The organism is Saccharothrix sp. AJ9571, from assembly GCF_021725495.1.
In the GTDB taxonomy this organism is placed as follows: Bacteria; Actinomycetota; Actinomycetes; order Mycobacteriales; family Pseudonocardiaceae; genus Amycolatopsis; species Amycolatopsis magusensis.
On record NZ_CP091382.1, the window covers coordinates 5,618,567 to 5,676,237 of the forward strand.

At 68.0% G+C, this 57,671-nt stretch carries 49 protein-coding genes, 1 tRNA gene and 2 pseudogenes (2 of these 52 running past the window's edge); 23 read left to right on the top strand and 29 right to left on the bottom strand.

What is annotated here, in order from left to right:
• The 14 genes from L3Q67_RS26035 to L3Q67_RS26100 all read right to left on the bottom strand — a co-directional run.
• Positions 1-73 carry the 5' portion of a hypothetical protein gene (locus L3Q67_RS26035; RefSeq protein ID WP_499184092.1) on the bottom strand. It extends 665 nt beyond the left edge of the window, so only the first 73 of its 738 coding nucleotides appear in the window; it begins with the start codon at positions 71-73; the stop codon falls past the left edge of the window.
• A gap of 380 nt (positions 74-453) precedes the next feature.
• A complete protein-coding gene (locus L3Q67_RS26040) occupies positions 454-1,272 on the bottom strand; it encodes a class I SAM-dependent methyltransferase (protein ID WP_499184093.1) in 819 nt (272 codons plus the stop codon).
• Between the two features lie 29 nt (positions 1,273-1,301).
• A complete protein-coding gene (locus L3Q67_RS26045; protein ID WP_499184094.1) occupies positions 1,302-3,167 on the bottom strand; it encodes a hypothetical protein in 1,866 nt (621 codons plus the stop codon).
• A gap of 5 nt (positions 3,168-3,172) precedes the next feature.
• A complete protein-coding gene (locus tag L3Q67_RS26050) occupies positions 3,173-3,442 on the bottom strand; it encodes a hypothetical protein (protein WP_499184095.1) in 270 nt (89 codons plus the stop codon).
• Positions 3,439-4,266, bottom strand: a complete 828-nt coding sequence (locus L3Q67_RS26055) for a class I SAM-dependent methyltransferase (protein ID WP_499184096.1) — start codon at positions 4,264-4,266, stop codon at positions 3,439-3,441. The genes L3Q67_RS26050 and L3Q67_RS26055 overlap by 4 nt, the downstream gene beginning before the upstream one ends.
• A complete protein-coding gene (locus L3Q67_RS26060) occupies positions 4,263-5,081 on the bottom strand; it encodes a class I SAM-dependent methyltransferase (RefSeq protein WP_499184097.1) in 819 nt (272 codons plus the stop codon). The genes L3Q67_RS26055 and L3Q67_RS26060 overlap by 4 nt, the downstream gene beginning before the upstream one ends.
• Positions 5,071-6,270, bottom strand: a complete 1,200-nt coding sequence (locus L3Q67_RS26065; RefSeq protein ID WP_499184098.1) for a protein-L-isoaspartate O-methyltransferase family protein — start codon at positions 6,268-6,270, stop codon at positions 5,071-5,073. The genes L3Q67_RS26060 and L3Q67_RS26065 overlap by 11 nt, the downstream gene beginning before the upstream one ends.
• A 45-nt stretch (positions 6,271-6,315) precedes the next feature.
• Positions 6,316-7,833 carry an ABC transporter permease family protein gene (locus L3Q67_RS26070; RefSeq protein WP_499184099.1) on the bottom strand — a complete coding sequence of 506 codons (1,518 nt, stop codon included), beginning with the start codon at positions 7,831-7,833 and terminating at the stop codon, positions 6,316-6,318.
• Positions 7,834-7,842: 9 nt separating this feature from the next.
• On the bottom strand, positions 7,843-8,835 hold the full coding sequence (locus L3Q67_RS26075) for a type 2 periplasmic-binding domain-containing protein (protein ID WP_499184100.1): 993 nt from the start codon (positions 8,833-8,835) through the stop codon (positions 7,843-7,845).
• 92 nt (positions 8,836-8,927) lie between these two features.
• The gene (locus L3Q67_RS26080; RefSeq protein WP_499184101.1) at positions 8,928-9,623 is read right to left on the bottom strand and encodes a DUF3558 domain-containing protein; all 696 of its coding nucleotides are present in this window, start codon (positions 9,621-9,623) and stop codon (positions 8,928-8,930) included.
• 175 nt (positions 9,624-9,798) lie between these two features.
• Complete coding sequence (locus L3Q67_RS26085; RefSeq protein ID WP_499184102.1) at positions 9,799-10,098, bottom strand: hypothetical protein; 300 nt, start codon at positions 10,096-10,098, stop codon at positions 9,799-9,801.
• Between the two features lie 263 nt (positions 10,099-10,361).
• The gene (locus tag L3Q67_RS26090; protein WP_499184103.1) at positions 10,362-10,772 is read right to left on the bottom strand and encodes a hypothetical protein; all 411 of its coding nucleotides are present in this window, start codon (positions 10,770-10,772) and stop codon (positions 10,362-10,364) included.
• A gap of 94 nt (positions 10,773-10,866) precedes the next feature.
• Positions 10,867-11,892, bottom strand: a complete 1,026-nt coding sequence (locus tag L3Q67_RS26095) for a S1 family serine peptidase (RefSeq protein WP_499184104.1) — start codon at positions 11,890-11,892, stop codon at positions 10,867-10,869.
• Between the two features lie 409 nt (positions 11,893-12,301).
• On the bottom strand, positions 12,302-13,498 hold the full coding sequence (locus L3Q67_RS26100) for a helix-turn-helix domain-containing protein (protein ID WP_499184105.1): 1,197 nt from the start codon (positions 13,496-13,498) through the stop codon (positions 12,302-12,304).
• Between the two features lie 239 nt (positions 13,499-13,737).
• Here L3Q67_RS26100 and L3Q67_RS26105 point away from each other — a divergent pair, with 239 nt between their 5' ends.
• The 10 genes from L3Q67_RS26105 to L3Q67_RS26150 all read left to right on the top strand — a co-directional run bounded on the left by L3Q67_RS26105 (position 13,738) and on the right by L3Q67_RS26150 (position 28,092).
• Complete coding sequence (locus L3Q67_RS26105; protein WP_499184106.1) at positions 13,738-13,983, top strand: hypothetical protein; 246 nt, start codon at positions 13,738-13,740, stop codon at positions 13,981-13,983.
• A 350-nt stretch (positions 13,984-14,333) separates the two neighbouring features.
• Positions 14,334-15,542 carry an ATP-binding protein gene (locus L3Q67_RS26110; RefSeq protein ID WP_499184107.1) on the top strand — a complete coding sequence of 403 codons (1,209 nt, stop codon included), beginning with the start codon at positions 14,334-14,336 and terminating at the stop codon, positions 15,540-15,542.
• A complete protein-coding gene (locus L3Q67_RS26115) occupies positions 15,535-15,942 on the top strand; it encodes a roadblock/LC7 domain-containing protein (RefSeq protein WP_499184108.1) in 408 nt (135 codons plus the stop codon). Before L3Q67_RS26110 ends, L3Q67_RS26115 begins: the two co-directional genes overlap by 8 nt.
• Positions 15,939-16,292 (top strand): helix-turn-helix domain-containing protein, encoded by a 354-nt coding sequence (locus tag L3Q67_RS26120; RefSeq protein ID WP_499184109.1) that lies wholly within the window; start codon positions 15,939-15,941, stop codon positions 16,290-16,292. The genes L3Q67_RS26115 and L3Q67_RS26120 overlap by 4 nt, the downstream gene beginning before the upstream one ends.
• The gene (locus L3Q67_RS26125; RefSeq protein ID WP_499184110.1) at positions 16,273-16,881 is read left to right on the top strand and encodes a GTP-binding protein; all 609 of its coding nucleotides are present in this window, start codon (positions 16,273-16,275) and stop codon (positions 16,879-16,881) included. Before L3Q67_RS26120 ends, L3Q67_RS26125 begins: the two co-directional genes overlap by 20 nt.
• A gap of 116 nt (positions 16,882-16,997) precedes the next feature.
• Positions 16,998-18,143 carry a cytochrome P450 family protein gene (locus L3Q67_RS26130; RefSeq protein WP_499184111.1) on the top strand — a complete coding sequence of 382 codons (1,146 nt, stop codon included), beginning with the start codon at positions 16,998-17,000 and terminating at the stop codon, positions 18,141-18,143.
• Positions 18,133-19,428 carry a cytochrome P450 family protein gene (locus L3Q67_RS26135; RefSeq protein ID WP_499184112.1) on the top strand — a complete coding sequence of 432 codons (1,296 nt, stop codon included), beginning with the start codon at positions 18,133-18,135 and terminating at the stop codon, positions 19,426-19,428. The genes L3Q67_RS26130 and L3Q67_RS26135 overlap by 11 nt, the downstream gene beginning before the upstream one ends.
• Positions 19,429-19,502: 74 nt before the next feature.
• Positions 19,503-20,822, top strand: coding sequence for a hypothetical protein (locus tag L3Q67_RS26140; protein ID WP_499184113.1), 1,320 nt, complete (start codon positions 19,503-19,505; stop codon positions 20,820-20,822).
• Entirely contained in the window at positions 20,819-23,086 is a 2,268-nt protein-coding gene (locus L3Q67_RS26145) for a DEAD/DEAH box helicase (RefSeq protein WP_499184114.1), read from the top strand. Before L3Q67_RS26140 ends, L3Q67_RS26145 begins: the two co-directional genes overlap by 4 nt.
• Before the next feature lie 107 nt (positions 23,087-23,193).
• Positions 23,194-28,092 (top strand): DEAD/DEAH box helicase, encoded by a 4,899-nt coding sequence (locus L3Q67_RS26150; RefSeq protein ID WP_499184115.1) that lies wholly within the window; start codon positions 23,194-23,196, stop codon positions 28,090-28,092.
• Positions 28,093-28,214: 122 nt separating this feature from the next.
• Here L3Q67_RS26150 and L3Q67_RS26155 read toward each other — a convergent pair.
• The 4 genes and pseudogenes from L3Q67_RS26155 to L3Q67_RS26170 all read right to left on the bottom strand — a co-directional run bounded on the left by L3Q67_RS26155 (position 28,215) and on the right by L3Q67_RS26170 (position 33,571).
• Positions 28,215-29,420 (bottom strand): annotated as a pseudogene (locus L3Q67_RS26155) (IS3 family transposase).
• Positions 29,421-29,810: 390 nt separating this feature from the next.
• The gene (locus tag L3Q67_RS26160; RefSeq protein ID WP_499184116.1) at positions 29,811-30,476 is read right to left on the bottom strand and encodes a TetR/AcrR family transcriptional regulator; all 666 of its coding nucleotides are present in this window, start codon (positions 30,474-30,476) and stop codon (positions 29,811-29,813) included.
• A gap of 1,324 nt (positions 30,477-31,800) precedes the next feature.
• Positions 31,801-32,856 (bottom strand): MarR family winged helix-turn-helix transcriptional regulator, encoded by a 1,056-nt coding sequence (locus tag L3Q67_RS26165; RefSeq protein ID WP_499184117.1) that lies wholly within the window; start codon positions 32,854-32,856, stop codon positions 31,801-31,803.
• A 202-nt stretch (positions 32,857-33,058) separates the two neighbouring features.
• Entirely contained in the window at positions 33,059-33,571 is a 513-nt protein-coding gene (locus L3Q67_RS26170) for a hypothetical protein (protein WP_499184118.1), read from the bottom strand.
• 324 nt (positions 33,572-33,895) lie between these two features.
• Here L3Q67_RS26170 and L3Q67_RS26175 point away from each other — a divergent pair, with 324 nt between their 5' ends.
• Entirely contained in the window at positions 33,896-35,206 is a 1,311-nt protein-coding gene (locus tag L3Q67_RS26175; protein ID WP_499184119.1) for a helix-turn-helix domain-containing protein, read from the top strand.
• Positions 35,187-36,065 (top strand): phosphotransferase family protein, encoded by an 879-nt coding sequence (locus L3Q67_RS26180; RefSeq protein ID WP_499184120.1) that lies wholly within the window; start codon positions 35,187-35,189, stop codon positions 36,063-36,065. Before L3Q67_RS26175 ends, L3Q67_RS26180 begins: the two co-directional genes overlap by 20 nt.
• Positions 36,066-36,350: 285 nt before the next feature.
• On the opposite strand, the gene L3Q67_RS26185 is transcribed toward L3Q67_RS26180, so the two are convergent.
• The 3 genes from L3Q67_RS26185 to L3Q67_RS26195 form a co-directional block, all read right to left on the bottom strand.
• Positions 36,351-36,656: a hypothetical protein gene (locus tag L3Q67_RS26185; RefSeq protein ID WP_499184121.1), complete on the bottom strand. Its 306-nt coding sequence runs from the start codon at positions 36,654-36,656 to the stop codon at positions 36,351-36,353.
• A 160-nt stretch (positions 36,657-36,816) separates the two neighbouring features.
• Positions 36,817-38,040, bottom strand: coding sequence for a helix-turn-helix domain-containing protein (locus tag L3Q67_RS26190; RefSeq protein WP_395905566.1), 1,224 nt, complete (start codon positions 38,038-38,040; stop codon positions 36,817-36,819).
• Positions 38,041-38,132: 92 nt separating this feature from the next.
• Positions 38,133-38,327 carry a DUF732 domain-containing protein gene (locus L3Q67_RS26195; RefSeq protein WP_499184122.1) on the bottom strand — a complete coding sequence of 65 codons (195 nt, stop codon included), beginning with the start codon at positions 38,325-38,327 and terminating at the stop codon, positions 38,133-38,135.
• A gap of 215 nt (positions 38,328-38,542) precedes the next feature.
• Here L3Q67_RS26195 and L3Q67_RS26200 point away from each other — a divergent pair, with 215 nt between their 5' ends.
• Positions 38,543-38,761 (top strand): hypothetical protein, encoded by a 219-nt coding sequence (locus tag L3Q67_RS26200; RefSeq protein ID WP_499184123.1) that lies wholly within the window; start codon positions 38,543-38,545, stop codon positions 38,759-38,761.
• A 17-nt stretch (positions 38,762-38,778) separates the two neighbouring features.
• On the opposite strand, the gene L3Q67_RS26205 is transcribed toward L3Q67_RS26200, so the two are convergent.
• Together L3Q67_RS26205 and L3Q67_RS26210 are read right to left on the bottom strand one after the other, a co-directional pair.
• Complete coding sequence (locus L3Q67_RS26205) at positions 38,779-39,174, bottom strand: GNAT family N-acetyltransferase (RefSeq protein WP_499184124.1); 396 nt, start codon at positions 39,172-39,174, stop codon at positions 38,779-38,781.
• Positions 39,104-39,925 (bottom strand): GNAT family N-acetyltransferase, encoded by an 822-nt coding sequence (locus L3Q67_RS26210; RefSeq protein ID WP_499184125.1) that lies wholly within the window; start codon positions 39,923-39,925, stop codon positions 39,104-39,106. The genes L3Q67_RS26205 and L3Q67_RS26210 overlap by 71 nt, the downstream gene beginning before the upstream one ends.
• A gap of 915 nt (positions 39,926-40,840) precedes the next feature.
• Here L3Q67_RS26210 and L3Q67_RS26215 point away from each other — a divergent pair.
• Complete coding sequence (locus L3Q67_RS26215) at positions 40,841-41,176, top strand: hypothetical protein (protein ID WP_499184126.1); 336 nt, start codon at positions 40,841-40,843, stop codon at positions 41,174-41,176.
• Between the two features lie 26 nt (positions 41,177-41,202).
• On the opposite strand, the gene L3Q67_RS26220 is transcribed toward L3Q67_RS26215, so the two are convergent.
• On the bottom strand, positions 41,203-44,148 hold the full coding sequence (locus tag L3Q67_RS26220) for an AfsR/SARP family transcriptional regulator (protein WP_499184127.1): 2,946 nt from the start codon (positions 44,146-44,148) through the stop codon (positions 41,203-41,205).
• 251 nt (positions 44,149-44,399) lie between these two features.
• Here L3Q67_RS26220 and L3Q67_RS26225 point away from each other — a divergent pair, with 251 nt between their 5' ends.
• The 3 genes from L3Q67_RS26225 (at position 44,400) to L3Q67_RS26235 (ending at position 46,270) form a co-directional block, all read left to right on the top strand.
• On the top strand, positions 44,400-44,789 hold the full coding sequence (locus tag L3Q67_RS26225) for a peptidase inhibitor family I36 protein (protein WP_499184128.1): 390 nt from the start codon (positions 44,400-44,402) through the stop codon (positions 44,787-44,789).
• Positions 44,790-44,841: 52 nt separating this feature from the next.
• The gene (locus L3Q67_RS26230) at positions 44,842-45,192 is read left to right on the top strand and encodes a peptidase inhibitor family I36 protein (RefSeq protein WP_499191645.1); all 351 of its coding nucleotides are present in this window, start codon (positions 44,842-44,844) and stop codon (positions 45,190-45,192) included.
• 334 nt (positions 45,193-45,526) lie between these two features.
• Positions 45,527-46,270, top strand: coding sequence for a class I SAM-dependent methyltransferase (locus tag L3Q67_RS26235; RefSeq protein ID WP_499184129.1), 744 nt, complete (start codon positions 45,527-45,529; stop codon positions 46,268-46,270).
• A 368-nt stretch (positions 46,271-46,638) separates the two neighbouring features.
• Here L3Q67_RS26235 and ligD read toward each other — a convergent pair whose 3' ends face one another.
• Positions 46,639-48,621: a DNA ligase D gene (gene ligD / locus L3Q67_RS26240; RefSeq protein WP_499184130.1), complete on the bottom strand. Its 1,983-nt coding sequence runs from the start codon at positions 48,619-48,621 to the stop codon at positions 46,639-46,641.
• Positions 48,622-48,809: 188 nt separating this feature from the next.
• Here ligD and L3Q67_RS26245 point away from each other — a divergent pair, with 188 nt between their 5' ends.
• Complete coding sequence (locus tag L3Q67_RS26245; protein WP_499184131.1) at positions 48,810-49,130, top strand: hypothetical protein; 321 nt, start codon at positions 48,810-48,812, stop codon at positions 49,128-49,130.
• Positions 49,131-49,931: 801 nt separating this feature from the next.
• Positions 49,932-50,276 carry a hypothetical protein gene (locus L3Q67_RS26250; RefSeq protein WP_499184132.1) on the top strand — a complete coding sequence of 115 codons (345 nt, stop codon included), beginning with the start codon at positions 49,932-49,934 and terminating at the stop codon, positions 50,274-50,276.
• Positions 50,277-50,343: 67 nt separating this feature from the next.
• Here L3Q67_RS26250 and L3Q67_RS26255 read toward each other — a convergent pair whose 3' ends face one another.
• Together L3Q67_RS26255 and L3Q67_RS26260 are read right to left on the bottom strand one after the other, a co-directional pair.
• Entirely contained in the window at positions 50,344-50,796 is a 453-nt protein-coding gene (locus L3Q67_RS26255) for a hypothetical protein (RefSeq protein WP_499184133.1), read from the bottom strand.
• 1 nt (position 50,797) lies between these two features.
• Entirely contained in the window at positions 50,798-53,572 is a 2,775-nt protein-coding gene (locus tag L3Q67_RS26260) for a toxin C-terminal domain-containing protein (RefSeq protein ID WP_499184134.1), read from the bottom strand.
• Between the two features lie 533 nt (positions 53,573-54,105).
• Here L3Q67_RS26260 and L3Q67_RS26265 point away from each other — a divergent pair.
• The gene (locus tag L3Q67_RS26265) at positions 54,106-54,321 is read left to right on the top strand and encodes a hypothetical protein (protein WP_499184135.1); all 216 of its coding nucleotides are present in this window, start codon (positions 54,106-54,108) and stop codon (positions 54,319-54,321) included.
• Between the two features lie 104 nt (positions 54,322-54,425).
• Here L3Q67_RS26265 and L3Q67_RS26270 read toward each other — a convergent pair whose 3' ends face one another.
• On the bottom strand, positions 54,426-54,806 hold the full coding sequence (locus L3Q67_RS26270) for a PLC family EF-hand domain-containing protein (protein WP_499184136.1): 381 nt from the start codon (positions 54,804-54,806) through the stop codon (positions 54,426-54,428).
• Between the two features lie 591 nt (positions 54,807-55,397).
• Here L3Q67_RS26270 and L3Q67_RS26275 point away from each other — a divergent pair.
• Complete coding sequence (locus L3Q67_RS26275) at positions 55,398-55,571, top strand: hypothetical protein (protein WP_499184137.1); 174 nt, start codon at positions 55,398-55,400, stop codon at positions 55,569-55,571.
• A 260-nt stretch (positions 55,572-55,831) separates the two neighbouring features.
• Positions 55,832-56,953, top strand: a complete 1,122-nt coding sequence (locus L3Q67_RS26280; RefSeq protein ID WP_499184062.1) for an IS630 family transposase — start codon at positions 55,832-55,834, stop codon at positions 56,951-56,953.
• 322 nt (positions 56,954-57,275) lie between these two features.
• Here L3Q67_RS26280 and L3Q67_RS26285 read toward each other — a convergent pair.
• A pseudogene (locus tag L3Q67_RS26285) lies at positions 57,276-57,572 on the bottom strand (methylmalonyl-CoA mutase family protein); the annotation flags it as partial.
• A gap of 60 nt (positions 57,573-57,632) precedes the next feature.
• On the opposite strand from L3Q67_RS26285, the gene L3Q67_RS26290 reads away from it, so the two are divergent.
• Positions 57,633-57,671, top strand: a tRNA-Arg gene (locus tag L3Q67_RS26290); it runs 36 nt beyond the window's last position.

A 57,671-nucleotide genomic window follows, 5' to 3' on the forward strand; every position in this document is an offset into this window, starting at 1 on the left:
CGTCGCAGAGCAGAGGCCGATGCCCCTTGCGTGAGGCGATGCCGACGGTTGCGGAAGCGGGTGGTGTGCTCATGATCTCGTTTCGTTGGGCGGTGCAGGAAGGCGCGCTGATCGGCGGGCGATCCGAAGCAGCAGCCAGGTTTGGTGCGGCTTATGCCGAGGTCACCGTCGACAGATGCCGGGTCGCCGTCACGCTCGCCGGTCGGTCCTGCGCGGCCTCCGGTCGCGGGAGCCTGCCCGCATCCTCAGTAGATCGACGAGGGGCGGACGAGGTGCTGTTGTGCCGCGGTGGCGAGTTCCCGGCAAGGATGGTGATGGCGGGTCCGGCTTCCAAGGCTGCGGCGCTCTGTTCCGCGAGCTCCCGCAGCATCTCGCGCGGCACCGGAACACAGGCCTGCGGTGGACGAGCCGCCTGTGTCGCTGACGGTGCCGGAAAACGTAGAAGTTTGGCGGTCATGCTGGCTTCACCGCCACGCCCGCCCACCGGATGGCACCGAGTTCGCCCGGTGGTGTATCTGCGGGACGCTGGCTCACGACTCCGGGGTCGCGCAGTGCCCAGGTGCCGAACAGGGCGGTGACTTCGGTGCGGGTGCGGGGGCGAAGCGGTTCGCCGATGTCGCCGTAGGCGGCGGCGAGCTCGTCGATCTGCTCGAGTTGGCGCGCCGAGGCACCGTCGGTGGTCAGGTGGGAGATGGCGAGCAGGCTGCCCGCGGGGACGGCCTCTTGGTAGGTACCGATGATCTGCCTCAGTGGCAGGTGATCACCCAGGTGGTGCAGTACGTCGGTGAGGACGATGCAGACCGGTTCGTGGGGGTCGAGCGTTCGGTGGGCGCGTGCGTGTCCGAGCACGGCGGCCGGTTCGGCGAAGTCTCCATGGAAGAAGGAGGTGGCGTCGCAGGAGGTGTGCTTGCTGGTCAGCGCGGTGGCCCAGGTCCGGGCGATCATCACGTCGTTGTCGACGGCCGTGACTCGTGCCGCGGGGAACCGGCGGCGCGCGATCTTGGCCAGGCAGGTGTCGTCGGGAAAGCCGGCGCCGAGGTCGAGGAACCGGGTGATACCGGCGTCGAGAGCGGCCTCCACGACCTCCACACTGGAGTGTGTGGCGGCGAGGTCGTAGGTTCCGAACTCCGGCCACAGTGCCTGGCGGTATTGGCGCCATTCGCGATCCGCGCGGTAGTTACAGATACCTCCCTTGCCGAGGTTGGCGACGCCTGCCGCCGTGGCTTTCGGCGAGTACGCGAGCGACTGGGGGGCCAGTTGTTCCGGATTCAATACATTTCCTTTCGCGGTTTAGGAGACGGTTAGGCGGGACTGCTTGGTGAAGAGTTCGTGGTGGACGTCCCCGAGGGGAATTCCTGTGGCGTTGGTCCTGTGACAGTTCGAGGAGGTCTATCGCCGATTCGCCTGCCGGAACGTTCTAGATCGGCACGCTGCGGGAGAGGCTCTGTATCGAGGCGGATTTTGCGCACTCCCTGCAGCTGGCTCGGAATGCCGAGCTCGATACGCCGCATCCGGACCGTCGAGGCGGATACTCCCAGCCGCAGGCCAGCGCGCTTGTCAGAGTAGCCCTGGGTCGCGAGTTGCGCGAGAGCATTTGGATCGACGTGAACTTTGCGCGCTCCCCGCGGCTGAGCCGGTATACCGAGTTCGGCGCGGCGCTTCCTGACTAACCCGTACGAAACATTCAGCCTTCTGGCGATTTGTTTGTTGTCGAGCCCTTGTGCGGCGAGGTGTGCGAGTACTTTTGGATCGAGGTGAATCTCGCGTACTCCTCGCGGCTGGGCCGGTATGCCGAGTTCGGCGCGGCGATTCCGAGCCGTCGCCGTGCACACCTGTAGTTTCGCTGCGATCTGCTGGTCGTTGAGCCCTTGTGCGGCGAGGTGTGCGAGTACTTTTGGATCGAGGTGAATCTTGCGCAATCCTCGCGGCTGGGCCGGTATGCCGAGTTCGGCGCGGCGCTTCCTGATTAGCGAAGCGGACACGCTGAGTCTGTTGGCGATTCTATTGTCTGACTCGCCCTGGGCCGCCAGTTGTGTAAGAACTTCCGGATCGATCGTGATTCTGGTTTGTCGCCAGGCTGGTATGCCGAGTTCCTGCCTGCGTTTCGCTATCGTTGGCGACGACACGCCGAGTTTCGCGGCGATCTGACGGTCGCTATGCCCCTGGGCAGCGAGTTGCTCCAGCATGACCAGGTCGAGGCTGACCTTGCGTGTCCGCGACGCGGCGACTCCTGCTTCCGCGGCGATCGAATCATCGCTTGTGTTCTCGAGGGCGAGCTGACGTTGTGAGATGGCGTTAAGCTTGTCCCTGCGTCGCCGGGACGGTATCCGCATCTCACGGCGACGATTTATTACGGTGCCTTTGGATACACCTAACTCTATGGCAATTTGCGCGTTAGTAAGTCCTCGGTCGACCAGGGTAGCTAGGTGTGCGCGATCAATGTCGATCTTGAATGGGTGGCGAGATGTCAGTCCAAGGTCGCCCCGGCGCCTCTGGATAACCCAATGCCTCACCCCTAGCTTTTCGGCTATTTTCGTATCACCAAGGCCTTGCGCGAAGAGGCGAGTTACCTCGTCGAGATCAACTTCCACCTTCGTGCTGACGGTCCGGACCGGGATGTTGTGTTCACGGCGCACCTTGGCGACCATCGCTGTCGAAATGCCCATTTCTGCAGCGATCACCCGGACGGATTTATTCTCCGAAGAAAGTCGTGCGAGCACGGTCACGTCCACCTCGGCCGGGGATGGGGCGCGCCAGCGAGTCGTCAAACCAAGTTTGCGGCGGCGCGTTCTTACCGCCGACTGCGTCGTGTCAAATCTCAGGGCGACTTGACGGTCAGAAAGGCCCGATTCGACCAGGTCGCGCAGGCTTTCCCAGTCTGTGTCGGCTCTGCGAACGGGGCGGCGGGTCGGTATTTCAAGCTCGACACGGCGGATTCTCACTGTAGTCCTGGAGACGTCCAGCATTTCGGCGATCTTCCCGTCGGAAAATCCTTTTGCTACGAGCTGTTCCAGGAGTTCGGGCGCGATGTGAATTGCGCCGCTTGACCGCTCGACTATCACCGCCTCATCAGGGCCTGATGATTCTAACGCGGCAGTGAGACAATTGGCGGTGCTGACTGTCCGGTGGGTCGTCTCGGCCGTCGATGACATCTTTTCGTGGTTCATGGCGCCTAGTTGGTAAGTGCGTGGACTGCAGTGCGTTGATGCGCCCAGTGGCTGAGCTGTGTGTTGTCACTGTGGGTGTCGCTGCGTGCGATGGCGACCACGACCACCACGGAGCCGAGCATGATCGCGACGGTGCCGCCGAGCGCTCCGAGGAAGGGACGGGGCCAGCGCTGTGGCGGGGGCGCCGGCAGGCAGGGGGCCGTGTCGTCGGCGAGGCACCGGTCTGCCGCATGCTGAGGGGATACCGCCGTCCCGGTCGTGGCGAACTCGTTCATGCCACAGACCCGTGGTGGGGCGGGAGTGTGCGCGTGGCGGGGCGGCAGGCGACGCCACACCACGTGCTGACCGATCCGGGCACGACGCGGGCGCTCTCGGCCGAATCCGGTAGCCATTCCTGTGCCGCACACACGCCAGGTGACAGCAGCGGCCAACCACCGAACAGGCCGGCCACCTCGTCGCGGGTGCGGCTGGTCGGGACAGCGCCGGTGAGCCGTTCGAACACGCTGGCGGCTACGGCGAAGGCGGTGCCGTCGGTGTGCTCGGCGGTGAGGTGGGACAGCGCCATCCAGCTGCCGGGTGGCAGTGCTGCCTGGTAGCGGGCGAGTTGAGCGTGCGCGTGCTCGACCGAGTCGTTGTAGGTGGCGGCGTTGCCGAGTACGAGGCAGAGCGGCTGGGTAAGGTCGATGCCGTGGGCAGGCAGGTCGTCCAGCACGCTGTCCGCTGCCCAGCGGTCGCGGTCGCTGACCTGGTAGGTCTTGGGGAAGCGGGTGTGCGCCGCGCGCCACTCTTTCTCGATTTCCGGATTGGACTCGACCACGACGATGCTCGGCGGGTCGGCCTCAGCGAGGCTGGTCGCCTGGAACACCGGGCCGCTCGCGCTGGGGTAGCCATGACCGAGGAACACGAACTGGTGGATCCCCGCGTTGTGCGCGGCGGTCACGAGGCGACACTCGAAGTCGTTCCCGTGGGAGACGGCTTCGAAGAGCTCTGGCCAGAGCTCGCGAAGGCCCGTGATCACTGCCCGATCTGCCGCAGTGCTGTTTCCGTTGCTGAACTGGGCGCTGAGGACACACCCGAGGTGGGCTCTGGGCTCGGTCATGAGGACCGCTTTTCCGCGACCGCGCCCCAGCTCAGCGCACCGAGGCCGTCGGGCAGAGTGGGCGAGTAGGTCGCGAGAGGCCACTGACGCAGGCTGACCACACCGGGCAGAGACAGTGACCAGGGTCCGAGCAGGTCGAGGAATTCGGTGTGGGTGCGGATCCAGGTCGGCGCGCCGATGTCGTGGTAGGCCTCGGCGAGACCGGCGATCCGGGCGGCTTGCTCGTCTGAGGCATTGTCGTCGGTGCGCTGAGTGAGGGCGAGCCGGCTGCCGACCGGCAGCAACTCGTAGTACTGGGCGAGCACCTGGTGCGCGACGTGCGGTTCGAGGTGGTGCAGGACGTCGACCAGGGTCAGGCACACCGGCCGGGTGAGATCGAGAGCAGCCAAAGACGCGATCTGCTGCAGCACGGCTACGACGTCGGTCAGGTCGGTGGACAGAAACCGGGTGCTGGTACTGCCTTCCACGGCGCGCTCCCAGTGCAGCGTCACCCACCGCGAGTTGTCCACGGCCGTCACCCGGGCATCGACGCCGCGGTCGCGGGCGATGCGGTGCACGGCGGTCCGGTCGGGATAGCCGCACCCGAGGTCGAGGAACTGGGTGTATCCGGCGTCACAAAAAGCGCGCACGACCGAGATGCCGAAGTTGACGCTGCGCTGGACCACCTCGCGGAGGTCGGGGTACCCGATTTGCTGTTCGTCGATCCAGTGGCGATCGAGGGCGAAGGAGAAGGTGTCGGCGTCAGGATCGCGCTTGAGTGCGCTGTGGATGCGGGCGGCGTCCGGCCGTTCGAGGACGGCGGTGTTATAGGCCATGGTGGGTTCCGTGCAGGTGAGTAGGGACGTGGTGTGGTGTGGCAGTGGGGGAGGTGATGGGACGCCTATGCAGTTCCTGGTTCCCGTGGCTGATGATTTGCGTACTACCCCTGCAGGTCAGGGTCAGTTGTGACGAGTGGGGACGGCCGAGTTCGTCCCACCGGTGTGCCAGTGCGGTGATGTCGTCCCAGAGCCGACGGGCGCCGTGTTGCGCACGCGCGGTATAGCGGCCTCGGTGCATGTGGAGCTCGGCTTGTGACAGGCTTTCCGGGTCGGTCACGGTGAGGCCCGCGCGGTCGGCTGTGGTCTGCAGCAGCGGGAAAACCAGGTGCAGCAGCAGGCGGAATTCGGGCAGATCGAGCTCGTCCCTCAAGAACGGGTAGGGCTCATGCCAGCGGCGCAGAGGTGATCCGGCGGGGGCAGTGGTGTCGCGCGCGGGTGGAGTGGTCGTGGTGCCGTGAAAGGTGCCGGTCAGGCCTTCCGCGTCGAGTGTCAGCTTGGTGATGGCGCCTGCCACCACGGCGACCTGGGTGCGGACCGGGTGCCTGCTGTAGGGCTGGGGGAGGTCGAGGCCGAGGATGGCGCGCCAGCCGGGCGGTGCGCAGGCGACGTCGTGCCAGACGATGATTCGTTGGAAGTCGCGGTCGTGCTCGTCGGCGCCGTGGAGGTGCAGGTCGGGGTGGTTGAGGACGTGGGCCCGCTCGCTCAGCTTGGCGCGGGCGTGGCGCGCCCAGTCGGGGTCCGGTTCGCGGCTGATCACGGTGGGGCGCTGGGTGAGGTGGTGCAGCACCGCGGCGGTGAAGCCGGTGCCGGTGCCGAGTTGCAGGACACGGTCGCCGGGGGAGATGTCGAGCAGGTCGAGCATGGTGGCCAGGACGGGTACCGAGTAGGTGATCGTGTCCGTGCCGCCGGGCTGGATGAAGGTGAGCGGGTCGATGCTGTAGAGCCCGGTCAACCAGCCGCGGGGATGCCGGTCCGGGTTCCACAGTGTCCGGGTGGGGTCGTCGGTGCGGTAGTAGGGCGTGGCGTACCGGTGGTGGGGCACGGCGCGCAGGGCCTCGAGCACACGGTCGCCGACGCCGTGGCCGCGGAGTTCGGGCAGCAGCCGGCGCCGCAGGTAGGAGATCCGGGCCTCCGGCGTCGATCCGGCGGGTGCCGGGTCGAGTTCGGGCGGCGAGTGAAGCGTCATTGAGCTGTCCTTCGAGCTGAGCGGGCAACGAGAGCGGATCGGAGGTCAGGTGAGTTGCGCGGCCAGGGTTCTGTCCGGGGCGGCGTCGGTGCGGGTGCTCGTCCGGGCGGTCTCCCGGCGACTGCGGCGTTCGAGGGTGTGGGCCAGCAGCGTCAGCGACCCGGTGATGACGGCGTAGAGCGCGGCGGTGACGAGGTAGGGCTGCAGCACGAGAAACGTGTGGCCGGAGAGGACCCGGGTCTGGCCCAGCAGCTCGGGGAACGCGATCAGCAGGCCCAGGGAGGTGTCTTTGATCGTGCGGGTGAGCTGGCCGATCAGCGCGGGCAGGGCGTGGCGGACTGCCTGGGGCAGGACGACCAGGCGCAGAGCGGCACCCTCGGGCAGGCCCAGTGCCAGCGCGCCGTCGCGCTGCCCGGGGTCGATGGCGTGGATGCTGGTGGCCAGGATCTTGGCGATCCCGGCCGCGGCGGTGATCGCCAGGGGCAGCACCAGCTGGCCGATTTGGGGCAGGCGAATCCCTACTGCGGGCAGGACCAGCATGGTGGCGTAGAGCCACAGCAGCAGCGGCACCACCAGGACCGCGTCGGCAACCGCCGACGCGGTCCTGCGGACGGTCAGGCGGTGGTGGGCGGCGAGCAGGCCGAGCACCGTGCCCGGCAGGGCCGCCACCCCGATCCCCAGGACCCCGGCCACCGCCGTCCCGGCGGCACCCTCGAGCAGGAAACGCCAGATCGGCCACTCGCGATACGCCGCCCACCTGGTCGGGTCCAGTTCACCGGCGTCGTAGAGCGCCCGCCATCCCAGCACCAGGACCAGGACCAGCCCGGCGAGAACGACCACGCTCGCGGCGCGGATCCGGTGCCGGCCTCGCGGGCCGGGTTCGTCGAACCGCACCGCGCCGCTCACCCCCGGACCGGACGAGGTGGCGGGGAACCGCTTGGCCAGCCGCTGGGCGTACTTGCGGGAGATCACGGTGATCACGACACCGACGGCTGCGTAGATACAGCTGGTGGTGCCGAAAGCCGCGACCGGGTCCGCGGTGATGTACGCGATCTGCTGGGCCACGGCGGTGAGGTCGAGTACGCCGACCGCGCCGACGAGCGAAGTGTTGAGCAGCAGGCCGATGGTCAGCGTGCCCAGAACCGGCAGCGCGTGCCGCAACCCCTGCGGAAGCACCACCTGCACGAGGGTCTGGCTGCTGGTGAAGCCGAGCGCGCGGGCGGCGTCGGTCTGCCCACGGCCGACCGCGTTGATGCCGCTGCGCAGCGCCTCGGCGTAGTAGACCGCGGTGTAGCAGGCCAGCGTGCCCGCCGCCCGGGCCCACAGCGACACGTCCAGGCCGAGTGAGGGCAGCGCGAACGCGGCCAGCAGCAGCCACAGCAGCAGCGGCACCGACTGCACGGTGTGGATGACCGCTTTCGCCGCCTGCCGGGCCGGGGCCACGGTGCTGACCCGGCAGCTGACCAACACGAGTGCCAGCACCGCGGCACCGGCCCAGGACAGGGCGACCAGTTCCACGGTGCTCCGCAGCCCCGCAGCGAGTTCGTCGGCGAAGTCGATCATCGCGTCGGCCTACGACACCGGCGCCGGGCTGACCCCGCACATCGTCGTCATGTCCTGGTCCCGGGATCCGGGCGCGGTGGCGATGCCCGGCCACACCGGCCCCTTTTCTTTCAGCACAGGGTCCGGTTCCACCCGGCCCACCGTTTCCTTCCACGCCTCCAGCCAGAGACCGGATTCGTAGATCTTCACCAGGAAACCATTGATCACGTCCCTGAAAGCAACATCGCAATGCTTGATCGCGATGCCGTAGAAGTCATCCCTCATCCGCTCGTCCAGGATTCTGATCTTGTTGTTGATGTAAGCCTGGGATAGTTGGATGGTGCGGTCGTTGAAGGTGACGTCTCCGTCGCCACGTTCGAGCGCCGCGGTGAGTTCAGTCGCGCTGGTGAACGTCACCATCTTCGCAGTCGGGAACCTGGTTGCGATCAGTTCGGTGGCAAGTTTTTCGCCGGTGGAATTTTTCGCGACGATGAACCTTTTGCCGGCGAAGTCTTCGCTGCTGTTGATCGTTGTGTCCACTTGCCGCACGGCGAATCCCTGACCGGACAACAGATAAGGCCCGGCGAAGGTCATGCTCTCGGCGCGTTTTTCGGTGATGCTGTACGTGTTGAGGACGGCATCAACATGCCCCCCTTTGACGAGCGGCTCACGCGTCTGGGTGTCGACTTTTTGTAACGTGAGGTTCGGCGCGCCCAGGTATTTCGACAGCAGGTACGCGAGCGTGGCGTCAAACCCCTCGAACAGCCCGCTGACGGGACTCTCCTGGGACAGCAGCGGCGTATTACCCGAAACCCCGATCCGCAGACCGTGCTGCCCGATTCTCTTCGCGGTGTCCGAGACGGTCAGGTCGGCATCGGTGGCTACCGGGCCTCGGGCGATGATCCCCTGCGATCCACCGCTGTCCGGCAGCAACTGGTTGCCAGGGTCACTCGGCGGCGAACAGGCCGCCATCGTGACAACGGCCGTGATCACGGCCAGGCAGAGCCGTAACAATCTCGGCATGCATCCTCCTCGACTAGTGACGCGCCACAAGCACGTGTCAACACCGAACCCGGTGCGCAAACCGCCGCCACCATGTCCGACGGCGTGAACAATCAACCGTGGAGTCGCAGGAACGACACCACTTCGGTGGCCACCTCGGTCACCAGAAAACAACTGCCTACAGCGGACAGCCTTTCGATCCGGATCGATAACGCCAGTGCTGGATTGAATTGAATGTGCACCACACAGTGCGGGGTGCTCGGGGACGGTGGTTCGAGCAGCAGAGCGCGGTAACCATCCACCGAAGTCTCTTCGAATTTCGCGCTGCTGATGGGATCTTCGGCAGCCAGGGTCTTGATCGGGGCGTTGCTGTTCTGAGACAGCGTCAAGGTCAGCTTCGCATTGTCTTTGACCGTCCACTCGCAGGTCGAGATGTCCCCGTGGTTGTACGGAGTACCGGACGACGCGAGCAGATCGCGCTGGTACTCCGACGGAAGAGCCAGACACGGTTCGGCGACGTACTGCCGCGCGTCCACTCTCGCACTGACGCCCGTTTCCGCAGCCACCGACCGTGGTGCCGACGTACTCGGCGGGGGCGCCATGCTCGAGCTATGTACAGGCCCGTCGAACGAGCAGCCTGCGAGCAGGACCACCATCGCGGTGACCGCCGCCCACACTCCGGGCCGTCGTTCGCCATCGCGTTGCCCGTCAGCGCGGGCGAGCGCTGCCCGCAGGCCGCGTGGTGCGGCGGCGGCGCTACCGCGGCGGTGAACCCGCGCGGCGACGATGCTGGAGCCGGGTGTCTGCATGGCATGTCCTTGGTGGTCGCTGGCGCCGTGGTGAATCTGGTGTGGACGATGCGCGCGGAAGGCGCCTCTGAAGTGAGGTCCTGACGGCCGCCGGGGCGGCGATGGCGATGCGCTGTCGCCGGGGGCCGTCCTGCGCTGCGGGGCGCGTCGATCTGCGTGGGCGGGCGCCGCCCGGTCAGCCTGGCGGGGCAGCGTCGCGGGTGAGCACCGTCGCCGTGACCTGGATCGCCAGCCGCCCGCACGAACCCGGATCGGGGGCGTGATCGACCCGGCTGCTCAGCACCGGCGCCCCGCGCACCGTCTCCGCGTACACAGCGCAGTCGCTCGCGGTCGGGGTCGGCGTCGGCGTCGGAGCAGGGGAAACTTGCACGGCCCGATACGGCGGCAGCGGCACCGGCTGAGGGACGACACCGGGTGCGCTGTGCGCCGCCGCCAGGTGATCGATGTCCGCGCGGCCGCCGTGCGCGATGGCCACCGTGAGCTGCGGGCCGGGGCCGGCGACCCGCGTCCACCGGCACCGCGAGTCCGCCGGGCCGTGCTCAGCGTGCCCCGGCCCCAGACCGAGACCAGCGCGCTCGGCCCCGGTCAGAGCGCTACACGGGTCACTGATCAACGATCCGATCGGCCTTCCCGCGGGCCTGCCACCCGATGGTGCGTCGCTGCCGAGGGACACCACGCCCACGCCTGCGGCCACACATGCGACGCACAGAAGCGCGCCCCCAGCTCGCTGCATGGGCCTCACCGGAGCCCTCCTTGGCTCAGGCCGGGCGCCGTCTCCCGCTCGGGCACCGTAGCCCCGGGCGGCACCTCCGGTACCACGAACGGGCCCAAGACCGCGGTCGTGGTGTTCCAGCGCCCCACCGAAGGACCCGTGATCAGCTGCGCCGGGTGCTGATCACCTGAGGACCCCTTGCGAGCCCTGGAGCAGGTGGGCAGATCCGGCAAGGAGTGCTCGGCGGGACAGCCGAGGTGGGCCGACCAGCGGACCGCGGCACAGCCGAGGTCGGTGGACCGCTGGACCGCGGCACGCACGCGCTCCTGGCCGGTGCGCCACGACATGCGGGCCGCCTGGAGAGGCCGCAGCCTCCCGGCCCGCGCCCACAGCGGATCGCCGGGGAGAACTGCGGAAAGGGAGTTGGATCTCATCATCCTGGGGTCTTTCAGGTGTTGGCACAGCTAATGGGTGCGGTGGCGGGCCCGTTTCCTGGGGGGATGGGGACGGCCCGCCACCGCAGCTCGTGGATTAGCCGGACGTAGTGCCCAGCAGTGCGGTCGCCGCAGCCGGAGCGTGCTTGCGGCTGCCCCAGACGACCTCGCGCGCCCAGGCTTGCATCGCCGGACTCGCCATGAACTTGCTCCCGGGCGGAACCTCGTTCTCGGCGATGGACGACCTGATCCAGGCCTGGAGCACCGGGTGGGCGAGGTGGGTGAACACATTGGGGCCGCCGCAGACCATGCCGCGGGACACCGAGCCACCCAGCACGTGACGCCCGTGCACCTTTTGCAAGGAACCGCTGCCCGAATCACCGGCGCACGGCCCGATTCCGGGCCCGCCGTCCAGGCACACCTCGCCTGCGCCGATACCGGCGCCCGCGCAGGCCGCGGCCGGCACCTTCGCCATCGGCGCGGTATGCAGCCATTCCGCCGGCGAGATCCAGTTCTCCGGGTCCGGATCCGTCATCCCCCAGCCGATGACCTCATGCGCCACTCCGGCATGCGGGAGCCGGATATCGATCGGCTTCAGGGTCGTGATCGGCTTGTCGAGCTGTACCAGCGCGGCATCCCAGACCATGCCCTTGTATTCGGGGCGGGGGTCGGGAATACCCCAGTTCCATCCTTCGGGCACCACGAACGCGCGCACGCCGCGAACCTCACCGTCGTGCTCTCGGTGTAGCGACCCGATGCGCACCTGGTAGTTCGACGGATCCTCGGGGTCCGCCAGCGAACTCGCCGGCGCTCCCCACCACTGTGCTGACCTCGCGGGATTCTCCGCGGTCGACGGGGGCTGCACAGTCACACAGTGCGCCCCCGTTACCGCCCACTCTTCTTCGATGAGCATGACGCCACAGCCGTGTTTCGGCCCGTCCGGCGTCAACAACTGCAACGAGCCCGCTGCCGAATAGTCGCCTTGAGCGGGCACGCCACCCACGACCGCGGTTGCGGGCGCCGCGGCCAATACCGCGACCATGGTCACGACCAGGGCCGTGACCCACTTTCGTATCATGATTACCCCTGAAAGTTCTGCCGAGCGCGCAATGGCGGCCGACATCGTGAGCTCACAGAGCTCTTGTGGAATAAGAGACTGAATCTAGGAATCAGTCTATTCAGCGCACCATTAAATCAGCCGCAGAAAGGGCAGCTATGTGCGGATTATGCAAATGCCGGAGACGAGCCTCGGCAAATATTGAATGGACCGGGCAACCGCGCGGATGTCTTCTCCTGGCGAGCCACGGCTGGCCGGGCTGGTCTTACTGATGTTCGCACCAATGAGAGCCTTCTGGTGGTGTGCAGAAGGTCAATCTCCACAGGTGGCCGGACGTTTGCTGCGGGTGTCAGCGGGCGCGACCCGCACCTCGCGCCGGGTAGGCGGCGGGGCGGTGTAGCTATGTCCACGCCGAGGGACGATAGCGACCATCTGGATCAACAAGGGGGACACAGTGTCCCCCTACCCGAATGGACTAATTCCGGGAGACGCCCAGTCGCATGGCCAGACTGCGCAGGGGAGTGGACAGGCTGAGCTCCTGCTCCAGCAGTTCGTCGACAACCTGGCGCGGTAGCGTCTGGTATTGCAACCAGTCCGGCGCCATCGATTCAATGGCGAGCACGGTGTTCAGAGCATCAGCTGTGCGCCCAAGCTTGAGCTGGGCCATGGCCACGTCAGCAAGGTGGCGAGCGCGGGTGGCCAGAGGCAAGGTGGTGTCGTGCCGCAAGCGCGCGGCAACGGACAGCGCGGTGCTGTATTGCTCCTGCACAACCGCACAATCAACGGCGATCATCGCCACCTTCGCAGGCCCAAACGTGCTCTGGTGATCAGTACGTTCGTATCCGAGTCTGGTGGCCGTTTCGATCGACTCTTCGAGCAGATCGTCTGTGTGCGTAGAATCCTGGTCTCGCGCTGCCGCCGTCGCCGCAGTTACGTTCAACAGTCCATAAGCGGCCAGTTGCGATTCGGAGGTCCCTTTGCCGGGTTTCACGTCCCGGCCGGCGCGAATTGCAACGTTCTTCGACTCTTCGTACCGGCCCTGGACAAGAAGCTGCCACGAGACACTTATCCTCATTGCGGCGTAGAGAAGCATATCTTCACTGTTCCGGGCTGCCGCGATAGCTTCGCGCACGCCCAGCCAACCAGCGTCGGGCTGCCCAAGGTGTACCAGCGTGTCCGCGGCCGCCTGGTAGCCGCGGGCGAGTAGCCCGGCTGCTTCGTGAGCATCGGCTGGCGCCACCGAATGGTAGGTCGCCCGAAGCTGCGCGAGACTCGAGGGAAGCATCTCAGCGAGGAGTTCATACCGTCCAGCCCAGTACGAACCCCAAAGATATTCCACTGATCGCCGCGCGTCGCGCATAGTGAGCGGTTCGCCGTCAAGTAACTCGACGTCAAGCAGGTCGTCGACCGGGGTGAGCGCCCGACGTAAGTCAACGACGCCACTCGCTGCAGCAGGCATGGACTTCCGGCCGCCCACAAGCTCTTCTATGGGCAGGTCCAGGGCTTTCGCGATTTTTTGCAAAGTTGGGATCGACGCCGTCTTACGAAGGCCGCGCTCGAGCTTCTGCACGATAGAGATCGATACACCTGCACGATCGGCGAGCATCTTCTGCGTGAACAGTTTCCCGCGCGCCCGCCTGATTCGAGCCCCGATGTCCATCTGGTCGTCCATGGCACACCCTGCCTTCTCCGCACGGAAGCCCCCACAGGGCCGAAGTAGCAGTTGTGCACCCCTGCGGGGGTTGTGAACGCATGGTACCAGCCGAAAGTCTCCTCGCGCGCTGTGCTGATCGAGCAGTACCGCCCGAGTGGGCGGGGTGCAATCGACCTGTTACTGCCAGATTGACCCATTCGGGTAGGGGGACACTGTGTCCCCCTTGTTGATCCAAATCGCGTCTACCGTCTTCCGGCGTGAGCAACAAGGACGCCAACCCAGCACAGGCTTGGAGCCAGGTGTGGACCGTGCCCGCCGAAACCCGCAGCGGACGCCCCGTCACCTTTGAGGTCGGCCTCCTCCCCACGGCCGAAGGCCACCGCGTCGGAACAAGCGTCGGCAAACTCACCGATCCGGTCAGGTTCTCCCCGGAGAACGCCCGGCTACTGCTGTCCAGCGTGCAGGAGGCCGTCGACGGCGCCCATCAACAAGACCACACTTGAACAGATCAGCATTGTCCGGAAGCGCACGTTGACGCGTGCCGAAGAAGCAGGCCACCGCTGTGTGGCCGTTCCAAACTGACATCCACGAATCGAGCGCTATGTCTCCATCCCGAAAGACTGTGATGTGGCCGTTGGCAACTGTGGCGACAGCGGCTGCGGCGTTGTTGGCACCGCGCGTTGTGGACAGGCTTCGGCGCACGCTGAAGTGCCCTGGCGGTTTTGCCTCTCCTGGGACGAGCATTATATCGTCGAGCCGGTCGGCGAGCGACCATGAATTACTGCGTGCGGTTGCTGATGTGCTTGATGGTGTTGCAGCGGGTTCGTCTGCGCGTCCTCGGCTGAGCGTGGATGTGAGCGGAGATCCGGAGCTTGCGTCGATTCTGGAGCGTCTGAACGGGGCGCTGATGGCGGTCGTGGCGCAGGTGAGGGCAGAGCGCGCGATGACTGCGGATCTGGCGCGGAGTTGGCAGGATGGCGGGCATCTGCTGCAGCAGCGGGCCGAGAGTGTGGTGAAGAAGTTCGGTCAGCATGCCGAGTTGCTCGATGTACTTCTGCCGTTTGGTCCGATCGCGGCAGAGTTGGCTCGGCGCGGGCAGAGTGTCGCGGTGCTGCTGGGTCAGTTCCCTGGGCAGCAGTGGAACGAGGCGTTGCCCTTGGGCGATGCGGTCCGCGCGGCCGCAGGCCGAATCCAGGACTTCACGCGGGTGGACGTCACTGCCTATCCCGGTGTGCATGTGGCGGCCGAGGCGGTCGAGCCAGTGATCCATGTGCTTGCCGAGCTGCTGGACAACGCTGCGAGGTTCTCACGACCCGCCTCTGACGTCCTCGTGACCTTTGATCAGGGCAGCGCGGGGTGGACGGTGGTCATTGACGATCACGGCACCGGCGTGCACGAGGACGATGCGCCGGATGTGGCGCGGCGGCTGCAGCGTTCCAGCTGGCGCAGTGTGGCTGAGCTCGGCAATCCTCCACGTCTGGGCTTGGCGGTGGTGTCCGCGTACACCCAGCGTTTTGGGGGTGTTGAGGTGCAGCTGACGAAGTCACCGAAGCAAGCGGGGATGCGGGCGCAGGTGCAGATCCGGTGGGTTCATCTGCGTACACCGGATGGCCGCCCGGCACGCCCCGCGGTTTTCGAGGTGGCTGAGCCGACTGGTGGTTCCCCTCCCGGTGTGGCGTCGGGTCCGGGATCGGCCACGCTGCCGAGGCGGACGCCAGGACAGCATGAGCCGGATTTCGAGCAGTTCCCGTCGCGTCGCGGGGTAGCAGGGGCACCTGGCCCTGGGGGAAACAAGCCGGACGGCGGCACCTATTTCGATGGGACGTCGGGTTCGGCCGCGCTGGCAGGGCGGACGCCAAAAGGCTGCGAAGACGAACCCGAACCGCTCTCGCCGGGTCGCGATGAGGTCGAGCAGAGCGGGGGAAACCGGGTCAACGGTGAGTGGCTGGGGGACTTCTTCGGCCAGCGTGGTGGCGCTGAGGCACAGCTCTCCCCACTACCAATAGACGAGACGCCGGCAGGACGTACCGGGAGCGAGCATAAGGGGGAGGGCGATGACTGAGATCGCCACTGATGACGGAGTGCGCTCCTTTCGCGCCATCACCCGTATCGACGCGGTGCGGGCGGTCGTGGCCGCTTCTGCTGACGGGGTGAAGTTCGCACGCTCGGAGCAGGTGAGCGTCGACCAGGCCGACATGCTGGCGTCCTGGGCCTCATCGATTCGCGGCCTCGCTCACGCCATCGGCAGACATCCCTGCAGCGGCATCGAGCAGGCCTTCACCCAGACCGTGGTGGAGTTCGGTGACTGCCTGGCGTTCGTGCGGGACGCGGCCAACAGGTCGCTGATGGTCGTGCTCACCACCAAGCCGGTCAATGCCGCCAACCTCAGTGTCGCGATGGACACTGAGATCGCGGCTCTGGGCGGGAACCTGGCGGTGCCGGGGCGAGCCACGACGCCATGAACGGGCACGACGACCTGGTGGCCCGGCCGGTGCCCTTGCATGTGGTCACCGGCGGCCGGGATTCGCCACGCCCTCGAGCGTGGCGGCCGGAGACCGTGTTCGTCGCCCGCCCGGGAGCCGTGCTGGCCGACTCGACGTCCCCGGAGCGACGCAAAATCGTCGAGCTGTGCCGCAACCCACTGGCGGCGGTCGAGATCGCCGCGTACACGCGCCTGCCCACCAGCGTGGTCCTGGTGCTGGCCTCGGCACTGGTTGACAACGGCGTGCTGAGCGTGCGCACGGCCGCCCGCACCGACGGACCGAGTACTGATCTGCTGGAGAGAGTGCTGGATGGCCTACTCAAGCTCTGAATCTGGCCGCGTGGATTATGTCGCGGACACGGTGACCGAATCGGTGAAGATCGTGATCGCCGGCCCGTTCGCGGTCGGGAAGACCAGCATGGTGGGCGCGGTGTCGGAGATTCCGCCGCTGAGCACCGAGGAACCGCTCACGGTGGCGAGTGTGGGGGTCGACGACCTGGCTGGTCGGCCCGATAAAACCACCACGACCGTCGCGCTGGACTTCGGCCGAGTCACCCTGACACCACGAATCGTGTTGTATCTGTTCGGCTTGGCTGGCCAAGCCCGGTTTCTCTCGATCGCCGAGGAGACCGCTGTCGGCGCCGTCGGTGCCGTCGTCCTGGTCGATCTACGGCGATTCGACGAGTGTTTCCCCACGGTGGACATGGTGGAGCGGCTGGGTCTTCCCTTCGTGATCGCGGTCAACCGGTTCGAGGGCTCACCAGCTTGCTCCCCGGAACAGATCGTTGACGCTCTGGGCGTTTCGGGCCGCACGCCGGTCGTCGCCTGCGACGCCCGCGAGCGCGACTCCTCGGTGCACGTACTCGCCACGCTCACCCGATTCTCGTTGGAACTCAAGACCGCCGGAGACCGACAATGACTACCTCCGCAGCTGCCCTGGACGCCTTCACCGGCTTGTCCTCGCTTCTGGCCACCACCCAGTGCGATGACCCGAGAGCGGCCTATGACGCGTTGAGGGAGAGGTGGGGCAGCCCGGTGGTGCCCGTCGAACTGGAAGCGGGCGTTCCCGCGTGGCTGGTCATGGACTACGACCTCATCCAGGAATTGACGACGAACGAGGCGCTCTACTCCCGCAATCCGGTGCGGTGGCGGCATTACCTCAACGGGCAGGTCAAGCCCGACTCCGGGCTCGGCCCCATGATGTTCCCGCGGGACAACGCCTATTTCGCCGACCACGCCGAACACCGGCGCCTGCGCGCACCCCTGGTCGAAGGTCTGGCCCGAACCAGCGAATACGACCTCGACGACATCGTGCGCGCCACCTGTGCTCGGCTGATCACGCGCATCGCTCACGCAGGCACGGCTGATTTGGTCGCCGATTACGCCGCCCAGGTGCCGATGCTGACCGTGGCCGGCCTGTTGGGGTTGAGCCCGGAGCAAAGCGACGAGCTGCAGCGGTGCCTGATTGCCTTGTTCGGGTCTGGCACGGACTCCCAGGCCGGTAGCCGCCGACTGGACGAGATGCTGTCCGGGCTCATCGCCGAGCGGCGCGCGGTACCGGCCGCGGACCTGACCACGACGTTCCTGCAACACCCGAACCTGCGCAATGACAGCGAAATCCAGCAGTCGATGGTGCTGATGCTCTCGGCAGGGTGGGAAACCACTACCAGCTGGATTGCCCACACCTTGCGCCTGCTCATGACCGACAGCCGATTCGCCGCCCGCCTGTATGGCGGCAGCCTGGGCATCGACGACGCGCTGCACGAGGTGCTGTGGGGTGACTCGCCGATGGCGAACATGCCCGCGCGCTACGCCACCGAGGCGCACGGTCTGGGAGGCCAGGCCATCGCCGCCGGGGACCCCCTCATCCTCGGTCTGGCCGCGGCCAACACCGACCCCGCGGTCTGCCAACGCGATTCCTGGACAGCCGCGGGCAATCGAGCACACCTGGCCTTCAGCAGCGGTCGCCATGCCTGCCCGGCGACCCAGGCGAGCCGCATCATCACCCGCACCGCGATCACCGTGGCATTCACTCACCTGCACGGCCTCAAGCTCACGATTCCCCCGGACGACATCCCGCGCCATCGGTCGCCGTGGACTCGCAGGCCAGCGGGCCTGCCGTGTGAGTTCACGCCCAACCCCACCATCGACCGCACAGGGGAGACATCCGATGCCCGATAATTCCGGCACAGTATCCCTGGCCGACATGCCGTTGATCGAGCTGGACCCCCTCGGCGGGGACCACCACGGCGACGCAGCCCGCCTGCGCGAAGCCGGACCGGTCGCGCGGGCCGGATTGCCCGGGCGGGTCGAGGTCGCGGCCGTCACCCGCTATCGCGACCTCGTGACGCTGTTGCGCCACCCCGGCGTCAGCAAGAACTACCGCAACTGGAGCGCCTACCAGCGCGGCGACGTCGGCCCGCACTGGCCGCTGTGGGGCATGGTCGGGGTCGACAACGCCGTCACCGCCGACAACGGCGAGCACCGCCGCCTGCGCGACCCGATCGTCACGGCGCTCACCCGCCGCCGAGTGAACGCCTTGCGCTCGCAGATCGAGGCGACCATCAACAACCTGCTCGACGACCTTGCCTGCACCGCGAACTCCAGCGATGGTGTCGTGGACCTGCGCGCGGACTTCGCTTACCCGCTGCCGATGGCCACGATCTGCGACTTGATCGGCGTTCCCCACGCCCGGCGCGGCGAGCTGCGGGAAGCGGTCGCGGAACTGTTCCGCACCGACCGCACCGTCGAGCAGGCCGCCGACACCCAACAACGCCGCCACCAGCTGCTCGCCTCGATCATCGCCGAGCATCGCGCCACCGCACCCGACGACATGACCTCGAAACTGCTACAGCTACAGGACAGCGGAGACGCCGCGCTCAGCGGTACCGAACTGACCGACACCCTGTGGTTGATGGTCACCGCCGGACACGAGACCACGCTCGGCCTGACCACCAACGCGATCCGTGCCCTGCTTACCCACCCCGACCAGCTCGTTCTCGCACGCGACGAGGACCGCTGGGACCTGGGCGTGGAGGAAACCCTGCGCTGGGACCCGCCGATCACCAACTTCCTCGCCCGCTACCCGCTGCACGACATCACCATCGCCGGCGTCCGCATCCCCGCCGGCACGGCCGTGATCGCCCCATACGCCGCGGCCGGTCGCGACCCTGAAGCCTACGGCGACACCGCCGAGCAGTTCCTCATCCACCGCACAGGCCCCACCACCCTGTCCTTCGGCAGCGGCCCGCACATGTGCCCCGGCACCGCCCTGGCCCGAAGCCAAGCCACCCTCGCCCTCAAAGCTCTCTTCACCCGCTTTCCCCACCTGGAACTCGCCGTCCCGGTCACCGAAGTACCACCGGTGCCGTCACTGTTTTCCAACACTGCCGCCACGCTGCCGGTGTACCTGCGCGCGGCCGCGGCACCCAGACCGGCGTTACCACCTGCGGCGTCCCCGCGCTGACCCACCGACCACACGACGGCCCGGCGGCGCGTCCCGCGCGCTACCGGCGTATCCGGCACGACACGAGCAGGACCATGACCACGACCCACGTCGGCGGCGCGACCCCGCCGTCCGCCGACCACCCCCACGACGACCTTCCCGGCGCCAGCCACACCTCGGACACGGGCACGAACACCACCGCCCAGGACGAGCAGGCCGCTAGCTTCGTCGCCGGGCAGGCGCCGACCGAGAACGCACCAGCCACGGCCAGCGCCGTACTCCCGGATCCCCGCACGGTGGTGGTACTCGCGACCGCCGGGGATCCCGACGTCGCTACCCGGATGCTCGGGGCCGCAGCGGCAGTGCGGTCTCTGGGGCTGCCGGTGCGCACGGTGCTGATCAACACCGGCTCGCCCGCCCCCTTAGCCTCTGCCGGGCACCCGCCAGCGGAGGTCGAGGATGCGCGGACGGTCGCCGCGGCGGGCCTGTGCTGGGGAGCTGCGGTGGCCCGGGGACTGGCCTACGCCCGGGACGTGCGGGTGGACACGGTGGTGCTGCTCGGCCCCGACGAACCCGCCGATGACCCCGCATCACCGGGATCATCGGACTTCGCGGCCGCGGTGACCCGACTCGAGGCGCAGAAGAAACCCGGCGTGGTGTGCTGTCCGCAGGCCCGGCCGTGGTGGCAGGATCCGCTGTCGCTGCACGTGCTGCGGCCGCTGTGCCTGCCCGCGCTCGGGTTCGCCCCCCTCGACCCGCCGGGTGCCACGCTGGTGCTCTCCGCAGCGGCGGTGACCGCCGCGCTGCAGCCGCGCTGGGGCCTGGACCACATCACCGGCCTGCGTCCGCACGGACTGAGCATTCTCACCGCCGCCCGCCACGCCGGGCTCACCGTCTCCCAGAACTCCGCACGCCAGCCCGTGGCCGGTCACTCCCGCCTCGCGGATTCGCCCAGCATCAGCCGGGGTGTGTTCTCCGCGGTGCTGCCTGCCGCGCTGCGTTTGTGCGCACTGGCGGTCCCGGCTTCCCGTACGTCGCTGCCCGCTACCCGCCTTCCGCTCACGGGCGCTGCCGTGTACCCGCCTCCGCCCGGCATGCTCCCCCAGCTCGCGCAGCGCTGCGCCGACGAGGCACGCGCCGGACGAGCCGCCGCCGACACCTGGCCGGAACCGCTGGTGACCGCCTGGCGTCGGGCCCACGCCCCCCGAGCCGACGTCCCCACCCTCATCGATGGCCTGTGGCCGCCCTATCTGCGCTGGCTCACCTCCTGGTACCGCGACGCCGCTGATGTCGCGTGCGCCGACCCCACCCAGGTGTTGGACCACTGCGTCGCCCGGGCCGAGCGCGCTGCCAAGGACTTCCTCGATGCCATCGTCCTCGGCTCCGCAACCCGCACCCGGGACGGCCGGCGATGACCACGCACCGCCCCCAGACGAGAACATCCCCAGCGTCCGCCGCGCCGGACGAACCCGAGCCCGCGCTGTTCCCGCTAGAAGTGGTCACCGACGGGGGCCGCAAGAAAATCGCCGATCGCTACTACCAGATCGAGGCGGTACAGGCCCTCAGCGTGGGCTTGCGCACTGGCGGCCGCGGGCAGTTGCACTCGGCGTGCGGTACCGGCAAGACCGGGATGTGCCAGCGCACGGCGGAACTACTGTGCCCGCACGGGGGAGTGGTCGTCATCCTCTGCCCCTCCCTCGGCTTGATCGCCCAGACCCTGCGCGAGTGGAGCCTGACCAATCAGAAGCACTGCGCGCTGGCGGTGTGCGGGGACGACACCATCTCGGACTCGGTGGTCACCATCGAGGATCTGCCCTGCGCGGTCACGACCGACCCCACCGAGGTCGCCGGCTGGCTACGCGTGCCCACCAGCGCGGGACTGCGCCTGATCGTCGGCACTCACCGCTCCGCCCACGTCATCGGCGCGGGCCTGCAAGCCACCGGCCTCGTCGCGGACGTGCTGATCGTCGACGAGGCTCACCGCTCGGCCGGCCACACCGACAAACACACCGCGCTGGTACACGACGACGACCGCTTGCCCGCCACACGCCGCCTGTACGCCACCGCTACCCCGAAAATCATCGGCGAGAAAGCCATCTACCGCTACCGCCACGGCCGCGCCGGCGGGGGCACCAAGACCTTCGCCAAGCAGATGATCGGCATGGACGACGAGCGGGTTTTCGGTCCCGTGCTGTACAACTACCCGTTCGCCCAGGCCATCGACGACGGCTACCTCGATGACTACCGCCTCGTGGTCATGGGGGCCACCCGCCGGGAGATCGTCGAGCACCTGGCCGGACTGCCCCGCGGCGCCGTCGCCGGTGCCTCCCGCACCGACCTGCACACCGCGATGGTGCAGACGGTGCTGGCCAAGGCCGCCGTGAAGTACGGCATGCGGCGGGTGCTGGCTTTCTGCAACCGGGTCAACGAGGCCGCCGACTTCGCCCGCACCATGAACCGCACGCTCGCCGCGCTGCCGCCGGCGATGCGCCCCGATCGGCGGCTGACCACAGCTTACGTCCACGGCGGCCTGAGCACCGCCGAGCGCGAGAAGCGCCTCGGGCAGCTGACTTCCCCACCCGATGACGGCTGGACCGTGGTGTCCAACGTCCGCTGCCTGACCGAGGGCGTGGACGTGCCCACCATCGACGGTGTCGTGTTCACCCACCCCAAGCACTCGATCAACGAAATCGTGCAGGCCATCGGCCGCGCCCTGCGCCGAGACCCCGAGGGCACCGGCACCGCCACCATCCTGGTGCCCATCCTGCTGCCCGACGACCCCGGCGACCTCGACGAGACCGACGTCGCTGACTACCGGCTGCTGTGGCAGGTCGTGCGGGCGCTGCGCGCCCACGACACCAAACTCGGCACCACCATCGACCGCGCCGAGCACCCCCGCAACACCCCGCGGTACTACTACGACGACAAGCCCCTCGAACACATCCACGTCACCCTGCCACCGGGCTACGACGACGGCACGTTCCTGCATCACCTCACCGCGAAGCTCATCACCTCGGCGCGCAGTCGCTGGTGGGACGGCTACGCCGCGCTCACGGCGTTCCACGCCGAGCACGGCCACGTCCTGGTTCCGCACGACTACATCACCGCGGCCCCGCAGGAGTACAAACTCGGCGCCTGGTCCGAGCAGAATCGGGCCCTGTTCAGGCAAGGGCAGCTTGCCGCCGACCGGATCGAGGCCTTGGAGGAACTGGGTTTCGACTTCCTGCCCCGTGCTGCGGAGTGGGCCGCGGGGCTGCGCGCGGCGACGGTTTTCCACGCCGAGCACGGGCACCTCGAGCCGGTGCGGTCACGGCGAGTGCAGGGCGTCGAGCTGCTGGCGTGGCTGGACCGCCAGCGCGCCGCCGCGGCGGCGGGGGAGCTGGCCCCATCCCGCCACGCCGATCTGGACGCGCTGGGTATGCGGTGGTCGGCGAAGAAGGAATCCTTCGCCGATCACGTTGACGCGCTGGCCGGCTACCGCCGTCGCCACGGACACATCGACATCGCACCCGACCCCGAGACCACCGATGGGCGCCTGGGCTCCTGGTTGGTGGAGGTCCGCATCCAGCGCAAGATGGGCAAGCTGACCGACGCCGAGATCGCCTCGCTCGACGCCCTGGGCATGCGGTGGTCCGCTCGCCCGGCCGTGTCCGTCGTCTTCCAGGCAGCGCCTGGCTGACCAGCGCGGAACTGCTTCAGCCCCGTCACTCCCGTCCACACGCCGCTCGCCCCGCCCGCCGCGACAAGGGCGAGCGGCGCTGTACTTCCCGCGAGGACATTGCCGCTTTGGCCGCCAAGAAGCACCGCACCTACGCCGCACCCCCCGCCGCGCAGCAACCGCTGTTCGCGGCCACCCCGGCGCCTGCCCGGGTCACGACCATGACCGGGTTCAGCGACCGGGCCTACCAGCTCGACGCGGTGAGCCACATCGTCCACCGATTGCGCGGCGGCGGCCGCGGCCAGCTGCGCGCCGCGTGCGGTACAGGCAAGACGAAGATGGCGAAATGGTCGGCTGACCGGCTGGTGCCCGACGGCGGCGTCGTGGTGATCGCCGTGCCCACGGTCGGGCTGGTCGCTCAGACCCTCGCCGCGTGGGCCGAGGGCGACGACGACCACCGCGCCCTGGCGGTGTGCAGCGACGACTCCGTCGCGGCCGACAACTACGGCACCACCGAGGACATCCTCGAACCGGTCACCACCGACTCCGACGTGGTCGACGCGTGGCTGCGGATGGACAACACCGCCGCCGTCCGGCTCATCGTCGGCACCCACCTCTCCGCCCACGTCATCGGCGCGGGCCTGCAGAAGGCCGGCGTCGTCGCCGACCTGCTGGTCATCGACGAGGCCCACCGCAGCTCCGGTTGGATCGGCAAACAGACCGCGCTGCTGCACGATGACGAAGTGCTGCCCGCCGCGCGCCGGCTCTACATGACCGCCACCCCGCGCGTGTGGGACTCCAGCAAGACCACCGCCTCGGCCACCTACAGCATGGACGACGAGCGGATCTTCGGCCCCGTGCTGTACACCTACCCGTTCTCACGGGCGATCGACGAGGGCTACCTCGACGACTATCGCCTGGTGGTCATCGGCGTCACCCGAGCCGAAGTGCTGGCGGTCCTGCGCAGCACCGAACGCCGCACCGGCGCCCGATCCCGGCTACCCGACGAGCACACCGCGATGGTCCAAGCCGCCACCGCCCGCGCCGCCGCCGAACTCGGGCTGCGACGGGTGATCGCGTTCTGCCCCCGCGTCGCGGATGCCAGGCGATTCGCCGAGACCTTCCAGCACACCATCGACGCGCTGCCACCCCAACTGCGGCCCGACCGTCCCCTGCACGCCGCCCACGTGCAGGGCAGCATGAAACAATCCCGGCGCCGAGAAATACTGGAAGCGCTGGCGCAACCACCCCACGACGGGTGGACCGTGATCGCCAACGCGCGCTGTCTCTCCGAAGGCATCGACGTACCCACCGTCGACGGCATCGCGTTCACCGCGCCGAAGAAGTCCCCCATCGACATCGTGCAAGCCGTCGGCCGGGCACTGCGCCGCGACCCCGAGGGCAGCGGCACCGCGACCATCATCGTGCCGATCCTGCTCGCCGCCGAGGACAGCGGAGACGACGAGGCCATCGAGGCTGGTTCCTACGATGTGCTGTGGCAGGTGGTGCGGGGCCTGCGCGCGCACGACGACACCCTCGGTGGCGCACTCGACTCCCACCGCGGTGGCACGTCCACGATCGGCAGCGGGCTGGAACGCCTGGAGTTCCTGCTGCCCGAAACCCACCGCACGCCGCGGTTCGTCGAACACCTCACCATCCGGCTGGTCAAGTCGACCACATCAAAGTGGTGGGACGGCTACGCCCACCTCGCCGACTTCCACGCCCGCGAGGGCCACAGCCGCGTCAATCACGACCATGTCACCGACGACGGCTACCCCCTCGGCGACTGGGTCAGCGCGGCGCGCCTGGCGTACAAGCAGAACCGGCTGGCGCCCGAGCGCAGCGACGCCCTGCGCCGGCTCGGCTTCGTCTTCGATGCCCGCGCCGCGGACTGGGAACGCGGATTCGGTGTCGCCGCGGACTTCTACGCCGAGCACGGTCACCTGCGACCCCCCAGCAGGTATCGGCGCAACGGTGTCCTCCTGGCGAAGTGGCTGGGCAAGCAGCGCACGGCGCACGGCCGCGGCACGTTGCCTGCCGAGCGCAAAGCCCGCCTTGATCAGATCGGCATGCAGTGGGCCACCGTCGAGTTGTGGCAGCCTCGGCTGGCCGAGCTACGCGCCCACCACGTCGAGCACGGTCACCTACCCCACCCGAAACCCTACGAACACCTCTCCGGCGCGATGGCCAAGATCCGCGCCGCCCGCAAGCGCGGCGAGTTGACCGACGCGCTGATCGCCGAACTCGACGCCATGGGCATGAGCTGGCAGACCCCCGCCATGGACTGGTGGGACGGCTACCGCCGCCTCGCGGACTTCCACGCCCGCGAAGGCCACACCCGCGTCCCCCAGTCCTTCATGACCACCGACAACTTCAGCCTGGGCCTTTGGGTCGCGGCGACCAGGACTCTCCTCCGTAAGGGGAAGCTGGCACCTGACCAGCGCCAGGCCCTCGAGGCCCTCGAGTTCACCGTCGACCCCCGCCGCGAGACGTGGGAGCACAGCTTCACCCTCGCGGCGGCGTTCTACGCCGAGCACGGCCACCTGCGTGTCCCCGGCGGACTGCGCGTCGACGGAATCCACCTGGGCCAATTCATCCGCGCGGCACGCTCCCAGCACGCCCACGGCACTCTGCCCGCTGACCGCAAGGCCCGCCTCGACCAGATCGGCATGCACTGGGAACCCACCACCCGGTGGGACGAGACGGCCGCAGTGGCCGAGCAGTACGCCGCCGAGCACGGCAACCTGCTTCCGCCCAAGACGTGGCGCGGCCCCGGCGATGTCGACCTGCACAGGTGGCTGGCCCGCCAACGCACAGCCCGCGCCAACGGCACACTCGAACCCGAGCGTGCCGCCCGCCTCGACGCGGCCGGCATGCAGTGGCAACCGCCCCCGGCACGACCCGCTCCACGGCCGCGGCCCACGCTGGAGGATCGACTACCGCAACTGCACGCCTTCTATGCCGAACACCGACACCTGCCCGACCCGCACACCGACGCCGCTCTGGCCGCTGTGCTGAAAAAAATGCGCGCCGCCCACAACAAGGGCGAGCTGGCCGCACACATCGTCGACGCGCTCGGCGAGATGGGCGCCGCCTGGGCCCTGGCGACTGACTGGTGGGACGGCTACGACCAGCTCGCCGCTTTCCACGCCCGTGAAGGCCACTGCCGCGTGCCCACAACCCACGTCACCGCCGGAGGATTCGATCTCGGGGCCTGGGTCAGCAGCGTGCGCACGGCCTTGCGCACCGGCAACCTGGCCACCGACCAGGCCGAGGCACTGGACAAGATCGGCTTCGGCGTGGACATCCACACAGCCCGGTGGGAACACGCGTTCGCCGTAGCGACGACGTTCGCCGCCGAGCACGGGCACCTGGAGCCTGCCCGGGATTTCCGCCGCGACGAGGTCTCACTGCAACTGTGGCTGTACCAGCAACGCAAAGCCCGAGCCGCGAACACCCTCGACCCGGCGCGGGAAGCCCGGCTCACCGCCATCGGCATGCGATGGCACCACAAGAATAGCCATGCCTGGGACGAACGGCTCGCCCAGATCCGGGACTACCACGCCACCCACGGCTGCCTGCCCACCCAGACCAGCCACCCGGAGCTGGGGCGAGCCTTATCGAGGATGCGCACCGCCCGCCGGGAGGGCACGCTCGCTCAGCACATCGTGGACGCGCTCGAGGAGATGGGCATCGTCTGGGACACCGCGGCCGCGATAGAGGCGAGCTGGGAACGGGGCCTGGCCGCAGCTACCCGCTTTCACACGCTCCACGGCCACCTCGACGTCCGGCCCTCCGACGCGCTGCACTCCCTCGACGAAGACGAGGGATTCGACCTCTCGGGCTGGCTGAAGCGACGCCGCATCGACCGGCGCAAAGGCAAGCTCACCGACAACCAGATCAGCGTCCTCGAGGCGCTGAACATGGTCTGGGACGTCCACCAGGCCAGGTGGGACCACAGCTACACCGCCTGCGCCGCCTTCTACGCCGAGCACGGACACCTGCGTGTGCCGCGCGAGTACATGGCCCGCAACGCCCGCAGGGAGGAATACCGGCTCGTTACCTGGGTCGACCGCCAGCGGCAACAGCGCGGCAAACTCACCGGCGACCAGATCCTGAAGCTGAACGACATCGGCATGGACTGGGACCGGTCCACCTCGCGGTGGGAGAACAATCTCGCCGCGCTGCAGCGTTTTTACGACGAGCACGGTCATCTCAACGTGCCCGCCGACCTGACCAACGACGAGGGTGTCAACCTCTACGCGGTGCTCAGTATCTGCCGCGGCAGCCGCCGACGAGGCACTCTCGACGCTACCCGCATCGCCGCGCTGGAGGCGTTGGGCATCGACTGGGAACCCGGGAACAGCGGCGCGTGGGATCGCGTCCTGCGGACGCTGCAGGCCTACTACGGCGAACACGGCAACATCCTCGTTCCGCCCGAGTTCACCACAGACACGGGTACCGTCGTCGCCGACTGGCTGACGCTGCAGCGCAAACGCTATGCCCGCGGTGAGCTCACCGACGCCCAGATTGCGCAACTGAACGCCGTGGGCATGATCTGGCAGAAACGTGGCAGCCGATGGGCCAGGTCGCTAGCCGTGCTCACCGCAGTCCGCGACCGCTACGGCGACCTCAACGTCACCTACCAGCAGGCCCAGCGTGACCCTGAGGCCCGCCAGGCCTACAGCCTGCTTCACCGGTACCGCACCGACCGATCCCACGGTGCCCTGCCCGCCGACAAGATCGCCGAACTCACCGCACTCGGCATCGACTGGCGCTCTGGCTCCGAACGCGACTGGGATCACGCCATCACCAGGCTGCGCACCTACCGCGACACCGAAGGAAGCCCCAATGACATGGCCCGCACCTACGTCGACCCCGAGAGATTCAACCTCGGTCAATGGCTTCTGCGCGCTCGCACCAAAGCAAAAGAAGGGAACCTCTCCGCTTCTCAAGTCCAGGACCTCATCGACTGCGGAGTGCGCATCGGCACCACCCGCCCCCATCCCGGAAAGGACAAACTATGACCCCGCAACACTTCCAGGGGGACACCCTCGCCGCCTGCCTGCAGAACGCGATCGACTTCCTGCAGCGGCCAGGTAATTCCGGATACGTCACCGAGCCCTACCCCCGGATGCTGGACACGGGATTATGCGGGGTGGGTGAGCGTAGCCGGTGTAGGGGTGAGGCTGTTCTCGTAGTCGGTCGGGGACTTCTGTCCGAGGTGTGAGTGGCGTCGTCGGGTGTTGTAGCGGTGCAGCCAGCCGAAGGCGGCGAGCCGTGCTTCCCTTCCGGTGTCCCAGTTTTGGACGCCCTGGAGGGTTTCGCGTTTGAAGGAGGCGTTGAGGCTTTCGGCGGCGGCGTTGTCTGCCGAGCTGCCGACCGCGCCCATGGATTGGATCACCCCGGCGGTCCGGCAGGCGTCGGCGAATGCCCGAGAGCTGTATTGGGATCCGTGATCGCTGTGGAACACCGCTCCGGCCAGGCTGCCCCGTGTGCGTTGGGCGGCGTGCAGGGCGTCGATGACGAGTTCGGTGCGCATGTGGTCGGCGACGGCCCAGCCGACCAGGCGGCGTGAGCACAGGTCCATCACGGTCGCGAGGTAGTGGAACGTGCCGTCGGCGATGGGCAGGTAGGTGATGTCGCCGACGTAGCGGGTGTTCGGCGTCTGGGCGGTGAAGTCCCGTCCGAGCAGGTCCGGCGCCTTGGCCGCTGCCGGGTCGGCGGTTGTGGTGCGGGTGTCGGCGGCGCAGCCGCAGTCCGGCCAGACCGATTCCGCGCATGATCCGGGCGACGCGCTTGTGGTTGACCACGTGCCCGGTGTCGCGCAGCTCGGCGGTGATCCGCGGGACCCCGTAGGTGCCGGCCGAGTCGCGGTGGACGATACGGATGCTCGCCGCCAGGCGGGCGTCCGCCGCGGCGCGGGCAGCTCGATCCGGCGCGGTGTTCTTCCAGTGGTAGTAGCTGGACCGGGCGATCCCGATGACCTGGCACAACCGCTTCACGCCATGGTGGCGCTGGTGATCGTCAACGAACTGGAAGCGGTTCACTAGCGCGTCTCCCCGGCGAAATATTTGGCCGCCTTGCGCAGGATGTCGCGCTCCTTCTCTAGCTCACGGACCCGCCTGCGCAGCGCGGCGTTCTCGTCCTCCGGCGAGGTCGGCGCGGACACGGTCGTGGGCGTGGTGGCCTGCGATCCGGCGGTCTGTGCGTCGTCGAGCCGGATCCAGTTGCGCAGCGTCTCGTGGTTGACCCCGAGGTCCTGGGCCACCGGCTTGATCGTCGCGCCCGGCCGGGACCGGTACAACGCGACCGCCTCGGCCCGGAACCCGGGCGGGTAGTGCTTCATCACCATCTGAACGGGACTCCTGTCCACCCGGACCATCAGGATCCAAGTGTGTCTGGTGTCCAGCATCCGGGGTCAAGGCCCACCGTCATCGGCCACGAACAGGACGGCGTCGCCAGGGTGAGTCTGGTCCACCAGGATTCCCCGTCGCGGTGCATTCAGCCCAGCCCGTGACCGCGCGGCTCGAACAGACCCTCGCAGTCTCTGCCAGCCCGCTCGATCGCGGTCACGCACTAGGCTCTGCAAGCTCGAGCCTCCGCCGAACACGGCCAGGTCAACGACTCGTTCCGCCAGTTGTGTCGGCCCCGGTGGCCAAGGCGGGCAACACCTGGTCGCGGGTGTCCGCGACCTGCGAGGGCAGGCTGTATCCGAAGGGGCCGGATCGTCAACTGCAGCGGCTCAATCACTCCTACCAAAGCTCGGCATGGTCGCATGCCGGGAATTCTTGGCCAGGCCATGGGTGATCGCGCGCATCCCAGCCCGGTAGAGCTCTTCACGCGTGTGCTCGTCCGGCGCGAGGAACGTGCTCGGCAGGGCACTGCGCTGGGCGCCCGTCAGCTCCGCGCTGATCAGCCCGTGCATTGCGGTCCACAGTAGATAGGAGCGGGTGAAGCCGTCCTCATCGGACGCACCGGCCGGTGTCGCGCGCCTGAGGATCGAGGTGAGAGTGGATTGCAGCACGCTGTGCCGCATCTCCGGGTTCGGATCGAAGTCGGCGACTGGGCGCTCGAACATGAACGCGTACCGCGGCGGGTTTTCCAGGGCGAACCGGCGGTAGGCCAGTGCGAGTTCGAGGACATCCTGCTCGTGGTCATCGCTGCCCGGCGGCAGCGCGGCGAACACCGCCCCGAGTTGTTCAAAAGCACGTTGGTATAGGGCCTGGAGCATCCCGGCTCGTCCGCCGAAGCGGCTGTAGACCACGACGGTGGAGGTGTCGGCCGTCGCGGCGATAGTGCGCAGGGTCATCCCGGCCACGCCCTGCTCGGCCAGCACCTGGATGGCGGCCTGCAGGAAACGCTCCCTGGTCTCGGCGGCCGATCGAACCTTGCTGTTCCGTGCCGTCATGGTTCCCTGTTTCTGGGTGTGGTGACCGATTCCCGCGGCGCTTCGAACGCAGCGGGGCGGTCAGTGTGGCATTTCCTGTGTAGCCATCGCGTTACGGAGGTAGGGGCGTTGCGATGCGCTCGCGGGCGAGCCGCCCCCAGCCGAACCATGCTGAACGCCCCGTGTCAACGGCACGAGCCCCGTGAATGCCGGATCCAGGTAGACGTTGGCGCGTCACCGACCGTGCGTGACCGCGGCATCCCGCGTCGCGTGGGAACGCATTGTGCCCGCAGATGCGACTTGGGAGGGTGACACAGTGGACGGCTCGGGCGCGGTGCCGGTTTTCGGTGGCACAAGCTGAGTGCTGGCGTAACGCAGATCGAGGGCGGCCTGCATGCAGCCGGGGATCGACAGCGTGTGCAAGAGTACGCCTCCCTCGTAGAGACCGACCGCTTGCTGGGCACGAATCGGCCGGGCGTGGATGTACCGCGCGGTCGCGGGGGGAGGCCCGGGCGGTGCGGGGGGCCACTTCGGCTCCGGCATGCGCAGTAACGCCAGCGCGTCCTCCATCGTCGCACGGAGCGCGGACACGCGACCGCCGTGAATTGTCGCCACCGACTCACCGAGGTTGGTCCGCAGGTCAACCAGGTACTTCCCTGGGCGGGCAGAGACCTCGAGTTCCTGGTTCGGCGTGCGCGGGCCCCGATACCCGGCTCCGGTCAGCCCCGCGGTGGACGCGGCAGCAGTGTCAGACCATCGGCTCACAGGCAGCTCGCCCCCGCAGGGTGGCTGGCACCCCGGCAGGAAGCCGGGTGCCGCAACGTCGTCACCGAGTGCAGGTGTGACCGCGTACTGGCTGGGCGGTGCTCGGCAGGACGGCGACGTGGCAGGTGCGGTGCTCCAGCGAGGGTGGGGCAGGACTGTGGGGCGCGGGCCACGGCCCGGCCCCGGCGTGCACGGCGTCCGGCCATGGGTGTGCGCTCCATCTGCGCCTGCCTGGCGGCGCTGTCGGCCGCGTTCGTCGTGCTCCGTATCAGCTCGCGCACGTCCGCTTCGCCCCTGGCCTGCGCGGGTAGGGCTCGCGCCGAGACGGCACCGTCCCGGGTGATCGTCGATGGCTGAGCCCGTCGCAGGTGCCAGCACGCCGTTCTCCACCTCGCGTGCAGCGTCGCTGCCTGGGGCGCCGCGGCGGTGGCGAGCGCGTCTGCGGTGTGGGTGCGCGCCCTGAGGGCGCGGCGGGTCGCGCCGGACCCAGCGTGGCCCCGGCACCGCGCAAACGCACGTGGCGCCGGTGGTGAACAGGTCACGGCCGTGGGCGCGGCAGCGGCGGCGGCCGACCAGGCTGTCACGGATCGTGCCTGTCCAGTGTGCCGTGGGCGTCGTGCCCTCCGGCAGCGGGGGCACACGGCTGGGAGGGCGGTGACGAGTGCGGCAGGGCACCGGAGGTGTCCTGCCGCAGTGGATCAGCGGGCAGGTCGCTGGCTCCGGTGAGCGTGGCGAAGGATCGGTGGATACAGCGCACGGCACGAAGCCACCGCACGGCCCGCTCAGCGGGATCGACTCTGTCCGCCCAGGCGCGGATGACCGAGTCACCGGTCGTGCCTAGCGTGTGTGCCGCCAGTTCCAGGGCGTCGGCGCGGGTCAGCGGCCGCTCCGGCGAGGCCCAGCCGGCCAGGATGCAGGCCAGCAGCGTGGCGTCAAGGCCGGGCCGTAGGCCCAGCAGCGTGGCATCGAGGCTCGCGGCCCGCCGGGCGATGTCCCGATTGGACCGCCGGGGTGCGGCATCCGCCGGCTCCATCCGGAAGTGCAGCGCTTCCGTGCCCGCGGTGATTGCCTCGGAGGTGGCGGAGGGGCCGCGGACCGGCACCGTGCGGGTGGCCGGATAGCTGAGGATCACGAGTTCGCCCGGCACCGTGGGAATGAGGTCGGTGGTGGCGATGGTGTGCAGGGCCTGCAACACAGTGCGGCGCTGCTGCTCCGGCACGCGGGCAACGAGCGCGGCCGCGAAGGCCTCGGCCGCCGGGACGAGCTGGTCATACAGTGCCTGCCCGGCCGGGGTCAGGGTCACCGACACCGCCTGCCCGCGTGGGCTGCCCCCGCGGCGCTCCAGGACTGCGCGAGTGACCAGGTGCGTGACGGCCGTGCCGATGGTGGAGGGGGACGTTCCGAGGGCGTCACACAGGTCGTTCTGACTGCCCCCGGGACGGGCTGACACCGCCTGCAGCACCAGAAAGTGCGTCATGGTGATCGCGGGGGACACCGCCGTGCGCCACTGGCACGCGGTGTTCTGCCGGACACGCCGCAGCACGTCGATGAGGTCGAGTGCGCCGGGGGCCGCCGGGTCCCTGGAAGGCACCTGTCCGCTGCGGGAAGCGTCCAGGGCGAACTGGTGTGGCGTCACCGGCGTGGCTCCATTCCTGTTGATGCTGTCGACGTACCTTGGAGCGTTTTTCGGGGAAGCGCGCTCTGGGATTGGCTTCGTCGGGTTGCAGCAGTACTGCGTGGAGAAAGCGCGTCACTGACCTCGAGAATGAGTTCGGCAAACGCGGCCACTATCAACGCGGTCGACACGATGGTGATCGCGGCGCATTCGGCAATGGCACTCATGGCTGTGCCCTCACACGACCCAGACGAGCCGCAACGGACCGAACAATGCCCGGCTGCGGCCGCCGAGGTGGAACCGTGCCGAGGCCAACGCCCCCGCCGTACTGCTGCGGCGCGCTCTGGGCCAGGGCGACGGCGGGGGAGTGGAAGTCGGCGTTGTCGTAGGCGGGCAGGCTGTCACTTCCGCTGATCTGCGGCAGCAGTGTTCGCACGGCTGCGCTGGCGTGCTCCCATCTGACTCGCCATTCACGATCCCCACCGCCGCACCGTTCCCGCCACCTCGCCGCCTGTGCGGCCGCGGGCGGCACATGCGTCCCGAGGACAGTGCAGAGGTAACTGGCGTCGGCCTCGCGCAACACCAGTGGGTTGCCGTGTTCGGCGAGCACGCACGCCGCCAGAAACGCCGGGGTGTGGGTGGCGACCCCGCCGAACGCGGCCGAGACCAGAACACGGGCCATTTCAGGGGGAGTGATACAGGGTGTTATCGAGCACAGAGTCACGTTTTCCTCCATCCTCGCCCACCAAAAGCGTGGGCCGTCCTGAGCGGACGGTGCCGTTCCTCGGCCGTCCGCGTCCTGATCAGATTCTGGCGCCGGAGGAACCCTGCGGTTATGCTGCTGTGAATAATCGCTACCCAAAGCTGGGTAGCCGCCGACCACCGGGTGTGTTAACTGCGCGCGAAGCCTGGGACGCGAGGAGGGCCTGTGAGCACGAGCCGGGCCACAGCCGCGCGGACATGCCGCCACTGCGGCACGGCGTTGGCCAGAGACCACAGCGACACCGTGTGCTCAGCCTGCGCGCGCCGGTACCGCGACCCGCAAGCCGACGCTCCCGCCGTGCCCGCGGAGTTCTGGTCAGACCCGGCCATCGCAGCAGCCGTGCGCGAGAAACGGTTCGGCAAGCTCATTCACGCCTACCGTGTGCATCCCTGGCACGCCCGCCGCATTACCCAGGCCACGATGGCCCGCTGGTTGAGTGTGAGCCAATCCCGGCTGAGCCGACTCGAACTCGGCCGCAGTCCCTGCAGCCGGGAAGAACTGCAGCAATTCGCCCAGGCACTACACCTTCCGCCCGCTCTGCACTGGTTCCCCCCTCGTCCCGAGTCCACCGGCACCGTCGCGCCGGTGGAGGAAGCCACCGTCACGGCGGCACGCGACTCCCTGGCCTTCACCAGCACGCTGACCAGCCTGGCCGACCGCAGCAACGACCTGTGGGCGCTGCGCGCCGACCTCAGCCTCGTGGCGACGAACTACGTGCACAAGCCACTGAAAATGGTCTTCGGCGACCTCGTGGACAGCCGAGACACCGCCATCGCGCTGCTGAGTCGACGATTGCGCCCGGCGCAGGAACGCGACGCGTACTTCCTCGCCGGCATCGCCTGCCTCATGCTCGCCCACGCCGCCCAGAACGCGGGTGATCCACGCTCCGCGCAACACCAGCTCAAAGCCGCGAAGGACCTGGCCGACGTCGCCGACCATGCCGCACTGCGCGCCTGGGTACTCGGCAGTTCCGCGCTGCTGCATGAATGGACTCGCCGCCACACCGATGCGGTCGCCCTCGCACGCCACGGCCGCACCCACGCCACCTCGGCCACCACCCGCTCACGGCTGCTCGCCATCGAAGCACGTGCCGCCGCCCGCGGCGAAGACCACGACACGGCCACCGCGGCCATCCACAAACTGTCCGATGTGGACACTAATGCGACCGACGACGACGTCACCAACTTCGGTGGCATCCTCACGTTCCCCGCGGTCAAACGCACCTACTACCTAGGCAGCACCTACGGCCTGCTCGCCCAGCACGAGAACGCCGAACAGCACGCCCAAGCCGCGATCGAGGCCTACCAGACAGGACCATCAGAAGAACGCTCCTACGGCGACGAAACCCTCGCCCGCCTCGACATCGTCAACGCCCGGATCGCAGCCGGAGCCATTGACAGTGCACAGACCGAACTCGAACCGATTCTCGCTCTGCCGCCGGAGCTGCGTATCCGCCAAGTGGACAACGCCCTCACTCGCACCCGAAGCCTGGCCGCGCAACTCGGCCACCGCGGCCACGCAGCCGCCCGCGAACTCGCCCAGCAACTGAGCACCACGCTCGAACAGCCCGCCGCGCTACCATCGGCCCGTGCCCTCCCCCCGCCCTGAGCGAGTCCTGCACCACGCATGCACCCACGCAGGACTGCGCAGCGACGACGCCACACCCCTGCGCCAGCACGCCACCGACGTGTTCCTGCTGCCCGCCGACAACGCCGTCGCCAGGATCACCTACGGCCCGGTGAACGCCACCCGCGCCACACGAGCGGTCGCCATCACCCGCTGGCTCACCAGCCACGGCTTTCCCGCCACCGAACCGCTCGCCGTGGACCAGCCCGTGCACATCGACGACGCCACCGTCACCTTCTGGCACCACTATCCCCAGACCGTCGCCACACCACCGGACAGCCGCGAACTGGGCACCCTGCTGCGACACCTGCACCAACTGCCCGACCCGGAGCTCCCACTACCGACGTACACGCCCCTGGCCGACCTGACCAGCACGCTGGCCTCCGCGACCACCGTGCTCGACGCCAGCACCACCGCCTGGATCACCGACCGAGTCAGCGAACTACTCGCACAATTCGCCGACCTCCACTCAATCCTGGGACACGGCCTCATCCACGGCGACGCCTATCCCGGCAACACCCTGCACACCAGCACCGGAACCATCCTCGGCGACTGGGACGAAGTCGCCTGCGGACCACGTGAACTCGACCTGGCCAACACCATCCAAGGCATCCGCTTCGGCCGCAGCACCAGCGAAATCGACCGATTCACCACCGCCTACGGCTACGACCCCCGAGACTGGCCAGGAATCACCGTGCTCACCGCCATGCGCGACCTGCACACACTCGGCGCCTACCTGCGCCGAGCCACTCTCGGCGACCTCGCCGCCCGCCACGAGCTCGACAACCGCATCACCACACTCCGGCAAAGCCCAGAGCTGACCACATGGACGGCCCGCTAGGCCCCTAGATCAGCGACGTCAAAAGTCACGCTACTGACCTGGCCAGCCAGTGCTACGTCGCGAGTCCGTCTACAATGCCCTGCACTATTCCCCCGCACCGACTGGCAGCAACTGCGTATTGCTTCAGACGTTTGTCGACTGGAGCTGCCAACGACAACTGCACGCCCGGGCGCGGCGCAGCGCAAACCGACATTGATGCATGCCAGGCGCCTGTATTGACAGCAGATCGTACGGTCGTGTTCGAGTCATCCGAACTCGCCCGTGACGCACCACCATCGGAAACGATCAGGGCGTCCAGAGAACCGGGCTGGCGATTACCAGCCGGGGCGCGGTGGAGGTGTCCGGGTGCGGTAGTTCGAGCATCTGCTCGGCGACCTCGACGACGGTTCCGGTGCGGTGCCACACTGCTTCGCCTGCCGGGTTGAAGCGCACGCCGGCGGCGTCGGTCTCGGCGTAGAACATGAGCACGTCCTCTCCTGCAGGTACCCAGCGGCGGACGGCGCAGATCGCAATGACCTCCCCGGCGTCGTTGCGGGGATGCCAGAACTCCCAGCCAGCGGCGATCAGGCGGTGCAGTATTGGGTCGATCATGCGTGCGTCCTGGGGGACGTGGTGGCCGCGACGGCATACGGCGGCCGTAGGGTGCGCGGCCCGGGCAAGCGGGTGTGCCCCACGTCGCTGTACGTCACAGGGAGAAACTACGAGCGACGCGTCAGTCGGCAGGTACAGTTTGTACCCTCACTCGATCGATCTAGCTAGCGAGTCCCACGCGGGCGCACAGATCCTGAACGTCGTCGCGCAGTCCCGACGGGGGTCGTCGGCGTAAGTCGAGCAGCATTTCCCTTGCGAAACCGTTGTACCGGATCGTCTCCGGCGCGGTGCGTTCCGACCGGTTCAGGAGGGCCCAGACCGCGGCTTTCTCGTCGCGCTGATGGTGACCTCGGGCGACCTCGATAAGGTGCCGGCTGCGGCGGGCCAGCGAGGGAATGCTGTCCGGGTCGAACCGGTCTGCAGCGCGAAGAGCTTCCCCAGGGCGGCGCAGCTCGACGCCGAGTGTAGTTGCGTGCGCAGCGAGCACGGCTTGGGAAAACGATGACTGGACGTGTCGGTAGTCCGCTCCGAGGCGCTGGGCCACGCTGGCTGCGCGTTCCCAGTGCGCCCAGGCGTCGCCATGTCGGCCGCGGCGAGCGTGGACGTAGGCGATCTCGGCCTCGAGTGCGCCGACCATGCCTCTCCAGTCGTCCGGGCCAGTCTCCAGGTAGGGCCGCAACTGCCCGGCTGCGTCTGCGGCGAGGTGGATGGCCTCATCCCAGCGGCCGGCATCGCGAAGCGCTTGAACCATGGCCCACGCTCCGCCGGCGATCACGTATGGGTCGTCGGCCTCTTGGCCTTCGGTGAGAGCACGATCTGCCACCATCCATACCAACTCAGGGGCGGGCTGGTAGGCAACGTAGAAGTCGGCCAGCTGGTATACGCCTGCCAGCACGCGGCGGGCGTCGCGCCGCTGTTCGCCGCCGATGGTGCGCGCGGCGAGTTGCGAGTCACGGATCAACCCGGGCAAGAGGGCGCCGAGCCGGGTTCGGTGATCAGGGGAGGAGTGGCGGACTACCCACGCCTGTCGTAGCCGGGTGGCGAGGTGTTCGACATTCGAAGTCCGGTCGGTGGGGGTGACGCGATACTCGGTGAGCGCGGCCTGCACTTCGGCCAGGGCGGCATGCCGTTCACCGGCGAACACGCTCACGGGGACCGCGTAGCCGTTACCGGTGAGTACGGCGAGGTCATGCAGGCCGAGCGCGTCAGCGATGCGCAGTAGCACCGGCAGCTTCGGCATCTGCAGGCGGCCGGTTTCAACGGCTTTCACCCAGTCAGCCGATTTGCCGACTAGCCCGCCGAGTACGCCGCGCGTCATTCCCACGCGGTCTCGTTCGCGCTTGATCCTCTTGCCGACGGGCAGGTCGTCATACGGCTGCGACATAATCGCATCCCTTCGCGGATGGCCTCTCCGCGTCGCCGCCGGAGCCACCCGGGGCGTTCCCTCCGCGAAGAGGTACAGGCACAGGTTAACCGCTACTCGGGGCAGTAGGCCGCCTGGGCATCGTCGACGAACTGCCGCGAGCGGGACAGCAGCCAGCCCAGGTCCCGGGCGCAGAAGTCGGGCATCGGCTGGTTGCCGCACGCCGCCCTGCCCGCGATGAGGGCGGTGTCCCGGTCGCTGTGCTCGATCCGCAGGAAGGCGTCCTGCTCCAACTGGTTCTGGAACACCCAGTTTGCCGACCTTCGCTCGGTCCTGGGTCACGGCCTCATGCACGGCGAATCGATCACGGCTCCGTTGCCCCCCGACGCGCTGCAGCGCGTGCTGCCTGCACTCACCGGGAGCGCTATCGTTCCGTCCGTGCTGTGAGAACCTTTCGTCCTGGAAGCCGGCGGAGTAGACGCGGATGGCATTGTCTTTGGTGCCGAGCTTGCGCGGTGATCACATGCAACCCGTGTCCGGCGATGGCACGCCAGGCCACCACCGGGACGCGGCCGCCATCTCGGCCGGGCAGTACGCCCTGCAGCTGGCGCGGCGCGCCGACGCCGCCGCGGACGACGAACGACTGGAGGACGCCGAGCGGTTCGGGATAGCCGCGTTCCGGTCGCTGCACGCAGCGCGCCTCACCCTCGCCGCTCCCCGCCAGGGACCGCGCGCCTGCTGACCGGGCCAGCTCCGCGGCTACTCGACCGGTCCGGTCGGGCGCTGTCTCAGGCGAGACTCCAGCGAGTCAAGATCCTGCTGCACGGCGAGGACCGTCGGCAGCGTCCGGTAGCAGATTGCCTGGTTGACCTGGATCATGTGCGCGTTCTCGGTACCGGTCGTCGTGCTGATCCGCTCGAGCGCGGGCAGGTCGGCGACCAGCCACCGCGCCATGTGCGCTTTCATGCAAAAACCCAGACCGTGTCCTCGATGCCCGGCCAGCACAGCCGTGTCCCGTTGGTAGCCCCAGCCTGGGCGGCGGGAATGCACGAACACTTCGGTGAAGCCGGCGACTGCGCCGGTCTCATCGTCGATCGCGACCACGACCCGTTGCGCGAGGCCCTGCGCCCGCGCGCCAACCTCGGCGGTGCGCACTCGCTCCACCGTCCACTCCGGCCATCGGTAGTCCGATTCCCCGAGTGGCGCATCGCCGATCGCTGCCCGTGCCCGCATAGGAACCGACGACTTGTTCCGGTGCGACGTCACACCACCCAAGCATCCGGCAACCCGCCGGTACCTCGACCTCCCCACAAGGACGCGTCGACCTCCGCCGGCACCAGGGCCTGCCGCACGATTCCCGGACCCGCCAGAAGTCCAACGCCTCAGCAAACGCCTGTCCCGGACCGTCTTCGACCACGTCCCAGCTCTCGATCACCGGCCGGTTTCGTGTCCTCAACTCCGGCAACACCGCCCGCAGCAGCGCAATCCCGGTTCCGACGCGCCGGTGCCCCGGCCGGACCTTCACCTCCACCAAAGCGATCCCGCTGTTCTCCTCGTCGAGAAAATGCGCCTCGGCGAACGCCTCGATCCTGCCGCCGCGACGCCCGACCCAATACGCCGAGGTACCCATGCCGGGCAGCGGCGTCGTCATCCGGGCGATCATTTCCCCGAGCGGCAAGCAGGGCTCCCCGGGATTTTCCACCTCGTGGGCCACCACTAGGACATCGTGGTAGCCGGCGAATTCGGTCCCCGACGCCTTCGCCGGGTCAGACCGCTCGATCTCCAGAGCAACCGCCACCGATCCCGCCCCTCTTTCCGCCACTCGCGTTTCCCACACCATGACGACCCGCTGCCACGCCCGTGGGCAGTCGGAACTCCGGCCGGGTGCACTGCCACGTTCCCTCATCTTCCAGGCGGAGCGGAACCAGCAGCAGCGCGATCACCTCAACGACCCGGTCGCCACCCGTTCGCCAGCGACATCCCGGCTTCGGCGACACCCCGGAGGTCGGCACCAAGTCGCTCGCCGAGTGCGGCGCCCAGGTAGTCGTTGGTGGCCGTCCCAGTCCCTGCGGGTCTGGCCGACACTCGGACGGTCGAAGTCTCTACTCGCTCGACCAGTCGCCTGGGCAGCCCCAGTCGTCCGCGGGCCCTCAGAACTGAGGAGCGCAAGTCAGTTGACCTGCAGATCGGTGTCTATGTCGAAAAGATGCCGCTGTTGAACGATTAATTTTCGGCAGCCAGAGTTCACCATACCGACCCCCTGGTCGCGGGACATGTCGCCAAAAGGCTCATTGTCTGCACCGGGTGCAGCGATACAACAGTCCGATGGCAGTTCGGCGTGGCTCGTTACTCCGCCCCGGCCCACGTTGAACTTGCCCTGCGGTTACGTACTGAACGTGTAGATTACGAAATGGGTTTACTAATGCATTCCTCTGCTTGTGCGATGTGAATTTATCCTCCAATATGGTCGCCATGTCACCCAGCAACTCCCTCGACTCCGCAAGCTCGTCCGAGCCCCAGCCGCCTGCCAAGCAGGACCGACCGCTCGACAGACTGATCGATCGACTCCCCGCGCAGGTCAGCCCCGGATGGTTCCTCGGGGTGCTGTTAATCCTCGCCCTTGCGGTCGTCGGAGTTACCTATGTCGCTGGCCCCTGGCTAGCCGGCGCAGGCGGAATCGTCGGCCTCGCCGCGCTGGCCGAGGCTGTACGCAAAGGACGCCGATCATGAAGACGCCCTCTCGCTGACCTGGCGGACCGACGCCGACCGCCACCACCAGTTCGACACCGAGATCCTGCCCGTCCTGCAGCAGGGAAAGATCGTGCTTTGCGACCGGTACCTGGCGTCCTCGCTAGTACTACAAGCCCTCGACAACCTGTTCGCCGAGCAGGTCTGGCAGCTCAACCACGGCATCTACCGCCCCGACCTCGCGATCATCCTCACCGGCAACCCCGCGACCATCAAGGCGCCTGCGGGCCCGTGGCGGGCACAGCCGGTTCGAACGCGCCCACGACAACAGCGTCCGGGAATCCGCGCAGAAGAAGAAGGGACCAAGAAGGTTAGCCAGTACATCACCTTTGATCAAGGTTGTGGCTTGGCCAGCTTCCAGGTCTCGACGGTCTTCCAGTACAAACCATTGGTCGGAGTTCCTTCGTGATTGTCGTCGTCACGGAATTCCTTCGGTCAGGACCGGTCTGTCGATCCTGCCAGGCTTCGAATGTCGGTCGCCAAACCCTGGTAGCCGTAGTCCCGGGCGAGAGCTTCGGCGGCCGCCAGGCTGCGCTGGGTCCCGTCGTCGTCGCCGATGTCGCCGTAGGCCCGTGCCATACCGAGAAGTGCCTCACATTGTTCGAACCGGGTGCCCGTTCGCTGAGCCACTCGCAGGCACTGCCGGTATTGGCCCAGGGCACGTACGCTGTCACCGACGGCTCGGGAAGCGAGTGCGAGTGCGGTCCGGGCGGCCATCTCGGTGAGAGGGTCGGCAACTTCCAGGGCCAGGTTCAGGGCTGTTTCGGCTGCGACCAGCGCACGCGACGGTTCACCGTTGTCAGGGTCGACGTGCGTCAGCAGAGTGAGTGCGTGCGCTTCGCTGCACCGGTCACCGACACTTCTGGCTATGTCCAGTGCTTGGTGGGCTGCAGGTTGGGCGCTTTCGTGATCTCCGCCTCTGATTGCCACACGGGCGAGAAGACACAGGCTCTCCGGGGTCGGGCGTTCAGCGGCCGCCTGCGTGAGGATTGCGATGGCGTCGGCGAGTTGTCCCCGGTATTCGTAGAAGATGCCTAGGTGGAGTTGGTTGGTGTACTTGTGCTGGGACTGAAGCAGGCCGGCCTCGGAGAGTGTCGCTGCCGCTCGTGGCAGGTCACCGGCGAACGTGTGGAGCGCGAAGAGATTTTCCAGGGCGACTATTTCCCCGCGCCGGGACCCGATTGATCGGTGGAGGGCTAGGGCGGCGTTGTAGTGCGCGCGTGCTTGCTCGAACTGGGTGTGCACGAAGTACGCGCCCGCGAGTCCGTTGTGCGCGGCTGCTTGAGCGGCGGTGTTGGCGGCTGACTCGGCGGCCTCGAGCGCTAGCTGCGCGAGAGCTGTCGCCTCGGGAAGCTGGCTGAAGTAGCAGTGTCCGCGGAAGGCGTCCATGAGCTGCCATGTCAGCGTGTGCATGCCCGCCCCGTGGGCGTGGTGTATCGCAGCACCGAGGTTGGTGCGCTCAGCGCGAAGCCACTCCCGGGCAGAGTCATCGGTGCTGAAGGTGATCCGGTCGTCGCGCTCGCGGGGCATCCGCGCCACCACTGGGTAGAGCCGGGCGGTCGCTGCGTCGGCCCGCAGGACATAATGACGAAGCAGGTCCGCGGTCCTGGTCGCACGCTCCGAATCGGTTTCCTCGATATCGTGGCGTTCGGCTGCGTAGCGGCGGATCAGGTCGTGGAAGCCGTAGCGGTGCGGCGACACCTCGTGGATGAGGTGGGCGTTCGCAAGCCGATCGAGTTGCGATTCGACGATCCATAGGGGGCTGGCGGTCAACGCCGCCGCTGCTTCTGCGGTGAAGGTTCGGCCCGGGATAAGACCGAGCAGGCGAAATGTGCGTCGCGTCGGAATGTCCAGCGCTGTGTAGCACAGGTCGTAGGCCGCTCGCAGCGCGCTGGTCGCACCGCCGTCGACCGTTAACATGTTGAGCACGCCGCGCTTGTTTAAAGCTGCGAGATGGTCAGCGGCCGTTCGGCCGGCACGGTGAGCCAGCTGAGCACCGGTGATCCTGAGCGCCAGCGGCAGCCTCGCGCACGCCGCAGCAAGGCCACGCACCGCCTCGGGCTCGGCCCTGCTTCGCTCAGCTCCCAGCATGTCGGTCAGCAGCGTGACAGCATCAGCCTCGGGAAGCACGTCCACGGAGATCCGCCGCGCGCCATCGAGGGCGACGAACTCGTCGTGACGGTCGCGGCTGACGACCAGCGCCATACTTCTCGGACCAGCCGGCAGCAACGGACGGACGCGCCCCACCTCATCAGCGTTGTCCAACACGCACAGGACAGACCTTCCGAAGAGAATGGTCCGATACAGAGCGGCGGCCTCTCCGAGGTCGTGTGGGACTCGGGGCAGTGGCACTCCGAGCGCTCGCAGAAAACGCGCCAAGATCAGGGTCGTGTTGTCCTCGGCATGCAAGTCCGCGTAGAGCTGACCATCGGGGAAGCGGAAGCTCATACGGTGCGCCCAATGCGTGACCAGTGCGGTCTTCCCGACGCCCGGGGAGCCGACGATAGCGGCCAGCCGGGGCGAGTCCGCGCGGTGCCCCAGCTGATCCAGGGCGCGGAGTTCCGCGGAACGGCCGCAGAAGCCGGAAACGGGCCTAGGCAACTGTGCCGGGACAGGTACCTGTTCTGAAGGAGGCGCGCCGTCTTGCCGCAGTACCCCCAACTGGGCCCGGCGAAGCTCGAGCCCTGGCTCGGCCCCCAGATCCTCGGCAAGTTGGCGCCGGATGGTCTCATAGGCAGTCAGCGCTGCTGCTTGTTGCCCCGTGCCGCCCAGCGCTGATACCAACAGCGCCCACAGCCGCTCATGCAGGGGATACTCGGCGACGAGCCTGCGGAGATCACCGATCACCTCGGCGTGCAGGCCGAGTCGTAGGCGTGCGCGAGCGCAGGTCTCCACCGCCCAGAGCCGTACCTCGATGAGACGCTGTGCCTCGGCGTCCACGGCCGGCGTCCACGCCAGGTTCGCCAACGGCTGACCCCGCCACAAAGCAAGCCCTCGATCGAACAGCGCGACCGCGCGGTCGTCCTCACCCGCATGCAGAGCCTCCTGCCCGGTCTGCGTGCACTGCTCGAACAGCTCCAGATCGACCTCGGCGGGCAGCACATCGATTCGGTAGCCACCCGACGTGGCGACAATGCGCTGCCTGCTGCCCTCGATTCCCGCCAGACGACGACGTAGCTGCGACACATAGGTACGCAGGTTGGCCTCGGCTGACTTGGGGGCGGCGTCACCCCACACCATCTGCACCAGGCGATACGGCGCGACCACCGCCCCGCGGGCCAGCAGCAACGTCGCCAGCACCGTTCGTTGCCGAAGTGAACTCACGGTCAGTCGATCGTGTGCTGAGCGCACCTCTACCGGGCCGAGAAGTAGGAATTCCACAGGCCACTCCCTCCTGCCACCGCCTGAGCTGCCGATATTCGCGGGCTATGCAGATCCTGTACAGCGTCCCCGCCATCGTCACCCCTACGGGCAACCAATAGCTCCGCTGCGAGCGCGGAGACACTTCGAAAGGAGGCCGTTCACCCAGCCCAGTCCGCCTTCACAGCACCCAGCCCCGACCACCGCCGCATCAAGCGAACAGTGCCCTTGGTCAGGGCTGGCACCCGATCTCCACGAAAGGCTGTTACCTCATGCGTGTTTTCACAGGACTTTGGACTGCCCTCGGACTCGCCGCGGTGGGCGCGGTCGTCCCGGCGACGACAGCACAGGCGGCTCCGGCAGCCGTGGACGGTGACGTGTCGATCACCGCGTACTCGGACTGCCCATCCGGCTGGTTCTGCGTGTGGGAGCACGCCGACGGCCAGGGCCGGATGGCACGCTTCCAGATCGGCACACCCCACCTCGGCAACTACAACCTCAATGACCAAGTGTCCTCGGTCTGGAACCGCACCAGCAGCATCTGGTGCACCTACCTCGACATCGACTACGGAGGCGCCGGCTGGCGCGTCTCCTCGGGCTGGCGGGGCAACACCTCGCTGTACGACCGCAACGACAACATCAGCTCACTGCGCGACTGCTGAGAACGGAGGCACGACGATGCGCTGGCATACCGGTCTCTGTGTCGCAGCGGGGATGGCTGCACTGGCAAGTGTGTTACCGGCGAGCGTGGTCTGCGCGGCTGCATCGGAGTACGAGCCGGGAATATCGATCACCGCCTACTCCGACTGTCCCTCCGGCTGGTTCTGTGTCTGGGAGCACCGTGGAGGGACCGGCAGGATGGCCCGGTTCCAGTCTCCCGTGTTCGACCTGGGAGGAATGGATAACAGTATTTCCTCGCTGTGGAACCGGACAGCGGTGACCTGGTGCGCCTATGCCGATGCCACCGGCATCGGTGGCGGGATGCAAGTCGGATCCGGCTGGCGAGGTGACGTTCCCGGGTCGATGAACGACAACATCAGCGCTCTTCGTCCCGGAGAATGCTGATAATTCCGGCACAGGAACGGACGCAGTTGGCGTCGGGTGGGCGGGCAAGAGCCCGAATCCACCCGACGCCGGCCAGTGCCGCTTTCACTCAGCGGACGGCCTCCCGCCAGATCAGTTCAGGCCTCGGCCCAGGACCAGTCGGTCCACCGATCGGTGGCCGCCCCGCAATACAGCCACTGCGGCCCGGGGGACGCGGGACGCAGTGACCGACGCGCCGCAGCGCGTGGGTGCGCCGCGCTCACCGCAGCGCTACCGTGCCGTCCGTGTTGTGCGACGCCCTCGTCCTCGAAGTCGGACTCCGGTCACTGCTGGCCCCGGACACCGCCACGGTCGCATGAACCTGGCCGCGAACAACATCGCCTACCGGCGCCCGGACCTCTACGACACGCTGACCCGCGACAGCACCGCGGCCGAGACCTGCCGGCGCCTCATCCACAACTACGGGGTACCCGGCGGGAGCGTGCTCGACCTGGGCTGCGGCACCGCCCGGGACGTGGCCGCACTCGCCGGTACTCCCGATTGCGTGGGCGTCGACCTGCAACCCCAGCTCATCGAGCACGCCCGGCGACAGCATCCCGGCCTGGACCTGCGAGTCGGGGATCTGCGCACGGTACGACTGGGCCGAACGTTCGACACGATCCTCTGCCTCGGCAACTCCCTGGCCTACCTGCTCCACAACGACGACATCCGCGCCGCGTTCACCACGTTCGCCGCCCACGCCCACCCCGGCACAGTGCTGATCATCATCACCCAGATCGCCCCCAGTGCCATCTCTGCACCTGCCCGGGGCCGGATCGAGGCGGCAGGAATTCGCGCCGAGGTCACCACCGAGCACCTCTGGGACGCCCGCACCCAAATCGCGACACTGCACCGCACCTGGCAGCTCGACGACGGCACCACCGAACATGACCACATCCAACGCCGCGTTCTCTTCCCCCGGGAACTCGAGCTCTACGCCACCCTCGCCGGATTCACACCCCTGGCACTGTTCACTGACCCGCACAACCACACCCGCCCACTCACCGGCTCCACCGCCCACTTCGCCGCCAGACGCAACTCGGGCAGCACGAACTGGTGACGCCACGCAGCCAGCGCGCGGCTGGTTCGTCACGCGCGCCCGTGAGGGTCTCCCGCAGCACCGCCTCAAGCGGCTGAGAAAGTCGACGAACTATCACAGCGTGAACACGGAGCCAAGCAGTAGGTCACACGTGGAGGAAGGCAAAAGCAGTACCTGATCCTGGGGTATTGCCCGGTTCCGAGGGGCCGGTACTGCGCCCGGCGCGCCGCGGGCGCGAGATGCCAGGGCGCAGGGCCGCAGCGCTCAGCGATACGGAATCGCCTCGCACAGGACCGCGAGACGCCGCCAGCCCGGAACATCGACAGCGGTCGCGCACACTGCACGGCTGGCACGGGCCCCACCGCGTTGGAAGTACCGCACGCTGGTGATCACGGCGCCGGCAACGCGGCCCGGTTGCTGTCGACGGCGGCGAACAGGTCGCCGAGGTCGTCGATGCGGTCGAGGACGTCGTCGGCGGTGAAGCTCAATTGTTCGGGCCGGCGGCAGGCGCGGACTTCGTCCCAGGTGATGGGGGTGGACACGGTCGGCCGGTCGCGGCCGCGCAGGGAGTACGGGGCGACGGTGGTCTTGGCCGGGTTGTTCTGGGACCAGTCGATGAACACCTTGCCCGGGCGCAGCGCCTTGGCCATCTTGGCGGTGACCAGGTCCGGGGTTTCGGCGGCGAAGCGCTGCGCGAGCGCCTTGGCGTAGGCGGAAGGCCGTTCGGGCGTGCGGGTGCGGATTCCGCAGTAGAGCTGCATTCCTTTGGAACCGGAGGTTTTCGCGACGGGGGTGAGCCCGTCCGCGACGAGGACGTCGCGCAGCCGTTCGGCCACCCGGGCGCAGTCGACGATGGTGGCTCCCTCACCGGGGTCGAGATCGAAGACGAGTCGATCGGGTGGCCGGCGTACCGGGCCGGGCCCGACCCGCCACTGCGGGATGTGGATTTCGAGGGCGGCCATGTTCGCCGCCCACACCAGCGCGGCCAACTCGTCGAGCAGCGCGTAGTCGATGGTGTCCCCGCCGCCGCGAGAGCGCAGGCTGGGCAGCGTGACGGTCTTGAGCCAGCTCGGTGCTCCCTTGGCCACGTTTTTCTCGAAGAACTGCTGTCCGCCCACACCGTCGGGGTAGCGGATGAAGGTGACCGGCCGGGCTTGGAGGTGTGGGAGGAGCGCGTCGGCGAGGGTGGAGTAGTAGTGGATGACCTGGCCTTTGGTGAAGCCGCCGGGATAAAGCGGCTTGTCCAAGCTGGACAGGGTCAGGCGGCGTTTCCCGGCTTGGACGGTGATCTTGGTGGCCGGCAGTGTTGTGGCCACTTCTGTTTCTTCCGGCTCGGGTTTGTGTTCGGGCTCAGCCGGTGGCGGGGCGAGGGTGCTGGTGGGGGCGATGACGTCGACGGGGTCGCGGTCCTCGCGCAACCCGCGCCAGGCGGTGTGGCGCAGGCGCCCGGCGCCGCGGGTGAATTGTCGGTAGACGACCTCGCCGACCAGTGCCGGTTCCACCCAGCGGGCGGTGCGGGTGTCCTCGCGGGGTGGGGTGATCGCGAACGGGTGGGTGCGCCGCGCCAGGGTCTGCAGCCGGGCGTGCAGGGCGTCGCGGTCGGCGTGGCTGAAACCGGTGCCGACGTCGCCGAGGTAGACCAGGTCGCCGGTGTCGGGATCGTGGGCGCCGAGCACGAGACTGCCCAGGGTGCCGGCGAAGCCGCGCTGCCCGGGCCGCCAGCCGCAGACCAGCACCTCCTGGGTCTGGATCAGCGGATGCTTGAGCCACGCGTCGGTGCGCTTGCCGGGGGTGTAGGGGGCGTCGCGGCGTTTCGCGATGAGGCCTTCGGCGCCGTCCTCCGCGGCCCGCTGCAGCAGGTGCTGGGGGGTGAGCCGGTCAGCGGCGAGCTGGTCGACACTCACCGAGGGCACCACCGCGATCCGGTACGGGTCGGGCATCGGAATCTGGGCCAAGGCGGCCCGGCGTGCGTGGTAAGGCTCGGCCAGCAACGACCGCCCGCCGAGCTCGAGCAGATCAAACACGAGGAACCGCACCGGCACGTCGGTGAAGGGCTGATCGCGGCACGGGGAACTGCTGCAGTGGGTCTGGTAGCGGCCGCGGCGCTGCTGTAGCGCGCCGAACTCGATCTGCCCGTGCTCGTTATAGACGACGATCTCACCATCGAGCACCGCGGCCTGCCCGCCGAGCACCGGGGCGAGCACGCCGGTCAGCTCGGCGAACTCGGCGGTGAAGTCGATCCCGTTGCGGCTGGTCAGCACCGTGGTGCCATCCGGCGCGATCCGCATGCAGGCCCGATAGCCATCGAGTTTGTACTCATACATCCAGTCGGCCCCGGTGCGGAGAGTGCCTTTGTCGGGGCTGGCCAGCATAGGCTCGACCCATGCCGGGACGTGGCCGCGGGCAGCAGGCCGGGCAGGTGCCACCAGCCACCTCCTCCCGCGCACACCGGTGTCCACCGTGGACTCGACATAGCACTTCGACCGTAACTCGAACGGCCTAGCTTCGCCGGATAAGTGCTGGTAACGGCACGTACGTGTGACTTGCACGCACGCGTGGCATGCCCGGCTTGGATCCAGATGGATGGCCCGGGCTGCTGTCCTTCCCCGTTGCCCGGTCGCTCCTGGAAGCCGCGGCCCTGGCCGGCTGGTCGCTGGCGCCAGACAGGACCGAACGGCTTCGCCGCTGCGCTCAGTTCCAGATCTGGGCGGCGAAGAAGGGCGCCGGAGCGTGGCCTTGGCCCGGGCCGGGCGGCCTTGGCTCCGCGGAGCGAGTCCGCGAGATCGTCGACGCCGCAGGCTTCGAGGTCCACGAGCGTCGCCGCAACAGCGACCTCGTCGTGTTCGTGAACGGCAAGGCGTCTCCGGCGCGATCTCCGTAGGCTCGGCGATCCCGGTCGGCGGCTCTACCGCTGATCGAGCGGGCCACCCATCACGTCTCCTGGGTGGTCCCCGTGGACGATGCTGGACCTGCGCCACGAACACCGGGATGTACCTGTCGACCTCGAGCTTCGGGGACAAGCACCTGGAACCTGCCACCGACGTGGCCGCCCTCGTTCTCACTGCCGGTTGGTCGCTGCACGTTCTATGGCCGGGACCTGCGAGGATTCGAGGTCACTTGTCAGCAGGCCGAGACCACAATGCACCAGATGATCCCGATCGCCCGGCAAGCCCTGGGCCGCCCTGACGCCGCTTCCACGCAGCGCTGACGCCAACCAGGAGCTCATCGCCATCTGAATAGGCGGAGTTGACCGATGGCCGGTCAGCGCTTCCAGAGTGCGAAGTCAGCGGTACCCGCGGGGTGTAGGTCGCCGCGGCCGAGTTGCACCACCGCATGCGGTCCCTGTGCGCCGACGATCGCGCGGCACGCTGGCCCGCGATTCCTGACCGATCGATCCCCAGCCGCGCCGTAGTCACCGCGCTGAGTTGAGGCTGATCTCTCTCGACTGGGTTTGCTGTCGACGAGCAGGCAGGTCGGCCGGCTGAGTCACACAGTCGCTTGGCATCGGCAGGCAGGCGGATATCGTGCGCAACCGTCGACACCACCCGGGTGGCCCGGCACCCCTCGACGAGGCAGGAGAGGCGCTGACGTGCGATGGCCCTTCCGTAAAGCTCGCTCCCAGTCGGCGGACACCTCGGTCAGAATCGAGGAGGTCATGAGGTGCAAGCCCGACCAGCTGCGGATGAAGGTCGGGCTGCCCTGCACCGAGGACCCGACGATCTTCGTGGCAGGCGACTTCACCGATATCGGGCTCGATGGCGTCGACGCGCTGAACGTGCCGATCACGCGCCGGTTCTCCTCGGTCGCGGGCATGTTCCAGGCCGCGCTGGGCAGTGTGGAGTGGCGCGAGCGGGCCTACCGCGCGGGCGAAGGTTTCCCGACACTGTTCCTGCTGATGTCTGAGCATGCGTTCCGTGACCAGAAGTCCGAGAAGCGGTTCCGCTACATCGTCGACCACGCATCGACGTGCCACTTCGCCGTGGTGGTCGTGTGCAGCTGGCTGCGGCCGCTGGAAGAAACCTGGTAGAACGTGTTGCTCAGCCGGTGACCGAGCTTCCAGCGGCTGAGCAACGGGGACGACGGAAGCTTGAAAATCACCGAGGATCAGCTCCTCTCTCAAAAAATGCTCGCATATCGTTCAAGTCGGCAGCCCACTCCGAGATTTTGTTCCCGTCTTCGTCCGTTGTGGCGCGGGGATCCAGTGAGCGCCACGGGTATTCGAGATCGAATATGTCGCGTAGATTTTCAAGAAAGAGGACAGTGTTCTGAATGTAGACCACATCGCCTTCGCGATAAAGTGGCCAGCAGGTGACGAAGTTGCTCTTGGCGGGATCGGTCACCGACGTCAAGAAGCACGCAATACCGTCGGATGCGGAGTCAATCGCAGCGAACGCGTTCCGCCAGCTCCGGCGGTAGTCGTCAGCGCCCCAAAAGGAAAGATCCACCTGGAATTTTTCCGAGAAATCATTGATCCGAACCCGGCCGATCGACGCCTGGGGATCAGTATCATCCACCGTTCTCACCGGAAGGATTTCAATGGAAAACATTTCACTCCTTGATGTAGTTCAGATCGCTGTCGTACGTTCCGATCCTTTGCCCTCGCCGGTTGAACACCTTCCAGCCATTCGTCACATTGTGTCCATCGACGTCAGGAGTAATGTAGTACTTCCCATTGGAGTAGACCACCTGGCCGTGCGAATCGAACGGAGCCTTCTGTGCGGGAATCCGCTTCGTGAAGCCCAGCTTGGCCGCTCGGTCGGCCGTGGTAGGGCCGTATAACCGCTGGTTGTCAGCACTGCGGGCAGCAACGGTGTCCGGATGGTACGGGTCGCCCACGAACGCCGGCGTCGAGCGGTAGCCCTCCGGCAGGTTGCAGTTGTGGACCAAGACCGGGAGGCCACCCACCAGCACGTAGTAGGTGTGCAGGCCTTCGACGGTGAGGTTGTGCACGTGTTGTGGCTGGGTCCACTCGTGCACGGCGACGACTTCGAGCAGGCGGCCGTCGGGGGTGCGGAGCAGGTTGCCGCGGTTCAGGTCTTCGGCGTCGGTCCAGCGGTCGGGGCCGGCCACCCAGAAGGGGTGTTCGTCGGTGGCGGTCACGGTGCCGGTGGCGTCACCCCGGTCGCCGTCGGTGTCGACGGTGATCCGCACGAGGTGTTTCAGGCCCTGGCCGGGGATCAGGTCGATCACCGCTCGGGCCTGGGTGAGGCCCGTGACGGGGTCGGTGGCCAGCACCTGGTCGCCGAGGGTGACCTGCTCGATCGGCTTGTAGGAGCCGTCAGCCAGCAGGACCAGTGTGCCCGGAACAAAACTGTTCTTCGAGCAACTCGGCGCGGCATTCGATTCGGCCGCGTTCGGCCGGGCCTGATCGTTGTCAGCCCCCGGGGGGTTCTCGTTGTCTCGTCCGGAGTCCGAGTCATTCCCGCGGTCGGCACGAGACAGGTTGGGCACCTCAGTCGCCGCCGAAAGACTCACCGGGCCACGGTCGGCGCGGTCGTCCGAACGCCGGGAATCCACCTCGCGTGCGGACGAGCGCCGGTCGGCAGCGCGATCGCCAGCCGACTCCGGGCTTCTGGTCTCGGAGTCACCGGCCCGGCCGGCAGAGTCACGACTGTCGCTCGGTGCCGGGGCCACCGAGTCACGGCTGCTGCTCGGTGCCGGGGCCACCGAGTCACGACTGTCGCTCGGTGCTGGCGCCGCCGAGTCACCTCTGCTGCTCGGTGCCGGAGTCACGGAGTCACGGCCGCCACCCGCGGCTGGTGAGGAAGCCTCGGCTGGCCTGGCAGCACCAGGTGGAGCAGGTTCGGCACTGCCGGGTTCCGACTGTGTGGGCCGTCCACTGTCCCGGTCGGGGGTGAGCCCGTCGACAGCCTTCATCGGCTTGGTGATCTTGCCCGGCCCCAGGAGGTCACCGACCAGCCCGCCGGTCCCGGAAACCGGAGCCTGCATGAAGTCGTCGACCGCTTCCCCGACGCGCTCGGCCGCCCGGTTCGCCGCGCCCCGGGGATCGTTCCAGGCGTCCGCCGCGGTCTTCGAGATGCCGTCGGCGGTGTCCTTGAGGCCCTGTTCGATCTCGCGTTGGGCCTGCGGGTCACCGGCTTCGGCCCGTCCGAGCAGCTCCACGGCGTCGTTGAGCGCGTTGGCGTTGTCGTAGCCGGACGCGTACAGCCCGGCGGCGGCGCGGCGCAAGCCGGTGCTCAGGTCGCGGAACTTCTCCGGGTCCCTCCGCTCCTGCTCGATCTGGTCCTGTGCCCAACCGCGGGCGTCCGCGAGACCTCGCTCGATCGCCTCCTCCGCATTGACCGCCTGGCGACTGATCCGCTCGCGGATGCCCTCGTTCGGCGGCCGGTCACCTCGCAGCAGGTCCGCTGCCCCCTGAGCCACCTGCGGGCCGAAGCGGGCCGGCTGCCCACCACGCCGCTCGGGCCGCGACGGTTCCTCTCGCTGACCGGCGGGCACCACGGCCGCCGACTGCCCACCGGCTTCGGCTGCCCGCCCCGGGATGCCGGCACGGGCCTGACGCGCCCGCTTGCCGAGCTGCTCGTTGCGCCCGGACGGCCCGGCGTCCACGGCCTTGCGCTCCGCGACCTTCTTCTCGTCCTCGATTCGCTTCTTCTCAGCCCGGACTTCACGCTCTCGCTTGCCCGTCTGTTCGTTACGACCTGACGGCCCGGCATCCACCCGCCGACGGTTCTCCAGCTGCCGCCGATATTCCTCAGCCCGCGACTTCCGATCAGCCTCGGCCTCGCGCTTGCGCTTGTCCGTCTGTTCGTTGCGACCCGAGGGTCCCGCGTCGACGGCTTTGCGCTCCGCGATCTTCTTGTCGTCCTCGATTCGCTTCTTCTCGGCCCGGACCTCGCGCTTGCGCTTGTCCGTCTGCTCGTTGCGACCCGAGGGCCCCGCATCGACGACTTTGCGCTCCGCGACCTTCTTCTCGTCCTCGGCCTTCTTCTTCTCGGCCCGAACCTCGCGCTCTCGCTTGCCCGTCTGCTCGTTACGACCTGACGGCCCGGCATCCACCCGCCGACGGTTCTCGACCTGCCTTTTCTCTTCGGCCTTTTTCGCGGCGGTCTGACGCTGCTTCTTGCCAGTCTGCTCGTTGCGGCCGGACTGCCCGGCATCGACAGCCTTCCGATTCTCGACCTGTTTCTTGTCCGCCGCCGCCTTGTTCTCCGCCGCCTTCTTCTCCGGCGAGGGAGGCAGGTGCGGCGCCGGCGCCGCCTGGGCCTGCGCTGCGGCGGTGAGCACAAAGAAGATCGATATCGCCCCACCCGATAACCCGTACAACAACGACCTCGCGGCCGAGTTCCTCGTGGTTTCCATCCACCCCACCCCCATCGGATTCCGTCGACGAGGTGGACAGCCTGACCACGGCCGGTCCAGTAGCCATACATTCCGGGTACACGCAGCGCTCAGTCACGGTCCGAAGGCCCACACGCGGGTGAACAGACACGCGGTGACGCGAGTCAGTCCACGGTCACGACCACGTTGCCGAACGTGCCGCTCTCGAGGTAGTCCACCGCGGCGGAAGCTCCGCCACCGGGTACCCGGTGGCGATGACCGGTCGCAGACTGCCGGATCGGCACCCGATCACCCGGCCGAGCGGCCCGACCTGGCCAAGATGTTGTTCCTCGACCCCACTCCGACTGGCTGGCCGCGGCGGCGTGCGCCGTGGGCCGCCCTGCGGGGGAGCACCGCAATTCCTCCCGACGACCGCCGGCTGACCGAGCTGACCGGAACCGCAGCACGAGCGCTGGATTCGCCACCCTCTGGGCCAAGCACCCGGCTACCCACCACGCCTACGGCACCACAAAGCCGAAGTCCGGGCATGGTGCGCTGCTCAGGACATCGAGTTGGTGTTCACGCCGTCCAACGCCTCGTGGCTGAACTGGATCGAGTTCACCGCGGTGCGGTACTACACCCTGGACGGCAGCGACTACCCCTCCCGCACCGCCCAAGAACTGGCCACCGCCCGCTACATCCGCTGGGCCAGCAAGCACGCCACTCCGAAACGACACTTCGCGGCCAACTCAAAGATCCGCACACCGGACTACCTACCCAACGTGGCTTGATGCGGCACTAACGGTCGGCGCCACGAACAGAACCGCAGTCCACGTAGCCAGGCGCGAGCTGGGCACTACGGGCGGGGGCTCGTGCTCTGGGCTGCGGCCGGCGGTCACGGATGAGGCTGCTTACCGTCAGCTAGCTCCAGGATCGTCGCTGCGGCTTCCAGCGCTGCCGCCTGTTCGGCGAGCTGGTCCGTCGTGCCGCTCCAGCGGGCGGGTACACGGTCACCGCCGCTGTCACGCAACTGTGCGGCGTGCTCGAAGAGCTCGTTCGCGTCGCGGCCGGGCAGCACCGCCCGTAATTCGGCGACGAACCGCTGGAACTCTTCGGCGAGGCTGCCGTTGTCCGGCCGGTCGGCATCGTCGAAGTAGCGTTCGTACTTCGCGATAATGCGCTGTGTGGCGGTGATGTCGGTGTCGCGCATCCAGTGTCCTTTGTGGCCGAGTGTGGTGGCTGCGGCGGCAATCGTCTCACTGATCGGCTGCGGCACGCCGAAACACCTCGACCGGTGTGCCACACCCCGGTCAGAGCGCCGAGAACGCCGACGGTCGCGTCATCACTCGCTCGGCGTCGCGGGCGGACGTCATTCGACTCGTCGGGTGAGGTACTGCGGACGTGGTGCGGCGGACTGCCCATAGGCCTGTGTTACCAGACGGGAGGTGTGTGCGGCTGCCGTGCTCCGCGAATGGCGGGCCTTGAATTCACTCCCAGCGTCGCCACGAGCTAGGCCTAGTGCACCACGGACACAGCCGCGGTACGTCGTGTGGCTACGGCGCCGGTGCCGGCCCTGCCAGCGGTGCCTGCCGGTCGATGTGGGGAATTCTGAGGTGTGGGTAAACCACGGTTGGCTTGTGCCGCGGGAGTGACTGCTCTCGGAAGCCGCACGGGGTGACGGCCGTTGCGGATCCCCGTGCGACAGCGGGAATGGTAGTCGCGCGGGGTACTCGCCCGCGATGGCAGGGTCACTGCACGAGGTCGCACCACACGCGACGGTGGCTGGTCGCGGTCCCGTCGTGCCGGTGACGAGCCCGGCGGTGCCAGGCCCGGTTTCGGGTCAGCGCGGTGGCAGCCGGATGCCCGCGTGGGAGAGCATGTCGCTGAGCAGGTGGTGGAGGTGGTCGCGGCAACTTTCGGTGTGTTCGGCTGTGCCGAGCGGTTGCCCGGCGTGGTCCTCGAGGTCCCGGCTGAGGAGCGTGCCGTGGCGTGCCAGCAGGAGCCCGACTCGCCGGATTCGGAGGTGTCGGGCCAGGCGTAGAGCATGATCTGCCACAACCAGCGGCCGACGCGCCGGGGATCACGGACGTTGAGCACGGTTTGACGTCGATAGGGGTGGTGTCGGTGCCGGGGACGCCAGTGGCTGGGTCCGGGGCGCCGAGCAGGAGGTCTCCGTCGGCCCAGCCCGGCATGATTGTCGGTGCGGCGATGCCTAGTGCTGTGTCCATGAACGTTGGCCGGGTTGGCGACACACCGGTCAACGTTCGCGGCTGCTGATCGTCCGCGCCCCAGTCTGGGCGGATGGCAGATTCAGTACGAGCGCGTCGGCTGACCGATCAGGAGGGTCAGCGTCTGCAGAAGATCGTCCGCAGAGGCACCGGATCATCGATCCGGTTGCGGCGGGCGATGGTGATCATGGCCTCGGCCAGCGGAAACACCGTCCCCGCCATCGCCCGCCTGGTCCAAGGCGACGAGGACGCAATCCGCGGGGTGATCCACCGGTTCAACGAGATGGGCCTGGCTTGCCTGGACCCTCAGTGGGCGGGTGGCCGTCCCCGCCTGATCAGCCCTGAGGACGAAGCCTTCATCATCGCGACGGCCACCACGCGACCCGAAGCACTCGAGCAGCCCTTCACCCGCTGGAGCCTGCGCAAACTCTGCGCCTACCTGACCCGCAACCACGGAAACCGACGGGTCACGATAGGCCGCGAACGGTTGCGGCAGTTCCTGCGCAAGCACGACATCACTTTCCAGCGGACCAAGACCTGGAAGGAGACCAACGACCCCGACCGGGACACCAAACTGGCCCGCATCGAGCACGTGAGCAGCCACTTCACCGACCGGGTGTTCGCGTTCGACGAGTTCGGGCCACTGACCATCCGACCGCACCCCGGCGCCGGCTGGACGAAGAAGAACCATCCCGGCAGGCTGCCTGCCAACTATCACAAACTCTGCGGTGTCCGACAGTTCCACGGCTGCTACTCGCTGGGAGACGACACCCTCTGGGGCGTCGTCCGAGCACGAAAATCCGCGGCGAACACCCTGGCCGCACTGAAGTCCATCCGCGCCGCACGCCCGGACGGCGCACCGATCTACATCATCCTGGACAACCTCTCCGCCCACAAAGGCAACGCGATCAGAGCGTGGGCCCACCGCAGCAACGTCGAACTGTGCTTCACCCCCACCTACAGCTCCTGGGCCAACCCGATCGAAGCACACTTCGGGCCGTTGAAGATGTTCGCAGTCGCCGGATCGAACCACCCGAATCACACCGTCGCCACCCGCGCCCTGCACGCCTACCTGCGATGGCGCAACGCCAACGCACGCCACCCCGACGTCCTCGCCTCCCAACGCCGTGAACGAGCCCGTATCCGCAGCGAACGCCGTCACCGGTGGGGACAACGCGCCACACACGCCGCCTGACCAACCCCGCCAACCTATGTGGTCACAGCACTAGCGGCGTCCCGGCGAGCCGGCGCATCTTTGACACCCCGCCCTGCTCGCGCAGACGGTGGGCGAGTGCGACCAGTTCGGCGCCCCGCTGCTCGCCGGCGAGTTCGCGCAGGCGCTCGACGCTGGGGTGCGCACTCACTGCCTGGGCCAGGCGCGGCTCGACGCGACCACGGCGGTACATGCTTTCGCAGGCGGCGAGGTCCCAATTGGCCCGGGCCATGTCCGCTTCGGCACCGGGGGAGCCGAGCGCACCCGGGTGAGCGTGCTGGGCGAGATAGGTCCGGGAGCGCTCGAGCAGCTCTGTCCAGACCGCGGCGCTCGGCGAGTGTGTGTGGTGGGTCGGCGGGATCGGGGTCCCCGGGGCGAGCCAGGTGGTGCCAGTGGGCCGCAGCCCCAGCGCGCGGGCGCGGTGATCGGCCGGGAGAAGCAGCCACATGGCGGGCGCGTTGATGGTCATCGAGGTGTTCGCCTCGGCGAACGGGATGCCGTCGAACAGCCGCCGCATGTCGCCGATGTGCGCCACCGGCACGCCGACCTTGCCCTTGGCGAGCTTGTGGTCGGCGTCGTAGCCGGTCTGCGTGGGCAGGTCGAGATGGGCCTGGGTAAATCGGGGGCGGCCGGTGTGCGTGGTTGATAGGGTCTGCGCACTCATGGAGTAGATCAGTGGCAGATCGTCCCGCTCCGGACG

Excerpts from the sequence above, each read along its gene's own strand:
- L3Q67_RS26135 (WP_499184112.1), top strand. The coding sequence starts at position 18,133 with ATGCCCGATAATTCCGGCACAGTATCCCTGGCCGACATGCCGTTGATC.
- L3Q67_RS26250 (WP_499184132.1), top strand. The coding sequence starts at position 49,932 with ATGAAGGTCGGGCTGCCCTGCACCGAGGACCCGACGATCTTCGTGGCA.
- L3Q67_RS26100 (WP_499184105.1), bottom strand. The coding sequence starts at position 13,498 with ATGGACGACCAGATGGACATCGGGGCTCGAATCAGGCGGGCGCGCGGG.
- L3Q67_RS26235 (WP_499184129.1), top strand. The coding sequence starts at position 45,527 with ATGAACCTGGCCGCGAACAACATCGCCTACCGGCGCCCGGACCTCTAC.
- L3Q67_RS26045 (WP_499184094.1), bottom strand. The coding sequence starts at position 3,167 with ATGAACCACGAAAAGATGTCATCGACGGCCGAGACGACCCACCGGACA.
- L3Q67_RS26145 (WP_499184114.1), top strand. The coding sequence starts at position 20,819 with ATGACCACGCACCGCCCCCAGACGAGAACATCCCCAGCGTCCGCCGCG.
- L3Q67_RS26115 (WP_499184108.1), top strand. The coding sequence starts at position 15,535 with ATGACTGAGATCGCCACTGATGACGGAGTGCGCTCCTTTCGCGCCATC.
- L3Q67_RS26225 (WP_499184128.1), top strand. The coding sequence starts at position 44,400 with ATGCGTGTTTTCACAGGACTTTGGACTGCCCTCGGACTCGCCGCGGTG.
- L3Q67_RS26200 (WP_499184123.1), top strand. The coding sequence starts at position 38,543 with ATGCAACCCGTGTCCGGCGATGGCACGCCAGGCCACCACCGGGACGCG.
- L3Q67_RS26260 (WP_499184134.1), bottom strand. The coding sequence starts at position 53,572 with ATGGAAACCACGAGGAACTCGGCCGCGAGGTCGTTGTTGTACGGGTTA.
- L3Q67_RS26065 (WP_499184098.1), bottom strand. The coding sequence starts at position 6,270 with ATGACGCTTCACTCGCCGCCCGAACTCGACCCGGCACCCGCCGGATCG.
- L3Q67_RS26185 (WP_499184121.1), bottom strand. The coding sequence starts at position 36,656 with ATGATCGACCCAATACTGCACCGCCTGATCGCCGCTGGCTGGGAGTTC.
- L3Q67_RS26170 (WP_499184118.1), bottom strand. The coding sequence starts at position 33,571 with ATGGAGGAAAACGTGACTCTGTGCTCGATAACACCCTGTATCACTCCC.
- L3Q67_RS26230 (WP_499191645.1), top strand. The coding sequence starts at position 44,842 with ATGGCTGCACTGGCAAGTGTGTTACCGGCGAGCGTGGTCTGCGCGGCT.
- L3Q67_RS26090 (WP_499184103.1), bottom strand. The coding sequence starts at position 10,772 with ATGATGAGATCCAACTCCCTTTCCGCAGTTCTCCCCGGCGATCCGCTG.
- L3Q67_RS26060 (WP_499184097.1), bottom strand. The coding sequence starts at position 5,081 with ATGGCCTATAACACCGCCGTCCTCGAACGGCCGGACGCCGCCCGCATC.
- L3Q67_RS26190 (WP_395905566.1), bottom strand. The coding sequence starts at position 38,040 with ATGTCGCAGCCGTATGACGACCTGCCCGTCGGCAAGAGGATCAAGCGC.
- ligD (WP_499184130.1), bottom strand. The coding sequence starts at position 48,621 with ATGCTGGCCAGCCCCGACAAAGGCACTCTCCGCACCGGGGCCGACTGG.
- L3Q67_RS26055 (WP_499184096.1), bottom strand. The coding sequence starts at position 4,266 with ATGACCGAGCCCAGAGCCCACCTCGGGTGTGTCCTCAGCGCCCAGTTC.
- L3Q67_RS26120 (WP_499184109.1), top strand. The coding sequence starts at position 15,939 with ATGAACGGGCACGACGACCTGGTGGCCCGGCCGGTGCCCTTGCATGTG.
- L3Q67_RS26070 (WP_499184099.1), bottom strand. The coding sequence starts at position 7,833 with ATGATCGACTTCGCCGACGAACTCGCTGCGGGGCTGCGGAGCACCGTG.
- L3Q67_RS26210 (WP_499184125.1), bottom strand. The coding sequence starts at position 39,925 with ATGAGGGAACGTGGCAGTGCACCCGGCCGGAGTTCCGACTGCCCACGG.
- L3Q67_RS26255 (WP_499184133.1), bottom strand. The coding sequence starts at position 50,796 with ATGTTTTCCATTGAAATCCTTCCGGTGAGAACGGTGGATGATACTGAT.
- L3Q67_RS26075 (WP_499184100.1), bottom strand. The coding sequence starts at position 8,835 with ATGCCGAGATTGTTACGGCTCTGCCTGGCCGTGATCACGGCCGTTGTC.
- L3Q67_RS26160 (WP_499184116.1), bottom strand. The coding sequence starts at position 30,476 with ATGACGGCACGGAACAGCAAGGTTCGATCGGCCGCCGAGACCAGGGAG.
- L3Q67_RS26245 (WP_499184131.1), top strand. The coding sequence starts at position 48,810 with ATGCCCGGCTTGGATCCAGATGGATGGCCCGGGCTGCTGTCCTTCCCC.
- L3Q67_RS26280 (WP_499184062.1), top strand. The coding sequence starts at position 55,832 with ATGGCAGATTCAGTACGAGCGCGTCGGCTGACCGATCAGGAGGGTCAG.
- L3Q67_RS26140 (WP_499184113.1), top strand. The coding sequence starts at position 19,503 with ATGACCACGACCCACGTCGGCGGCGCGACCCCGCCGTCCGCCGACCAC.
- L3Q67_RS26080 (WP_499184101.1), bottom strand. The coding sequence starts at position 9,623 with ATGCAGACACCCGGCTCCAGCATCGTCGCCGCGCGGGTTCACCGCCGC.
- L3Q67_RS26050 (WP_499184095.1), bottom strand. The coding sequence starts at position 3,442 with ATGAACGAGTTCGCCACGACCGGGACGGCGGTATCCCCTCAGCATGCG.
- L3Q67_RS26125 (WP_499184110.1), top strand. The coding sequence starts at position 16,273 with ATGGCCTACTCAAGCTCTGAATCTGGCCGCGTGGATTATGTCGCGGAC.
- L3Q67_RS26095 (WP_499184104.1), bottom strand. The coding sequence starts at position 11,892 with ATGTCGGCCGCCATTGCGCGCTCGGCAGAACTTTCAGGGGTAATCATG.